Annotated in this window: 58 protein-coding genes (2 of these 58 cut by a window edge); 46 read left to right on the top strand and 12 right to left on the bottom strand. The window is 36.7% G+C overall.

Going from position 1 to position 57671, the window contains the following annotated elements; all coding sequences use genetic code 11:
- A protein-coding gene (locus tag N0K80_RS06010) for a Ppx/GppA family phosphatase (RefSeq protein WP_146303218.1) crosses the window boundary here: on the top strand, nt 1-725 show its 3' portion. Its footprint begins 193 nt before the window's first position; 725 of the gene's 918 nt are visible here — the last part of the coding sequence; the start codon falls outside the window, past its left edge; it ends in the stop codon at nt 723-725.
- A gap of 27 nt (nt 726-752) precedes the next feature.
- Here N0K80_RS06010 and N0K80_RS06005 read toward each other — a convergent pair whose 3' ends face one another.
- The 3 genes from N0K80_RS06005 to N0K80_RS05995 all read right to left on the bottom strand — a co-directional run bounded on the left by N0K80_RS06005 (nt 753) and on the right by N0K80_RS05995 (nt 3083).
- Nucleotides 753-1505 (bottom strand): amino acid ABC transporter ATP-binding protein, encoded by a 753-nt coding sequence (locus N0K80_RS06005; RefSeq protein WP_269008487.1) that lies wholly within the window; start codon nt 1503-1505, stop codon nt 753-755.
- A 12-nt stretch (nt 1506-1517) separates the two neighbouring features.
- The gene (locus tag N0K80_RS06000; RefSeq protein WP_146343234.1) at nt 1518-2219 is read right to left on the bottom strand and encodes an amino acid ABC transporter permease; all 702 of its coding nucleotides are present in this window, start codon (nt 2217-2219) and stop codon (nt 1518-1520) included.
- Between the two features lie 78 nt (nt 2220-2297).
- Nucleotides 2298-3083: a transporter substrate-binding domain-containing protein gene (locus N0K80_RS05995; protein ID WP_269024118.1), complete on the bottom strand. Its 786-nt coding sequence runs from the start codon at nt 3081-3083 to the stop codon at nt 2298-2300.
- A gap of 118 nt (nt 3084-3201) precedes the next feature.
- Here N0K80_RS05995 and N0K80_RS05990 point away from each other — a divergent pair, with 118 nt between their 5' ends.
- From N0K80_RS05990 to N0K80_RS05895, 20 genes are all read left to right on the top strand, one after another.
- A complete protein-coding gene (locus N0K80_RS05990; protein WP_269024117.1) occupies nt 3202-4470 on the top strand; it encodes a hydroxymethylglutaryl-CoA reductase, degradative in 1269 nt (422 codons plus the stop codon).
- Nucleotide 4471: 1 nt separating this feature from the next.
- A complete protein-coding gene (locus N0K80_RS05985) occupies nt 4472-5446 on the top strand; it encodes a hypothetical protein (protein WP_057974704.1) in 975 nt (324 codons plus the stop codon).
- Nucleotides 5446-5925, top strand: a complete 480-nt coding sequence (locus N0K80_RS05980; protein WP_269024116.1) for an NUDIX domain-containing protein — start codon at nt 5446-5448, stop codon at nt 5923-5925. The genes N0K80_RS05985 and N0K80_RS05980 overlap by 1 nt, the downstream gene beginning before the upstream one ends.
- A 17-nt stretch (nt 5926-5942) precedes the next feature.
- Nucleotides 5943-6275 (top strand): hypothetical protein, encoded by a 333-nt coding sequence (locus tag N0K80_RS05975; RefSeq protein ID WP_269024115.1) that lies wholly within the window; start codon nt 5943-5945, stop codon nt 6273-6275.
- 145 nt (nt 6276-6420) lie between these two features.
- Nucleotides 6421-8457 (top strand): methionine--tRNA ligase, encoded by a 2037-nt coding sequence (gene metG / locus N0K80_RS05970; protein WP_269024114.1) that lies wholly within the window; start codon nt 6421-6423, stop codon nt 8455-8457.
- Between the two features lie 77 nt (nt 8458-8534).
- Nucleotides 8535-9305, top strand: coding sequence for a TatD family hydrolase (locus tag N0K80_RS05965; protein ID WP_269024113.1), 771 nt, complete (start codon nt 8535-8537; stop codon nt 9303-9305).
- 1 nt (nt 9306) lies between these two features.
- Nucleotides 9307-9876 (top strand): ribonuclease M5, encoded by a 570-nt coding sequence (gene rnmV / locus N0K80_RS05960; RefSeq protein ID WP_057974708.1) that lies wholly within the window; start codon nt 9307-9309, stop codon nt 9874-9876.
- Nucleotides 9869-10768, top strand: a complete 900-nt coding sequence (rsmA, locus tag N0K80_RS05955) for a 16S rRNA (adenine(1518)-N(6)/adenine(1519)-N(6))-dimethyltransferase RsmA (RefSeq protein WP_057974709.1) — start codon at nt 9869-9871, stop codon at nt 10766-10768. The genes rnmV and rsmA overlap by 8 nt, the downstream gene beginning before the upstream one ends.
- Before the next feature lie 92 nt (nt 10769-10860).
- Nucleotides 10861-11097: a Veg family protein gene (locus tag N0K80_RS05950; protein WP_057974710.1), complete on the top strand. Its 237-nt coding sequence runs from the start codon at nt 10861-10863 to the stop codon at nt 11095-11097.
- 116 nt (nt 11098-11213) lie between these two features.
- Nucleotides 11214-12551, top strand: coding sequence for a polysaccharide deacetylase family protein (locus tag N0K80_RS05945; RefSeq protein WP_269024112.1), 1338 nt, complete (start codon nt 11214-11216; stop codon nt 12549-12551).
- Between the two features lie 188 nt (nt 12552-12739).
- Nucleotides 12740-13594: a 4-(cytidine 5'-diphospho)-2-C-methyl-D-erythritol kinase gene (gene ispE / locus N0K80_RS05940; RefSeq protein WP_146343227.1), complete on the top strand. Its 855-nt coding sequence runs from the start codon at nt 12740-12742 to the stop codon at nt 13592-13594.
- Nucleotides 13595-13663: 69 nt separating this feature from the next.
- Nucleotides 13664-14212, top strand: coding sequence for a cysteine hydrolase family protein (locus N0K80_RS05935; protein WP_269024111.1), 549 nt, complete (start codon nt 13664-13666; stop codon nt 14210-14212).
- A gap of 89 nt (nt 14213-14301) precedes the next feature.
- Nucleotides 14302-15525 carry a chloride channel protein gene (locus N0K80_RS05930; protein WP_269024110.1) on the top strand — a complete coding sequence of 408 codons (1224 nt, stop codon included), beginning with the start codon at nt 14302-14304 and terminating at the stop codon, nt 15523-15525.
- A 14-nt stretch (nt 15526-15539) separates the two neighbouring features.
- The gene (locus tag N0K80_RS05925) at nt 15540-16139 is read left to right on the top strand and encodes a TMEM175 family protein (protein ID WP_269024109.1); all 600 of its coding nucleotides are present in this window, start codon (nt 15540-15542) and stop codon (nt 16137-16139) included.
- 191 nt (nt 16140-16330) lie between these two features.
- Nucleotides 16331-17293 (top strand): metal ABC transporter substrate-binding protein, encoded by a 963-nt coding sequence (locus tag N0K80_RS05920; protein WP_269024108.1) that lies wholly within the window; start codon nt 16331-16333, stop codon nt 17291-17293.
- Between the two features lie 9 nt (nt 17294-17302).
- Nucleotides 17303-17995 (top strand): metal ABC transporter ATP-binding protein, encoded by a 693-nt coding sequence (locus N0K80_RS05915; protein WP_057974717.1) that lies wholly within the window; start codon nt 17303-17305, stop codon nt 17993-17995.
- Complete coding sequence (locus N0K80_RS05910) at nt 17956-18783, top strand: metal ABC transporter permease (protein ID WP_057974718.1); 828 nt, start codon at nt 17956-17958, stop codon at nt 18781-18783. Before N0K80_RS05915 ends, N0K80_RS05910 begins: the two co-directional genes overlap by 40 nt.
- A gap of 184 nt (nt 18784-18967) precedes the next feature.
- The gene (gene purR, locus N0K80_RS05905; RefSeq protein ID WP_057974719.1) at nt 18968-19798 is read left to right on the top strand and encodes a pur operon repressor; all 831 of its coding nucleotides are present in this window, start codon (nt 18968-18970) and stop codon (nt 19796-19798) included.
- Nucleotides 19799-19972: 174 nt separating this feature from the next.
- Nucleotides 19973-21364 (top strand): bifunctional UDP-N-acetylglucosamine diphosphorylase/glucosamine-1-phosphate N-acetyltransferase GlmU, encoded by a 1392-nt coding sequence (gene glmU / locus N0K80_RS05900; RefSeq protein ID WP_057974720.1) that lies wholly within the window; start codon nt 19973-19975, stop codon nt 21362-21364.
- A gap of 90 nt (nt 21365-21454) precedes the next feature.
- Nucleotides 21455-22432 carry a ribose-phosphate diphosphokinase gene (locus tag N0K80_RS05895; RefSeq protein ID WP_057974721.1) on the top strand — a complete coding sequence of 326 codons (978 nt, stop codon included), beginning with the start codon at nt 21455-21457 and terminating at the stop codon, nt 22430-22432.
- A 106-nt stretch (nt 22433-22538) separates the two neighbouring features.
- On the opposite strand, the gene N0K80_RS05890 is transcribed toward N0K80_RS05895, so the two are convergent.
- Complete coding sequence (locus tag N0K80_RS05890; protein WP_407932690.1) at nt 22539-23576, bottom strand: zinc-binding alcohol dehydrogenase family protein; 1038 nt, start codon at nt 23574-23576, stop codon at nt 22539-22541.
- Nucleotides 23577-23736: 160 nt separating this feature from the next.
- On the opposite strand from N0K80_RS05890, the gene N0K80_RS05885 reads away from it, so the two are divergent.
- Nucleotides 23737-24081, top strand: coding sequence for a winged helix-turn-helix transcriptional regulator (locus tag N0K80_RS05885; RefSeq protein ID WP_269024107.1), 345 nt, complete (start codon nt 23737-23739; stop codon nt 24079-24081).
- Nucleotides 24082-24649: 568 nt separating this feature from the next.
- Here the strand turns inward: N0K80_RS05885 and mscL are convergent.
- Nucleotides 24650-25102, bottom strand: a complete 453-nt coding sequence (gene mscL, locus N0K80_RS05880; protein WP_269008498.1) for a large conductance mechanosensitive channel protein MscL — start codon at nt 25100-25102, stop codon at nt 24650-24652.
- A gap of 144 nt (nt 25103-25246) precedes the next feature.
- Between mscL and N0K80_RS05875 the strand changes: the two genes are divergently transcribed.
- Nucleotides 25247-25603 (top strand): DUF3899 domain-containing protein, encoded by a 357-nt coding sequence (locus N0K80_RS05875; RefSeq protein ID WP_269024106.1) that lies wholly within the window; start codon nt 25247-25249, stop codon nt 25601-25603.
- 422 nt (nt 25604-26025) lie between these two features.
- Here the strand turns inward: N0K80_RS05875 and yidA are convergent, their stop codons facing one another.
- Both yidA and N0K80_RS05865 read right to left on the bottom strand, forming a co-directional pair.
- Complete coding sequence (gene yidA / locus N0K80_RS05870; protein WP_269008535.1) at nt 26026-26841, bottom strand: sugar-phosphatase; 816 nt, start codon at nt 26839-26841, stop codon at nt 26026-26028.
- Nucleotides 26831-28198 carry an HD domain-containing protein gene (locus N0K80_RS05865; RefSeq protein ID WP_269024105.1) on the bottom strand — a complete coding sequence of 456 codons (1368 nt, stop codon included), beginning with the start codon at nt 28196-28198 and terminating at the stop codon, nt 26831-26833. Before N0K80_RS05865 ends, yidA begins: the two co-directional genes overlap by 11 nt.
- 178 nt (nt 28199-28376) lie before the next feature.
- Here N0K80_RS05865 and N0K80_RS05860 point away from each other — a divergent pair, with 178 nt between their 5' ends.
- From N0K80_RS05860 to N0K80_RS05825, 8 genes are all read left to right on the top strand, one after another.
- Nucleotides 28377-28817, top strand: coding sequence for a DUF1934 domain-containing protein (locus N0K80_RS05860; protein WP_057974450.1), 441 nt, complete (start codon nt 28377-28379; stop codon nt 28815-28817).
- A 44-nt stretch (nt 28818-28861) separates the two neighbouring features.
- Entirely contained in the window at nt 28862-29458 is a 597-nt protein-coding gene (gene rpoE / locus N0K80_RS05855; protein ID WP_057974451.1) for a DNA-directed RNA polymerase subunit delta, read from the top strand.
- Between the two features lie 216 nt (nt 29459-29674).
- A complete protein-coding gene (locus N0K80_RS05850; RefSeq protein ID WP_112251241.1) occupies nt 29675-31267 on the top strand; it encodes a CTP synthase in 1593 nt (530 codons plus the stop codon).
- A 113-nt stretch (nt 31268-31380) separates the two neighbouring features.
- Nucleotides 31381-31755 (top strand): GntR family transcriptional regulator, encoded by a 375-nt coding sequence (locus N0K80_RS05845; RefSeq protein WP_146303191.1) that lies wholly within the window; start codon nt 31381-31383, stop codon nt 31753-31755.
- Nucleotides 31756-31757: 2 nt separating this feature from the next.
- Nucleotides 31758-32651, top strand: coding sequence for an ATP-binding cassette domain-containing protein (locus tag N0K80_RS05840; protein ID WP_269024104.1), 894 nt, complete (start codon nt 31758-31760; stop codon nt 32649-32651).
- A complete protein-coding gene (locus N0K80_RS05835; protein WP_269024103.1) occupies nt 32651-33718 on the top strand; it encodes a hypothetical protein in 1068 nt (355 codons plus the stop codon). The genes N0K80_RS05840 and N0K80_RS05835 overlap by 1 nt, the downstream gene beginning before the upstream one ends.
- Before the next feature lie 143 nt (nt 33719-33861).
- Nucleotides 33862-34758, top strand: coding sequence for an ABC transporter ATP-binding protein (locus N0K80_RS05830; RefSeq protein ID WP_057974509.1), 897 nt, complete (start codon nt 33862-33864; stop codon nt 34756-34758).
- Entirely contained in the window at nt 34758-35528 is a 771-nt protein-coding gene (locus N0K80_RS05825) for an ABC transporter permease subunit (RefSeq protein ID WP_146343190.1), read from the top strand. Before N0K80_RS05830 ends, N0K80_RS05825 begins: the two co-directional genes overlap by 1 nt.
- Nucleotides 35529-35593: 65 nt before the next feature.
- On the opposite strand, the gene N0K80_RS05820 is transcribed toward N0K80_RS05825, so the two are convergent.
- The gene (locus N0K80_RS05820) at nt 35594-35887 is read right to left on the bottom strand and encodes a hypothetical protein (RefSeq protein WP_269024102.1); all 294 of its coding nucleotides are present in this window, start codon (nt 35885-35887) and stop codon (nt 35594-35596) included.
- A 280-nt stretch (nt 35888-36167) separates the two neighbouring features.
- Here N0K80_RS05820 and N0K80_RS05815 point away from each other — a divergent pair, with 280 nt between their 5' ends.
- From N0K80_RS05815 to N0K80_RS05800, 4 genes are read left to right on the top strand one after another with little or no spacing between them, the layout of a single operon-like run.
- Complete coding sequence (locus tag N0K80_RS05815; protein ID WP_269024101.1) at nt 36168-36935, top strand: hypothetical protein; 768 nt, start codon at nt 36168-36170, stop codon at nt 36933-36935.
- A gap of 18 nt (nt 36936-36953) precedes the next feature.
- Entirely contained in the window at nt 36954-37487 is a 534-nt protein-coding gene (locus N0K80_RS05810) for a hypothetical protein (protein WP_269024100.1), read from the top strand.
- Complete coding sequence (locus tag N0K80_RS05805) at nt 37487-38101, top strand: ATP-binding cassette domain-containing protein (protein ID WP_269024099.1); 615 nt, start codon at nt 37487-37489, stop codon at nt 38099-38101. The genes N0K80_RS05810 and N0K80_RS05805 overlap by 1 nt, the downstream gene beginning before the upstream one ends.
- Nucleotides 38098-38571 carry a hypothetical protein gene (locus N0K80_RS05800; RefSeq protein ID WP_269024098.1) on the top strand — a complete coding sequence of 158 codons (474 nt, stop codon included), beginning with the start codon at nt 38098-38100 and terminating at the stop codon, nt 38569-38571. The genes N0K80_RS05805 and N0K80_RS05800 overlap by 4 nt, the downstream gene beginning before the upstream one ends.
- 54 nt (nt 38572-38625) lie before the next feature.
- On the opposite strand, the gene N0K80_RS05795 is transcribed toward N0K80_RS05800, so the two are convergent.
- Entirely contained in the window at nt 38626-39633 is a 1008-nt protein-coding gene (locus tag N0K80_RS05795; RefSeq protein ID WP_269024097.1) for a DUF1002 domain-containing protein, read from the bottom strand.
- Between the two features lie 277 nt (nt 39634-39910).
- On the opposite strand from N0K80_RS05795, the gene N0K80_RS05790 reads away from it, so the two are divergent.
- Nucleotides 39911-40318 (top strand): helix-turn-helix domain-containing protein, encoded by a 408-nt coding sequence (locus N0K80_RS05790; protein ID WP_269024096.1) that lies wholly within the window; start codon nt 39911-39913, stop codon nt 40316-40318.
- A gap of 64 nt (nt 40319-40382) precedes the next feature.
- Here the strand turns inward: N0K80_RS05790 and N0K80_RS05785 are convergent, their stop codons facing one another.
- A complete protein-coding gene (locus tag N0K80_RS05785) occupies nt 40383-40847 on the bottom strand; it encodes a MerR family transcriptional regulator (RefSeq protein ID WP_269024095.1) in 465 nt (154 codons plus the stop codon).
- Between the two features lie 173 nt (nt 40848-41020).
- Between N0K80_RS05785 and N0K80_RS05780 the strand changes: the two genes are divergently transcribed.
- The 7 genes from N0K80_RS05780 to N0K80_RS05750 all read left to right on the top strand — a co-directional run bounded on the left by N0K80_RS05780 (nt 41021) and on the right by N0K80_RS05750 (nt 52226).
- Nucleotides 41021-42478, top strand: a complete 1458-nt coding sequence (locus tag N0K80_RS05780) for an MDR family MFS transporter (RefSeq protein ID WP_269024094.1) — start codon at nt 41021-41023, stop codon at nt 42476-42478.
- Nucleotides 42478-43230: a DUF4811 domain-containing protein gene (locus tag N0K80_RS05775; protein WP_269024093.1), complete on the top strand. Its 753-nt coding sequence runs from the start codon at nt 42478-42480 to the stop codon at nt 43228-43230. The genes N0K80_RS05780 and N0K80_RS05775 overlap by 1 nt, the downstream gene beginning before the upstream one ends.
- Before the next feature lie 130 nt (nt 43231-43360).
- Nucleotides 43361-44293, top strand: coding sequence for an alpha/beta hydrolase (locus tag N0K80_RS05770; protein ID WP_269008217.1), 933 nt, complete (start codon nt 43361-43363; stop codon nt 44291-44293).
- A gap of 142 nt (nt 44294-44435) precedes the next feature.
- Nucleotides 44436-46862, top strand: coding sequence for a lectin-like domain-containing protein (locus N0K80_RS05765; RefSeq protein ID WP_269024092.1), 2427 nt, complete (start codon nt 44436-44438; stop codon nt 46860-46862).
- Between the two features lie 87 nt (nt 46863-46949).
- Nucleotides 46950-49034, top strand: a complete 2085-nt coding sequence (locus N0K80_RS05760) for a lectin-like domain-containing protein (RefSeq protein WP_269024091.1) — start codon at nt 46950-46952, stop codon at nt 49032-49034.
- 217 nt (nt 49035-49251) lie between these two features.
- On the top strand, nt 49252-51402 hold the full coding sequence (locus N0K80_RS05755; protein ID WP_269024090.1) for an L-type lectin family protein: 2151 nt from the start codon (nt 49252-49254) through the stop codon (nt 51400-51402).
- Between the two features lie 116 nt (nt 51403-51518).
- A complete protein-coding gene (locus tag N0K80_RS05750; RefSeq protein ID WP_269024089.1) occupies nt 51519-52226 on the top strand; it encodes a hypothetical protein in 708 nt (235 codons plus the stop codon).
- Nucleotides 52227-52263: 37 nt separating this feature from the next.
- Here the strand turns inward: N0K80_RS05750 and N0K80_RS05745 are convergent, their stop codons facing one another.
- Nucleotides 52264-53097 (bottom strand): undecaprenyl-diphosphate phosphatase, encoded by an 834-nt coding sequence (locus N0K80_RS05745; protein ID WP_181647444.1) that lies wholly within the window; start codon nt 53095-53097, stop codon nt 52264-52266.
- Between the two features lie 158 nt (nt 53098-53255).
- Complete coding sequence (locus N0K80_RS05740; protein WP_181647438.1) at nt 53256-54695, bottom strand: amino acid permease; 1440 nt, start codon at nt 54693-54695, stop codon at nt 53256-53258.
- A 321-nt stretch (nt 54696-55016) separates the two neighbouring features.
- Here N0K80_RS05740 and N0K80_RS05735 point away from each other — a divergent pair, with 321 nt between their 5' ends.
- The 3 genes from N0K80_RS05735 to N0K80_RS05725 all read left to right on the top strand — a co-directional run.
- Nucleotides 55017-56516 carry a hypothetical protein gene (locus tag N0K80_RS05735; protein ID WP_269024088.1) on the top strand — a complete coding sequence of 500 codons (1500 nt, stop codon included), beginning with the start codon at nt 55017-55019 and terminating at the stop codon, nt 56514-56516.
- Between the two features lie 208 nt (nt 56517-56724).
- Complete coding sequence (locus N0K80_RS05730) at nt 56725-57342, top strand: WxL domain-containing protein (protein ID WP_269024087.1); 618 nt, start codon at nt 56725-56727, stop codon at nt 57340-57342.
- 42 nt (nt 57343-57384) lie between these two features.
- Nucleotides 57385-57671 carry the 5' portion of a WxL domain-containing protein gene (locus N0K80_RS05725; RefSeq protein WP_269024086.1) on the top strand. Its footprint extends 427 nt past the window's final position, so the window shows 287 of its 714 coding nt (coding positions 1-287); it begins with the start codon at nt 57385-57387; the stop codon falls past the right edge of the window.

Here is a 57671-nt window from a genome sequence, read left to right as displayed (position 1 = left end):
AAAAACAGTACGACGTTTATGGACCGGTTGCCGTACATGGTATTGCAACTGCTGCGGTTCGGATGGCGCGAAATCAAAAAGAGTTTTTACGACGCATTAAAGAGGCCGTTGGTGCTGATATTGAAGTTTTAAGCGGTGATGATGAAGCTTATTACGACTATATGGGTGTTATGGAAGCTTTACCAATTCGTGATTGCTTAATTTTGGATACGGGTGGCGCAAGTAGTGAGCTCATTCATGTCGTTGATCGAAGAGTAGCTCATCTTGTAAGTCTGCCGTTTGGAGCGGTGACTTTATCTGAAAAATATTTAAAAAACGATCAGATTACGGGTAAAGAATTATTTCAACTAATGGAATATTTAGTAACAGCCTTCCAAAAGTTAGAATGGTTAAAAGAAGCGATTGAACTACCACTTGTATTACTTGGTGGGTCGAATCGAATTATTGGACGCCTTAATCGAAAAAAACAAAAATTAGTGAACACGGAAGCGATTAATGGCTATCAATTGTCACGTAAAGCCGTTTCATTAACCTTTGAAGAATTAGTAGGGCTGACAACTAAAAAGCGTGCACAAGTTAGTGGGATTGCTTCTAACCGTGCAGATATTATCGTAGGTGGTATTGCACCAGTTGTGGCTTTAGGTCAGTATTTGAATTCCGTAGGGGTCATTTTCTCTGAAAGTGGCGTTCGTGAAGGTTATTTAACAACTAAATTAGGTAAATAAAAAGACACCGTTTAACACGGTGTCTTTTTATTTGGGTAAAATATCTTCAAATGTCATTGCTGACAAGAATTTTTGAATACGTTCTGTGGGATGATTGAAAAATTCATCCGGTGAACCGTTAAATAAAATATTGCCTTCTTCTAAAAAGATAATGTTACTAGCGACGGCTTTTGCGAAGGCCATATTATGCGTCACAATCACCATCGAATTCTTTTCGACGTCTAATTTAAGTAACACTTTTAAGACTTCAGCCTCTAGTTCTGGATCCAGCGCGGAAGTTGGTTCGTCAAATAACAGATATTTGGGATCCATTGCCATTGCACGAGCAATAGCGACACGTTGTTGCTGCCCACCGGATAACTGGTTTGGATAATAGTTAGCACGATCTGAAAGACCAACTAGTTCCAAAAGTTCTTCAGCACGCTGCGCAGCAATTAATTTTTGTTCTTTTAAAACGTGCAACGGACCTTCCATAACGTTCTTTAAAACGGTTAAATGTGGAAATAAATTATAATCTTGGAAAACCATGCCGGTTTGTCGACGCACTTCTAAAATAGTTTTTTCACTGATGGGTTGAGCAAAATCGATTACTTTATCATCTAACGAATAGAGACCTTCCTCAGGTTGCTCTAGAAGATTGAAAGACCGTAACAATGTCGATTTACCTGACCCAGAAGGTCCAACAATGACGGTTGTCTCATGTTCTGGTAATTCAAATGATAACGATTTTAATGCTTTGTGTTGATCAAAATATTTATTAACATTTTCAAATTTAATCATGATTCAGCCCCCCTAGGTATTCTTAATATAACGCGATGTTCTTTTTTCTAGGTAATATTGACCAACGTTTAAAATTGAGCAGAAGACCAGGTAAACGACTGCAACTTCACAGTATAAGACCATAGGTTCATAAGTCCGGGCCGCGATTTGTTGGCCAACGGAGAACATTTCAACAATCGTAATTGAGAAAGCCAGTGAGGTATCTTTAATTAGGCCAATAAAGCTATTTGATAGAGGTGGTAACGAAACGCGAGCTGCTTGTGGTAAAATAACGCGGAATAATACGGTTGTATGTGTCATACCAATCGCGTAACCGGCCTCCCATTGTCCCTTTGAAATTGATAAAATGGCGGCACGAATTGTTTCAGATGCATAGGCGCCTACATTTAATGAAAAAACAATCACGGCAGCGCTGAATGCCCCAAATTCGACGGTATAAGGAGCCGGTAATCTAGGTAATCCATAAAACAGAATAAACAATTGAACAATTAAAGGCGTTCCTCTGAAAAGCCAAACGTAAAATGAAAAGAAAGCTTTACCAATAATTTTTAATAGTCGTGTGAAAGTACTTCCTTTTTTAACGTTTGAAATACGAACTAATGCTGTAATTACGGCGATAATTATCCCAATAATGAATGAAATAACTGTTAACGGAATAGTGTAACGTATCCCGGCTTCTAAGATGGCCGGAAGTGAATCCATAACAAGTTTCATGAAAGATGAACCTCTCTTAATCTAGTTTAATAAAAAAAGACCGATAACAAAATGGATTTTGCACCAGTCTTCTTTAACTTATTTGTTTGTAATATCGCTGCCAAAGTATTTTTTAGATAATTTTGATAAAGATCCATCGGCGCGTAATTCTTTAAGTGCCGCATCTAGTTTCTTTTGTAATTTAGGGTTGTCTTTTTGAATTAAGCCAGCAACTTTAAGTGCTGTAATTTCAGAACCCGTTGAAATTGTTTTGATGTTTGTGTCAGGTTTTTCTTTTAGGTATGAGTAAACAGCGTCATTACTATTGATAGTACCATCAGCGCGGCCATCTAAAATTAAGCTGATCGTGTTTGAGAAATCATCGGTTGATACGACATCAGCACCAAGGCGTTTAGCATCAGCGCCATTTTCACTTGTAACGGTTTGTGCCATTTTTTTACCTTTGATATCTTTAATCGTTTTAATTGATGTGTTATCTTTTTTAACAACTAAAATTGATTTTGAATAGATGTAAGGTGATGTGAAATTGTATTTAGCTTGACGTTCTTTTGTCACACCGACATTGTTCAAGACAACATCATATTTGTTAGCATCTAATCCAGCAACTAATGAATCCCATTTTGATTCAACAAATTTGGGGTTTAAATCCATTTTTTTAGCTAATTGTTGACCAAGTTCAACTTCAAATCCAGTTAATTTATTATCGCTATCATGATAACTATAAGGACGGTAAGTACCTTCAAGACCAATAGTTAAGGTATCTTTTGTCTGTGTTAAATCGGATGATGATTCTTTAGATTTGCCGCAGGCTGTTAGAGCAAGAGCAATCAATAACACACTGGCAAGACTTAATATTTTTTTCATTTTAGTACGCCCCTTTTTTTAAAAGTAATATATTATCTTTCTATAATAGCGTAAAATGAGCTAAGAAACCATTCATTTTTCTTACTAAAAGTAAAAAACAATAAAAAGGACTAACAAAATGACAAAATTAATAAAATTTTATCAAAAGAAGTGGCAAGACCGGCTTAATACCTTATTAAACGATGGTCTTATTTCGAATGAAGCAAGAAAAGAGATAGAGAAAAATTCTCCTAATCATGAGTTAAATAATCAAATGACTGAAAATTATATAGCAGATTTTACGTTGCCAGAAGGTGTCGCCTTTCATTATTTAGTTGATGGTAAAGAAGTGACGGTTCCAATGGTGACTGAAGAACCTTCTGTGATTGCCGCAAGTAATAATGGCGCAAAAATAATTGCGTCTGCCGGTGGATTTACGACAAAAGTTGACTCTCGCTTAATGATTGGCCAAGTGATTTTAGAAAATATCGATGATACGGATAAGGCAATCAAACAAATTGATGCGCAAAAAGCGTATTTAATTGAAGTAGCTAATGCGGCCCGTCCCTCACTTGTAAAACGCGGTGGTGGCGCACGTTGGGTGCGTGTTAGAAAACTAGCGGATGATTTACTTTCCATTGATGTGGCGATTGATGTTCAATCCGCAATGGGCGCAAATAGTGTCAATACGATGATGGAAGTGGTCGGTGATGTTCTGAGGACCGAATTGAACCAAAATGTTTTGATGAGTATTTTATCTAATTATGCAACTGAGTCATTAGTCGAGTCGAGTTGTTCAGTGCCAATTTATTTGATTGATTCTATACATATGGACGGGCAAGAATTAGCCAAAAAAATTGTTTCTGCCAGTCGAGTAGCGCGACTTGACCCTTATCGAGCCGTCACACATAATAAAGGAATCATGAACGGCATTGACGCAGCGTTGATTGGATCTGGAAATGATTGGCGCGCGATTGAGGCGGGTGCTCATGCCTACGCCAGTCGAGATGGTCAGTACCGGGGCTTAACTAACTGGACGATAATTGGCGATAATCTAGTTGGGACAATTAAAGTACCTATGCCTGTTGGAGTTGTTGGAGGCTCAATTGATATCGTACCAATGGTTCAAATTAATAAAAAAATGATGGGTATTGAGTCGGCTAAGGAGCTAGCTAGTGTGATTGCTAGTGTCGGCTTGGCACAAAATTTTGCGGCGCTTAAGGCGTTGGTTTCTGATGGGATTCAAAAGGGACATATGGGACTTCAATTAAAATCATTAGCGGTTAAAGTTGGCGCTATGAATGAAGAAGTGGGACAATTAACTGAGTTATTAAAAAATGAAATACGACCGGATACTGCAATTGCAACGCAAAAATTAAAAGACCTAAGACGAAAAGGGGAACGTTAAAATGGCTGAAATTATATTACAACAAAATACGCAAAACTTAATTGCCGAAATTAAAAAACAATTTGATGGGGAAATCAAAATTCAATGTGGTGGAGAAAAAGTTGGATTCATCAGACATCAACAAGTTGAGTCACGATTAGAAGATGGCAATTTTATTATTAATGTGACCGATATTACGGCACCAGATTATTTGATTTCACATGAGTTATTTCATTTTTTCTTGCAACTTAACCAAGCGCCTGAATTAATGTTAAAAATGACAACGGATGATTTTGATATTGATGATAAAATTAATGCCACTGCTATCCAACTATACGACACTATCTTACATGCAACAATTTTTAGATTACAGGAAGAAAATGGGTTTATCGACGATAATGTCAGATCATTATTCTACCAAGGTGTTTTGGCAACGGTGACAGCTGAGCCTAAAGAAGGTAGCGGCCCAGATGAATGGGGAATGTATCGTTTGATCACACTTTTGGATGCCCTAGTTTTCTTCCAAAATGAAGATGCGGAACAAATCACTGAGAAATTTTTAGAATTTTATCCTATCTCTGCAAATGCGGCACTTAAATTATTGGAAATATTAACGGCAAACAGCTTACGTGCACCATTTGAAGCTCGACGTGCGGCGGTTGCATTATTCAAAGCATTTGATGCACAACTTGAAGCATGGAAATTACCAAAAATGTACTTAAATACGTTTGCAACATTAACACCTGTTTTTAGCGAACGTCAATTAAAATTAGAAGTTCGTCAATTATTTGATATTATGCATTCTGAGTTTAAAAGTAACGTTAACTTTGCATCTGCATACATCGGAATTCAAAAGAATGATAAACAAAATGCATTTGTTATCACGGTTCCTAAAAATGCGGATTCAAAAGAAGTTATTATCCATACCTATGATATGACAGTGCTAGAATTGATGAACACGATTGATATGCGCTTTTTAATTAGACCTGCTGAATAATGGTAGAGTTAGCAAAATATAATTTAGCCGTTATTACGGCTGGGGATGAACTTCTACTACTGAACCGCTTCAAGAAACCGTATGTTGGTCTTTGGAATGGAATTGGTGGTAAACGTAAGGCGGCAGAATCTGAGTTGGCAGGGATGATTCGTGAATTAGCTGAAGAAACGGGTATACGGGTTTCAGAAGCTCAATGCATACCAACTGGGTATCTTGAGTGGTCAGTGGATAATAATTATCAAGCTACGATAGCACTGTTTCATGTAGCTTTAGCGAAGTCGTTCGGAACGCAATATCCGCAAAGAATGCGTGAAGGGATTCTGGCTAATTTTTCAACTGCATGGGCTTTAGATGAACAGAACGTTGGACTAACGCCTGACCTGATTCCTGTGTTACCTTATATATTAAAGAATGAGGCACATCGATATGTGACGAATTTCAGAGGCTCACAATTAATCAAATTTGAAATTAAATTATAGTGAAGGATTGTTGCAAAATGCTTGAACATAGCGAAATATTTACTCGGTTAAGTAGTCTTAAGACACGGTTGCAATGGTTAACTTATTTCCAACGGTTCTTCGACTTCATCCTTTTCTACTTTGGTGGCGTCAGTTTTTTTGGTGGAAATCCAATCTTGTTATTTGGCACACCCTTTACAAAGGGCGAAGGATTGTTATTAACCCTAATGGTCGCAGCAATTACGTTTAGTATTACGGCGCTAAAACGGGATCCAAGACGAGTGGGGCGCATTTTGATTACTATTTTGGATGGGCAACTGTCCGAAAAAGAAATTATGATTATTCGTCAATTTCAAAAATATGCCCGATAAATTTAAAAGAGATGGTCTGTGAAACTCGCGGATTGTCTCTTTTTATTGTTTAAAATCGGTAAAAAACTATGCTATACTGTTAAGGAGTTTATACAGAACGAATGACAAAATACAAATGAAACACGATACGGAAAGGGTCTTAAAAATGACAGAAAAACCCACATTTTATTTAACAACACCAATCTATTATCCATCAGGTAAATTACATATTGGTAATTCATATACGACAATTGCATGCGACGTGCTGGCTCGTTATAAACGCCAAAAAGGCTATGATGTTTTCTTCTTAACGGGAACAGATGAACATGGCTTGAAAATCGAACAAAAAGCTGAAGAATTGGGAACAACGCCACAAGCTTATGTCGATAGTATGGCTAGTGATATCAAAGAATTATGGAAAACACTTGAAATCACAAATGATAAATTTATTCGAACGACAGATGACCAACATGAAAAAGCAGTACAATATATTTTCGATAAATTGCTCGAACAAGGTGATATTTATTTAGGGGAATATGAAGGTTGGTACTCTGTTTCTGATGAAGAATTCTTTACAGAATCACAATTAGCCGAAGTTTTCCGTGATGATGCTGGCAAAATGATTGGCGGAAAAGCGCCAAGTGGCCACGAAGTTTCATTAGTTAAGGAAGAATCATATTTCTTTAAAATGAGTAAATATGCAGATCGTTTATTGAGTTATTATGATGCACATCCCGACTTTATTCAACCAGAATCACGTAAAAATGAAATGGTAAATAACTTCATCAAACCTGGTTTGGAAGATCTTGCGGTTTCTAGAACGACCTTTAATTGGGGCGTTAAAGTAAAAAGTAATCCAAAACATGTTGTTTACGTTTGGATTGATGCTTTGGCAAACTATATTACGGCGCTTGGTTATGGTTCTGATGATACCGAGTTATTTGACAAATTCTGGCCCGCAAATGTCCAAATGGTTGGTAAAGAGATCGTGCGTTTCCATACGATTTATTGGCCAATTATTTTGATGGCACTTGACTTACCTTTACCAAAACAAATTTTTGGTCATGGTTGGTTGTTGATGAAAGACGGAAAAATGTCTAAATCAAAGGGAAATGTTATCTACCCAGAAATGTTAGTTGAACGTTACGGATTAGATGCCCTCCGTTATTACTTAATGCGCGCTGTACCATTTGGTAATGATGGCGTCTTCACACCAGAAGATTTCGTTTCGCGAGTAAACTTTGACTTAGCGAATGATTTAGGAAACCTATTAAATAGAACTGTTGCTATGATTAATAAGTATGACGGTGGCAAAATTCCAACGTTAAATGGTAATGTGACTGAATTTGATGGCGACTTAGGTCAAACGGCTGAAGACGTTATTACAGAATACACGGAATTAATGGATAAAATGCAATTCTCAGATGGCTTAAATGCAATCTGGAAATTGGTTGCCAGAACAAATAAATACATTGATGAAACACAACCATGGGTCCTTGCTAAAGATGAAACGCGTAAAGCTGAGTTGGATAGCGTAATGGTTCATTTGGCCGCTAGTCTACGTGTGATTGCTGTGTTAATTCAACCAGTAATGACACATGCACCAAAAGAAATATTCAACCAGTTAGGTTTAGATGAAGCCGATATGGCGATTGAAGGGTTAAACTACTCTGACTTCCCAGCAAATAAAGTGGTCGTTGAAAAAGGGACACCTATTTTCCCACGTTTAGATGTAGAAGAAGAAATTGCCTACATTAAAGATCAAATGACAGTTTCTGATAAGAAAAAGGGGCGTAAAGCAATGGCAGTTAATCATACGGACGAAGATTCTACAGATTGGAACCCAGAAGATGTTGAGTTGAATTTAACATTACCTCAAACGACATTTGACCAATTTGAACCAAATGAATTAAAAGTTGCTGAGATTATCCAAGTTGAAAAAGTTCAAAATGCTGACAAATTATTGAAATTCAGATTAGATGCCGGTGATCCTGATCATCGTCAAATTTTATCTGGTGTGGCAGAGTTCTATCCTGAACCAGAAGACTTATTAGGTAAAAAAGTTGTGATTGTGGCAAACTTGAAACCACGTAAGATGAAAGGCGAAATTAGCCAAGGAATGATTCTTTCTGCTGAATACGATGGTAAATTAAAATTAATCACCGTTGATGAAGAGATTAAAAATGGCGCAATTGTTGGCTAAATAAAAGTGAGGACTAGAAACAAAACTTGGTTTTGCTCTAGTCCTTCTTCGTTTTTACCAATTAAAGGAGGTATCCTATGGAAATATTTGATACGCATACACATATTAATTCTGATGAATTCAAAACTGAAATCCCTGAAGTTATTGAACGTGCAAAAGCGTTCGATGTCACTAAAATGGCAATTGTTGGTTTTGATCAACCTAGTATTTTAAAATCGTTAGCGTTGGCCAAAGATTATCCAAACTTGTATTCTATAATTGGGTGGCATCCAGAAGAAGCAAAAACATATACACTAGAAACTGAAAAAGTCTTGATAGAACAACTACAGACGCCAAAAGTTGTCGCAATGGGTGAGATGGGTCTTGATTATCACTGGGATACATCCCCAGTAGAAACCCAGAAAAAAGTTTTTAAACGTCAAATTGAAATTGCTAAAAGTTTAAACTTACCAATTTCAATTCATAATCGAGATGCTTTTGAGGATGTTTACACCATTTTAAAGGAAGCTGATATCCGAGATATCGGTGGTATTATGCACAGTTTTAACGGTGACGCAAAATGGGCGGATAAATTCTTAGACTTAGGGATGCATTTATCTTATAGTGGCATTGTGACCTATAATAGCGCCAAAGAGGTTCATGAAGCAGTTAAAGTGACACCGATTGATCGAATTTTAATTGAAACAGATGCGCCATACTTAACGCCTGAACCTTATCGAGGTCAACGTAACGAACCCGGTTACACGAGATATGTCTTAGAGGCGATCGCAAAAATTCGAGAAAGTTCAAGTATCGATATGGCATCGGCAACATTTAAAAATGCCGAAAAACTATTTAGGATAGGTTAATATGCAAAAAATTAGAGAAGTGATTGTGGTTGAAGGTCGCGATGATACCAAACGGATCCATTTAGCTGTTAATGCGGATACGATTGAGACTCGGGGATCGGCAATTAGTGATGAAACATTAGATCAAATTGAATTATTACAAGAGACTCGTGGTGTCATAGTATTTACGGACCCAGATTTTTCTGGTGAAAAGATTCGTAAGACAATTTCGGCGCGAGTACCTAGTGTACAACACGCTTTTTTAAAGAAAAGTGAAGCTGTCCCAGATCATAAAGGTAGTCTAGGTGTAGAGCATGCTTCGGTTGAAGCTATTCGTGAGGCGTTAGAGCATCTCTACACGGAAATGCCAGATGGTGAAATTTTAATCAGCTTGGAAGATTTACAAACGGCAGGTTTAATTGCCGGTCCGGATGCTAAAAGTAAACGTGAAAAATTGGGTGAATACCTAAAAATTGGTTATACAAATGGGAAACAATTATATAACCGACTGAAATTATTTCAAATTACGCCGGAAGAATTTGCAGACGCATTGAAAGAAATTAACGAGACAACGGAGGAAACACATGGCTAACAATGATGTGCCAGATATTGCTTCACCAATTAGAACCAAAGCGATTATGGAAACTTATGGCTTAACTTTTAAAAAGAGTTTGGGTCAAAATTTCTTAACGGATAAAAATGTATTAATGAATATCGTGGATGCTGGGGATATTACGGCTGAAGATGATGTTATTGAAATTGGACCCGGAATTGGGTCTTTAACTGAACAATTAGCAAGACGTGCCCATAAGGTTTTAGCCATTGAAATCGATCAAAATTTGATTCCAGTTCTTGGCGAAACATTAAGTCCTTATGACAATGTTGATATTGTGGAGCAAGATATTTTAAAAGCTAACTTACCTGCATTGGTGGAAGAACATTTTGATGGTCAACACCCTTTAAAATTAGTTGCTAATTTACCTTACTACATTACAACGCCAATTATTATGCATTTATTAGAAACGGCAGTTAAGTTGGATACTATCGTTGTCATGATGCAAAAAGAAGTTGCAGAACGAATTGCGGCTGACCCGGGAAGTCGGACATACGGCTCACTCACGGTTGCCGTTCAATACGAAATGGATGCAGAAGTGGCATTTGTTGTACCAAGAACCGTATTCATTCCACAACCCAATGTTGATTCAGCAATTATTGTGTTGAATCAAAAAGAAGGGGACGTTGAACGTCCAATTAGTGAAATGGTCTTCTTTAAATTAGTTAAGGGAAGCTTTGCTCATCGTCGTAAAAGTTTGTGGAACAATTTGCAATCAATTTATGGGAAGACACCTGAAATTCGTGAAGCGTTACAAGAAGCCTTAGATGCGTCAGAGATCTCTGCTCAAATTCGAGCTGAAAAGCTTAGTATCCATGAGTTTATCGTCTTGTCTAATAATCTTATTAAAGTCGAAGAGAAATTTAATTAACTTCTTATTGAACTACTAACGTCCGGTGTGGTATAATTGCAAATTTTGTGAAACTATGTTATGATGTTTCACATAAGAAGGTGAAGCCCATCATGCCAGAAACTTTAGCAAGCATCAAGGAAAAGCTAGATGCCCAAGTCGGAAAGAACTTAACGGTAGTCGCTCAAGCCGGTAGAAAGAAAACTACAGAACGTAAAGGAATTTTACGTGAAACATTCCCAGCAATTTTTGTAGTTGACTTAAACCAAGATGAGAATTCATTTGAACGTGTCTCATACAGTTATACTGATGTTTTAACAAAAAATATTGAAATTGATTTTGAAGATTAACATAAACGGTTAAGTTTTATAAAATCTATCATTAATGATAGATTTTTTTTTGCGAAAGGCTATCAGAGATCTGATAGTCAAAAAGATAATAAATTTAGATAAAGGGATTAGGGTAGATGAATAAAAATTTTGGGAAAATCATTGGAGTAGTTGTTCTTGTATTGGTATTAATTGGGGGTTCGACAGGACTCTATTTAAAAACAGAGGCTAACAAACACGAGAGTCAATTAGAGGCAAGCAAAGAAAGTATTTTAAATGCCGCCGCTAATCATACCAAGCCGTCCGAACAGAAGGTAAATGGAACTCTTGTGTACAACTATTTACCAAAGAACATTACGGTTCCACAGAATGCAGTAAAGATGGCCAAAAGTGAGAAGGCTAATTCATTTGTAGTCGTAACTGCTACGAAAAATTCACAGCATGGGGATGCCGTGAATTACAAAATAACAGCACAGTCTTATCAAAAAGATGATTATTCTTACAAAAAATCCGGCTCCGCAAAAATGGATAATCAGTTAGTGAACGCTAAAACAAATCAGCCTTTAGCACTTAGTGAGTTGCTTAATAAAAAAGGTAATTTATCTGATTTATCTTTGCAACTTCAAAATGAAATCTTAAAACAACATAAAAATTTGGATATTACTAAAGTATTACGATTAACTGAGGCAAAAAAATTAGCCAAAATTAAATTTAACTATTCAAACGACTCTTTACAAGTGACTTTCCCGGCTAATGAGTTAAATGTTTCAACTGTATCTCTGACTGGTAAAGAACTTATTCATGTAATAGATCCTGTATTTTACTCGGATAAACTTAAAGCTCAAGTTGTTCCTGAATCAAAAAACAAAAAACTCGTAGCGATTACTTTTGATGATGGGCCTGATCCCGCTAACACGCCTAAAATCTTAAAAACGTTGGCTAAAAATAAGGTAAATGCCACATTTTTCATGGTAGGTTATCGAGTAAAAGAAAATCCACAAATTGCGAAACAAGTTTTAGACGCTGGTAACGAAATTGGTAGTCATACGTATAATCATGCTGACTTGGTGACTTTAAAAGATGATAAAGTTCAAAGTGAAGTTGAAAGTACATCTGCTGAAATTTACAAAGCAACTGGTATGTTGCCACAAATAGTCCGTCCACCGTACGGAGCTGTTAACAAGGCTGTTGCTGCTAAAATGAATATGCCTGTTATTCAATGGGCTATTGATTCAAGAGATTGGGAAACAAAAAATAGTGCTAGAACCGTCTCAACTATTACCCAATCGACCTATCCAGGAACAATTATACTGACGCATGATAGTCAACCAACGACCGTCGTTGCGCTTGATTCAATTATCAAAAATTTAAAAGCCAAAGGGTACGTATTTACAACGATTAGCAAAATGTTTGGTGATAGCTTACACGCAAATTATCAATATTTTGGTGAAGATGACGAACGTATTATTAAATAAAACGGTGTAGCAGTTTGATGTATTAGGTAAGATAACGCTGCTTAAATTAATAGAATATGAGTAGGTTCCTTGTCATTTTTTTTTGATGAAGAACCTATTTTTTTATAATAGATGAACTGGGACTTTTATTTTTAGAAATTATTAGTATAATTAGAGGTAATTAAGGCATACTGGGATTAGGTGAAAATATGGAGATTCGTGAAAAAGCCCCAGCCAAAATCAACTTAAGTTTAGACACGCCGTTCCATCATCAAGATGGTGAACAGGAGTGGCGGATGGTCATGACATCAGTTGATTTGGCAGACTACTTACATATCAAATCGCTAGAAGATCGAACGGACATTACAGTGGAAACTGATAGTGGCTTTTTACCGTGCGATCACCGAAACTTGGCCTACCAAGCGGCAAAAATATTACAAGATAAGTTTCATATCAACAAAGGGGCTCAAATACATATTAAAAAACAGATACCGGTGGCGGCTGGATTAGGCGGTGGATCATCAGATGCGGCCGCGGTTCTACGTGCGCTAAATAAATTATGGGAACTTAAGTTATCGCTAGCTGAACTAGCTAAAATTGGGTTGAAAATTGATTCTGACGTTCCCTATTGTGTTTACAGTAGAACAGCTCATGTAACCGGACGTGGTGAAAAAATCGCCGTTTTAAAAGAATTACCGCCTGTTTGGTTAGTAGTTGCGAAACCGAAAATTAGTGTCTCAACGCCAACAATTATTAGACAAATCGATTACACACATTTGGTCCACCCAAATGTGAATGCCATCGTGAACGCTATTGAGGATGACGATGTGGATGCGTTAATTGATAATTTAGGGAATGCGCTCGAACCAATTACGGCTGAACGTTATCCCGAAATTACGCGATTAAAAAAGAAAATGATAAAATTTGGTGCAGATGCCGCAGAAATGAGTGGATCTGGTCCAACTGTCTTCGCAATTTGTCGGAAAAAAAGCCGGGCGCAACATGTTTATAATAGTTTGAAAGGTTTTTGTGAAGAGGTTTATCTGGTGAGGCCCTTAAGCTGATTTAATTGCGATAGTTGGCTGATTTTGGTATGTTGTAGGCATTAAATATGACTGAAATGAGGGACGACGATGGAAGCCTTAATTGAGATTGATTACACGAATGATTTTGTGGCAACGGCTGGCGCATTAACGGCCGGGGAACCTGCACAAGCTATCGAACCGCGGCTCATGGAATTAATGACTGAGTTTGAGCAAAAAGGGGATTACATTGTGTTAGCCACGGATATACACGATGAAAATGACCCTTTTCATCCGGAAACAAAATTGTTTCCACCGCATAATATTGCTGGTACAAAGGGTCGAGAATTCTATGGACAATTAGCCCCTTGGTATCAGGCTCACAAAAATGAGTCAACTGTCTACATGATGGATAAAACAAGATACAGTGCTTTTGCGGGTACTGATTTGGATTTGAAATTGCGTGCGCGTTCAATTGATACGGTGCATTTAATGGGTGTCTGCACAGATATTTGTGTACTGCACACGGCAGTTGATGCCTATAACTTGGGCTATAAGATTGTGATTCACGAAAAAGCGATGGCAAGTTTTAATCAAGTTGGACATGAGTGGGCACTGACGCATTTTAAAGACTCATTAGGCGCAGATATTCAAGATTAAGATAAATAAAAGGCGACTGGATACTTATTCGGTTGCCTTTTTAGGTAATAAAAGTACATAAAAATGGGTTAGTCAAAGGGGAATAAAGAATGAAATTCGATTCAATGTTTATTTTTATGAGTAGTTTATTAGGTATTTTTGTTGGGATGGTGGCATCATTATTTTTAGTTATTCTAAATATGTTTATCCATTTTATCTGGGTAACTGTTCCGGGTAATTTAGAATGGTCTTATTATCCATTAATTGTAGGTTTAATAGGTGGTTTGTTGGTGGGACTGTTCCAAAAATATCTTGGTGATTATCCAAAAACGATGCACCAGACCTTACAAGAATTTAAAGAAACAGGTTCAGTACGATATAAAAAAAGAGTTGGAAAAAATATCTTAGCTGCGTGGATTGTCTTAGCGTTTGGGGCTAGTCTTGGGCCAGAAGCCGCACTTTCAAGTATTCTGGGCGGCTTAATTAGTTGGGTTGGTGACAAGATGAAGTTGACCCTTAAAAGAAGAGAAGAATTTTTGAATTTGGGAATTGGCACAATGATGGCGACCATTTTTCATGCCCCTTTACTTGGTATGGGTGAGGCACTGGAGAAAGATACCGTAACTAAACAATCGGCTAAGAAAAATTGGCCTAAAATTCTTTTATATGGTTGGACTACCTTGCTTGGGATACTAGGATTTACCAGTATTAATCGACTATTTCCAAAAGAAGCGTTATTTGGATTACGTTTTGCTAAAGTGAATTGGCAACCGGAAGTATTATGGCTGATTGTACCAGCACTGATTATAGGTGTCATTTTTGGCATTTTATTTTTAAAATTAGAAGAAATAAGCGAGAAAATTGCTAAAAAAATAACGAATAAACTATTAGCGGCCGTTTTAGCAGGGGCTCTGATTGGGGTGGCGGGAATAATCTCACCTTATTTACTTTTTTCGGGAGAACATCAATTACTGAGTTTTTCAGGCAGCGCCGCTAAAGAGTCTGTTTTATTTTTAGTCCTTTTGGCATTAGGTAAATCGCTATTAACAAATATTTGTTTTGCTTTCGGATGGCGAGGTGGGAAGATATTCCCGGCTATCTTCGCAAGCGTTGCAATTGGATTTGCAATTATTACTATCTTTAACTATACGCCGGGATTAGTTATCGGAATCGTCGTCGCTGCAAGTGTGACAATCATCTTGAACCAACCGATTGTCACGGGTGCACTTTTATTATTCCTTTTTCCATTACAGTTTTTCCCAGCAATCGTAGTAGCTTGTTATCTTTCTGGAAAAATTAGAGAGAAGTTAGCCGAAAGAAAAATAATCGGTTAAAGTAAACATATGGGGTGGAAATTATCAATAAAAGCAGATTAGAAGCATTTAGCGATGGGGTTATCGCAATAATAATAACTATTATGGTTTTACAAATAAATGTACCTACGCGGGGTAGCTGGAGTGCTATACTGGCGCCTAATTTTTTAATCACATTTGGATCTTATATTCTTAGTTTTATGTTTGTGGCAAGCTTTTGGGTGAGTCACCATATGATTCTGGCACCGGTAAAGACGGTTAGTAAGAAATTATTATGGGTTAATTTACTTTTATTATTACCAATGAGCGTACTGCCAACCGTTACGACATGGCACAATGATTTTGTGAATTCCGTGGCGCCAAGTGTTTGTTACATTGCGATATATACATTTTGTGTATTAGGGTTATTTGTTTTATCGAAAGGCGCAATGAAACATGTAGGTGAAAGTCATATTAAGATGATGGAAAGCGTCGCAAAAATAAGATTTTGGATGGTTATGTTTGGTCTTGTTTCGACAATCGGAACATTTTTCATCCCTCAAATAGCATCTATTTCGGTAATGTTAATTTTAGTGGGGTACCATACGTCTGTGTTCATTTTAAATAAGAAAAAATGGCATGGATTAATATTGTAAACGATTACTACGCCATTTTGACAGTATTCCTTCAAACGAATGCTGTCAAATACACCTATTAAACCTTGATTAAACAGCGATTAAGCCGGATTAAAAGTTGACGTGGCCTCGTTTAAAATGATATTCTAGTAATTGTCGGTAATGGTATTGATTACTATTTAGATTACGATTTGAAAAATGAGGGAGAAATCATGCATAAAAAATCGGTTTTAGTTGGCTTATTGCTGACGATATTCGTTGTTGTATTGGCCGGGTGTGGGCAAACGACAGCCAATAAAGGATCTAATAAGTTACAGGTTGTCACGACATTTTACCCAATTTATGAATTTACCAAAGCAGTTGCTGGTTCTGATGCAGACGTAACAATGTTGATGCCTGCTGGTACAGAACCTCATGATTATGAACCTAGTGCTAAGGATATTGGTAAAATTTCACAAGCAAATGTCTTTATCTATAGTAGTAATAATATGGAAACGTGGGTCGGGAGTTTGAAATCAAGTATTGATGAAGGACAGACCAAAATTTTAAATGCCAGTCATTCAATTAAGATGATTGACGAGAATGACGAATTGAAAAGTGAAGAGGCCGAATTGGCCGATAAAGAAGAAACAACTTCTTTTGAATCAACTGATAATTATGATCCACATATCTGGTTAGATCCTGAAAACGCAAAAGAAATGGTTACAAATATTTCCAAAGAACTTATTCAACAAGATCCTAAGCATAAGCAGGATTACGTTAAACGCACGAACGCTTATTTGAAAAAATTAACGACGTTAAATACTGAGTATGAAACGACATTAAAAAATGCTAAAAATAAAACGTTTGTGACGCAACATGCAGCATTTGCTTATCTAGCAAAACAATACGGATTGACGCAGGTCGCAATTGCGGGGATTTCTTCTGATGGGGAACCTAGTCCAAATCGCTTGGCAGAATTACAAACCTATATTAAGAAGTATCATGTTGATACTATTTTTACGGAAGCGAATGATTCAAGTAAAATTGCGAACATGTTAGCGAAAGAAACCAATATTAAAGTTAAAGGGTTAAACCCAATTGAGGGCTTGTCAAAAGCTCAAATTGAAAGTGGCGAAACATACCTTTCAGTGATGCAAGATAATTTGAAATCGTTAAAAACGGTTGTTAAATAAGGAGAATAGATGAAATATATTGAAGTTAAAGATCTCACTTTTTATTATGATGAAGAACCCGTTTTACAAGATATTAATTTTCACATTGATTCAGGCGAATTTGTTATTTTAACTGGTGAAAATGGCGCCGCTAAATCAACCTTAATCAGAAACGTTCTGGGATTATTGCATCCTGCTAAAGGGACCGCTGAAATTTCTAAAATTAATTTAGAGGATAAAAAATTACGTGTGGGTTACATTCCACAGGAAATTTCATCATTTAATGCGGGTTTCCCATCAACGGTCTATGAACTGGTAGCATCAGGTCGTTATCAACAAAATCGTTGGTTGAGAAGATTAAATAAAAAAGATCATGATCATATTAAAAAGGCACTTGAAACAGTGAATATGTGGAGTTTTAGAAATCATAAAATTGGTGAGTTATCTGGTGGGCAAAAACAACGCGTGTGTTTAGCACGGATTTTTGCGGCAGACCCTGATTTATTCATTTTAGATGAACCCACAACAGGGATGGATGAAAAATCTCGTCATGATTTTTATGAATTATTACAACACGAAGCACATACGCACCATAAAGGTATTTTGATGATTACTCATGATCATGAAGATGTTTCTGAGTACATTGATCGCCATATTAAATTAGTTAGAAAGGAGGACTCACAATGGAGATGTTTCTCTATGGATTCATGCAACGAGCTTTAATTGCCTCACTCTTAATGGCTGTTATTACCCCACTATTAGGCTTATTCTTAGTTTTAAGAAGACAATCGCTGTTAGCCGATACATTGTCGCATGTTTCATTAGCTGGGGTTGCATTGGGCTTATTCGTCAATATTAACCCAACCATTACCACGTTAATTGTTGTTTTGATTGCGTCAGTCTTAATCGAATTCTTGAGTAACTTGTATCGGACCTATTCAGAAGTTTCAATCGCCATTATGATGTCCGCCGGTCTATCGATTGCTTTGGTATTAATGAGTTTAAATCAGGGCGCAAGCTCGATGAGTGTTCAACAATACCTGTTTGGATCAATCGTGACAATTAGTACAGCCCAAGTGATTATCCTAGCGATTTTGACAGTCTTAATTGTCGTTCTTTTCTTATTATTCAAAAAACCAATGTATGTATTAACTTTTGATGAAGAAACGGCTTTTGCCGAGGGGTTGCCGGTTAGATGGATGTCAATTGTTTTTAATGCGGTAACTGGTGTGACAATCGCTATTATGATGCCAATTGCGGGTGCTTTGCTCGTGTCGGCTATTATGATTTTACCGGCTGCCATCGCCATGCGCTTAGGTCGCAGTTTTAATATGGTCATTTTAGTTGGTGTGGTTGTTGGTGTCATCGGGATGGTTGGTGGCTTAATGTCGTCATACCAATTCAATACGCCACCCGGCGCAACGATTACATTATTGTTTATTGCCATTTTTATTATCTGCAGCTTGATTAAAGTCGTCTCAGTTAGACGCCAAGTGAACAAACAGAAGTAAAACCGAATATTAACAATCAACAAGCTATTTTTTAAAATAGCTTGTTTTTTCATTAAAAAATTATTAAAAAGCGAACGTTAATAAAATTAATTTGGGTTTTAACTGTTAATCTTCGGTAAAACGGGTTATAATAAAAAACGCGCTCGAATACTAGAGATTTTTGAAAAGGAAAGGCCTGATATAAATGAAGACAAGAAGAAGTGACCGATTAATTGATATGACCCGTTACCTGTTAGAAAGACCACACACGTTAGTTTCTTTAACTTATTTCTCAAAACGTTATGAATCAGCTAAATCATCAATTAGCGAGGATTTAGCAATTGTGAAACGAACAGTTAGAGAGCGCGGAACAGGAACGTTGGAAACAATTCCTGGTGCTGCTGGTGGTGCACGTTTTATCCCTTCAATTGATGAAGCGGAAGCCCGTGAATTTATTGAAACAATGACTGAAGAATTATCAGAAAAAGATCGCTTATTACCAGGTGGTTATGTATACCTATCTGATTTACTTGGTCGTCCTGATGTTTTACGCCAAGTTGGCCGTCTGATCGCAACAGAATACTTAGATCAAAAAATTGATGCCGTTATGACTGTTGCAACTAAAGGGGTACCAATTGCACAAAGTGTTTCAACATTTTTAAATGTCCCATTTGTGATTGTTCGTCGTGATTCAAAAATTACTGAAGGCTCAACAGTTAGCGTTAACTATGTATCGGGCTCAAGTGAACGCATCGAAAAAATGGAATTATCAAAACGTAGTTTAAAACGTGGCGCTAATGTGTTAATCGTTGATGATTTCATGAAGGGGGGCGGTACGGTTAACGGAATGAAGAGCTTAATCGAAGAATTCGAAGCTAACTTAGTTGGTATTTCTGTTTTCGCCGAAGGGGCCTTCAGCGGTGACCGGATTGTTGATGACTACAGTTCGTTATTAAAAGTTGATGAAATTAATCATACGGATAAAACGATTCATGTAAGTGAAGGTAATTACTTATCAAAAACGTTTAAGAAATAAATTTATAATAGATCTTAACGATGACATTGGAGTCAGTCTGTTAAGGTCTTTTTTTGTGTTGAAAGACGGGATTAATAGCCACTTTTAATGCCGAACATTCTTGAACAAATCTTGCAACACATGCGTGACTAAGCTATTATAAAAGAAGAATATTAATTTGGAGGGGACTATCTAATGACAGTTGCTAAGTATGCGATTATCCTTGCTGCCGGCAAGGGTACGAGAATGAAATCGAAGCTATATAAAGTGTTGCATCCGATTGCTGGCCGCCCAATGGTCGACCATGTTTTAACAGAAATTGAAGCAAATAATATGGATGAAGTTGTAACAATTGTGGGGCATGGTGCCGAAAAAGTTGAAGAAACTCTAGGAGACCGTTCAGAATATGCTCTTCAAGCAGAACAATTAGGAACGGGTCATGCTGTCCTTCAAGCAGAAAAAATCTTAAAAGACAAAGAAGGTATGACCATTATTGCTAATGGTGATACACCACTTTTAACGGCTAAGACATTCGGTGAATTGTTCGAATATCATAAAGAAAAAGGTGCTGCAGCAACAGTTTTAACAGCACAAGCTGAAGATCCAACTGGTTACGGTCGTATTATTCGTAACGAAATTGGCATTGTTGAAAAGATTGTTGAACAAAAAGATGCCACAATCCAAGAAGCTAATGTTCAGGAAATTAATACAGGCGTTTATTGTTTTGATAATAAAACGTTATTTGCCGCTTTACATGAAGTGACAAACGATAATGCTCAAGGCGAATATTACCTAACTGACGTTATGGAGATCCTTAAAAAACAAGGTAAGATTGTCGCAGCTTACCGCATGAAGGATTTCTCAGAATCAATGGGTGTTAATGATCGTGTTGCATTATCTGCTGCAACTAAAGTTATGCAACGTCGTATTAATGAAATGCATATGCGCAATGGTGTGACATTAGTTGATCCTGATAACACGTATATTGAATGTGATGTCAAAATTGGATCAGATACAGTTATTGAACCTGGTGTTTACTTAAAAGGTAAAACCGTGATTGGTGAAGATTGTTATATCGGTGCACATTCAGAAATTATTGATAGTATCGTTCATGATAATGTAACGGTTACGGCATCATACCTTGAAGATTCTGTCATGGAAACACAAAGTAACATTGGTCCATACAGTCATTTACGTCCTCAAGCACATATTGGCGAAGCCGCACATATTGGTAACTTTGTGGAAATTAAAAATGCTTCGATTGGTAAGAGTACAAAAGTAGGGCACTTAACTTATGTTGGGGATGCAACTTTAGGTAAAGATATTAATGTTGGATGTGGCGTTGTTTTTGTTAATTATGATGGGGTTAATAAACATCATACAAATGTTGGCGACCATTCATTCATCGGGAGTGGTTCTAACTTAGTTGCCCCACTCGAAGTTGGTGATCACGCATTTATCGCTGCCGGATCAACAATTACGGATAATGTTGATTCACACGACTTGGGTATTGCCCGTGGACGTCAAGTGAATAAAAAAGGTTATTTTGATAAATTACCTGTTGCGGATGCACCAGAAATTAATTAGTAAGCGAATTCTTATCGGATTTTAACTTGCAATTTACTTGATTACTATTTAAAATTTTAAGTAGGGAAAATTAAATAAATGGAGGCACATATGTCAGAACATTATTTTGATCCAAAGTTGAAAATTTTTGCTTTGAACTCGAATAAACCATTGGCTGAAAAAATTGCTGATGCGGTTGGTGTTAAATTAGGTAAAACCTCTGTCGATCGCTTTAGCGATGGCGAAATCAGAATTAATATTGAAGAAAGTATCCGTGGTGATCACGTATATATTGTTCAATCAACGTCTGATCCAGTTAATGATAATATTATGGAATTATTAATCATGATTGATGCTTTGCGTCGCGCAAGTGCTAAATCAATTAATGTCGTTATTCCTTATTATGGTTACGCTCGCCAAGATCGTAAAGCACGTTCACGTGAACCAATTACAGCAAAATTAGTTGCTGACATGTTAGAAAAAGCTGGTGCAACAAGAATTTTAGCGCTCGATTTACATGCTGCTCAAATTCAAGGATTCTTTGATATTCCAGTTGACCATTTAATGGGTGCACCCTTACTCGCTGATTACTTCTTAACTGAAGGATTAGACAAAGATTCTGTTGTTGTTTCGCCTGATCATGGTGGTGTAACGCGTGCCCGTAAATTGGCAGAATTTTTGAAGGCACCAATTGCAATTATCGATAAACGTCGCCCTAAAGCCAATGTTGCTGAAGTTATGAACATCATTGGAACTGTTGAAGGCAAACGTTGTATTTTAATCGATGATATGGTTGATACGGCAGGTACAATTACACTTGCTGCTCAAGCTTTGATGGACGCAGGTGCAACTGAAGTGTACGCAAGCGCAACTCATCCTGTTCTATCAGGCCCAGCTGTTGAAAGAATTGCAAAATCACCAATTAAGCAATTCATTGTAACAGATTCAATTCAGTTACCTGAAGATAAAAAGATTGATAAATTAGTTCAAATTTCAGTGGGTCAATTAATTGGGGATGCAATCACGAGAATTCATGAAAACAAACCAGTTAGTCCATTATTTAAAAACCGTTTCCACAACGAAAAATAGATTTTAGTAAGTTAGATGACGTCAGTTGTCTAACTTTTTTTGTATCTAAATTGAATGGACGCAAAAAAACACTTTTAACTAATGAGTTAAAAAGTGTTTAATAAAATTATTTCTCCCATCCAGTGATGGTTACTTTTCCAATCATCCGACCAGATTCAACATCTTTATGAGCTTTTTGAAGAGTTTCAGAATTGATTGGAGAATATGATTTTGTAGTAATTGATTTTAATTGATTGGTCTCAAATAATTGTGACAGACGATCCAAAATATGTTTTTGTGTAATCATGCTTGTAGTTTGATAGTAAGACTTGCTGTATACCCATTCCCAACTGAAGGTTGCTCTCTTTTTTGTTAATTTTTGTAAATCAATTAATTTTTTATTTTCGGTTGTAGCTGTAATTTTACCATCAGGCTTTATTATTTCAGCAATTTCATTCCAATGAGCATCTAGGTTATTTAGATTTATAATGTAGTCAACATATTTATAGCCTAAAGAATGGATTTGAGAGACAATATCTTGATGGTGATCAATGATATAATCGGGGTTAAACCGGTTAACCCAGGTTACTGATGTCGGTTTTGATGCCGTTGCAATTACGTTTAAACCAACTAATTTGGCTAATTGTACGGCCATTGATCCAACACCACCAGCACCATTAATGATTAAAATTGTTTCATTCTTATTATTATCGCTGTTCAGACTTACCTCTAGTTTTTCGAATAAGGATTCGTATGAGGTTAAACCAACTAATGGAATAGCCGCGCATTCTTCATCGGTTAGATTATGTGGCGCATGACCAACAATTCTTTCATCAACTGCTTGAAATTGAGCGTTACTACCACTTCTTTTAAAGTCTCCCGCATACCATACTCGTTCCCCCAATTTAAACAAGGAACATTTAGTCTCAACTTTGACTACGGTCCCGACGCTATCCCAACCAATAATTTTTGGATGGACCAATTGTGTAGAACGGCCGCTACGTCTAACAAATGTATCAACAGGATTGACTGACACGCCAGTCACTTTAACCAATAAATCGTGGCTTCTGATTGTTGGAATGTCTATCGTTAAGTTCTCAAAACTTTGTATATTTGTAATTGGTAAATGTTGATAAAAACCAACGGCTTTCATTTTTTTTGACATTTTAATTCCCCCTGTGATAACTATATTAGACTCATTATTTATTTTGTTAAGACGTGAATTTAAGTTCACTTGGTGATATTTAATACACCTATTTATAAAAAATGAAAGTGATACAATAACAGTACGACGCTAAAAAGAATTACTTTTATGGAGGGGTATTATGATTAAGGTATACGATTGCGATGTGGGATGTCCCGTGCAAAATACGCTACAGTTTATTTCAGGTAAATGGAAAACCGTTATTCTATATCATATATTTGAAAATGAAGTACTTAGGTTTTCTGAACTCCAGACTAAGTTACCTTATGTATCTAAACGCATGCTTGCAAGGCAGTTAGCCGAGCTAGAAAATGATGGCATTATTGATAAACATATTTATCCGGTTATCCCAGTTAAAACGGAGTATAGAATGACCATATTTGGGAAAACGTTTTTACCCGTTGTAAGGGCAATGGAACAATGGGGTAATGATTATATAAGTGATAAAGATAGATTGTCAGAGTGATTTGTCTTTACGTCTAGTTGAACGGACACAAAAAAACCGTCAGTCTGGGAGGACTGACGGAAAAAGGAGTAGGGATAATTAATTTCGGGGGAGAAATTAGCTATTCATTAACTTAATTCATTCGGGGAAATGAATTAAGAGTTAAAAGTTATTAATTAAGGTATGAATTTATAATAACAATGAGTTGTGAAGAAATTATGACGTAAAAAAGAAAAAACAAAAGCAATATAAAAGGAAAATAGAATGAGTAGGTTATTTGTTATTAGCTGTTCAATACTTATTATTGTTTAAAGTATATTTTCCACAAAAAAACCGTCAGCCTGGGAGGACTGACGGAAAAAGGAGTAGGGATAATTAATTTCGGGGGAGAAATTAGTTATTCATTAACTTAATTCATTCGGGGAAATGAATTAAGAATTAAAAGTTATTAATTAAGGTATGAATTTATAATAACAATGAGTTGTGAAGAAATTATGATGTAAAAAAGAAAAAATATAAAAAGTATTCCTAGAGAATAAAGAGCCTACTCTGATTGAAATATCGGAGTAGGCTCTTGGTAATTATTAGGTTAGTCTTCTTTTGCAATTTTTTCTTCGATTTTCTTGGAAGCTTCTCGAGGTAAGTCGCTGTCTCTTTCAGCTAATAAGTTACGAATATCTTTTAGATACTCTTCTGTCGGTGTTAATGCGACATCTAAGCTTTCTTCTTCATCTTTTTCACTAGACTTGCTTGTTGCATTTCTGAGTGATGTTATCCCTTTTAGTAACATGAAGATAACGAAGGCGATGATTATAAAGTTGATGATATCATCTAAGAATTGTCCGATTTTAAAAGTTGTATCGCCAATTGTGAGCACAATCCCTGACAAATCAACCTTACCGACGACAAGCGCAATGATAGGGCCAATGATGTTAGTTGTGAAAGATTTAACGATTGTTGTAAATGCGCCACCAATAATAACAGCGACAGCTAAATCCATCACGTTCCCACGAGTGATAAAATCTCTAAATTCTTTTAACATAGTTAATAAGTCTCCTTTAGTTTGGTTAACTGTATCTTAAAGTATAACGGATTCAATGGCATAAGTGAAATGGAAATTGTGAGTTAACAGGGATAAATGCTATAATTAGGGCACAAATTAAAAGTAAGCGAGGAACAAACCGTTATGAAACAGGTTAAAAAAAATAGTACGTTTTTATTGAGTATCCTTGTTATGATTATTGCGATCGTTTGGATTCGTGTTGGCGGAGATAACCTTTCTTTATCAAACGCTTATTTTTATATCGGAATCTGTTTGATTTTATTGGGTATCTGTTTCATATTGGGACAGGCGCAACTATTTGCCGGCTGGTTTAAACGTCGAGACAAAGGTGAATCTAAAGAAGATTATGCTGAACGGAAAATAGATGTTCAAAGTGTGGGTAGCAAAAAGAATCGGCCACTTAAAATTTCACCGTTTATGTGGGGATGTTTTATTATTGGGATAGTAATGATTATTATTGCGGTAGTCGTAACGCTTTAAGGGAATTAGAAGTACATAAATGAGAATTATGTGATCTATTAAAAGCTTATCGCTTGTTGGAACATTCTTAACAGGTATGTGGCTATTGGAACTTATATTAGGACGTTGGCCTTCTTTCGACAAGATTCTTGGCGCTAGGTACTAGGAATACTGCTAATAGGGTTGGTAGCAATCATATCTGCAATCTACACCATAAAAATAGTGATGTTTTTTCAACTTTAAATAATTAGCTTTTGATTGTTATATTCGATATTGGGTGAACCAATATTTAATGAATAGGGGTTATTTCAGCAACAGCATTAGGCTCATTCATCATTAAAAAAGTTTCAAAACAAAAATAATCATCTAAAACTAAAATAAATAACAAAGGGAGCCCTCATTAATTGAGAGCTCCCTTTTAAGTTTGATTTTAATTGTTGGTTCTAGTTATTTAACGCATATTTCTGAATGGCTTTAGCGACACCTAATTCAACATTAGTAGCCGTTACAGCTTTGGCACTATCTTTCACTTCTTGGATAGCGTTGCCCATGGCAACACCGAAACCAACAGCTTGCATCATGGATAAATCATTACCTTGATCACCAAGTGCCATAACTTCTTCTTTTTTGATGCCTAATTTTTCGGCTAAGCCCATAACGGCGTTACCTTTGCTGGCATTTTTATTTAGAAGCTCTAAGAAAAAGGGTTCACTTTGAACATAATAGTAGTTATCTGCTATTTTTGCGGGCAAGGCGTTAACAACTCGTGTGATAACTTCAGGATAATCAATATACATTATTTTAGAAATGACAATATCTTTAGGCATTTCTTCTGGTTTACGGAAACGAAGTGGCATTTGAACCAAGAAAGATTCAGCAACCGTGTATTCACTGATATCAGCATTGGCTGTGTACATCAATTTTTGATCTTCGGCGTGCATATGCACGTTCAATTCACGACTAGCTTCTTCAAGTAAGTGGTAATCGTTAATATCTAACGTGTGGTGAATTAAACTTTCGCCGGTACCAGAAACTTGGACCAAAGCGCCGTTAAATGTAATAACGAAATCGTCATCTGTTGTTAAATCTAATTTTTCTAAGTATTTTGTGACACCAGTTAATGGACGGCCGGTACAAAGAACGACCCGAATACCTGCAGCCTTAGCAGCTTTGATAGTAGCGATTGTTTCTGGCGCAATTTCTTTTTGATCATCAACGAGTGTGCCATCGATATCAATTGCGATTAATTTAATTGTCATGTTGTGTAATCTCCTTTGGGTGAATTAAGTTATCGTTGTTAATATAAGTTCTGAACTGGTTATAAATATCTACGAATAAATCATCTTCTGATTTCAACAATTCTCTTGGAAAGAAGAAACGCCTGTCACCTGAAACTTTACCGGTAATTGAGGCAACTAAGTCACTAACGCTGGAAAGCTCAACGAGTGAGCCGTCTTCTTGAGCCAATTCGATTTGGGTACGTGGTTTATCCTTAGTTGGATCATAGGCATCGTAAGGTAAATCGTAACTATCGTTTTCAGCCGTATAATATTCAGGGTTGAACCCGGCTGATTCGATTAAACGTTCTAAGTCAGGAAGTAGGTCGGCTGTATCCGCATCAAATTTAATTGATTTGAAAGGTTTACGATCTAAAAAGCGAACGGCTAAATCACTTAAAATGGTATCCGTATTTTGACGCCATTCTGTGAAATAAGTCGTTAAAACACCATCATCTAACTGTAAGTAATCGTCAAGTGAGAAATCATTCTCAAAAAGTGGAATCAATAACTTTGGAGAATCTTCAATCCCTAATCGATTATTTTCGTATAGATACTTAGCACGATGTAAGAGGTGACTTAGAATAACTTCCATTGATCTAGAAATTGGATGGAAATAAACTTGGACGTACATTTGAAAACGACTAACGATATAATCTTCGACTGCATGCATCCCGTTAATATCGAATGCAATGCCGCCTTTATAGGGGGGCATCACGCGCAAAATCCGTGTTAAATCAAATGTTCCATAATTTGTACCCGTATAGTAAGAATCGCGTAGCAGATAATCCATACGATCCGCATCAATCTGACTGGAAATTAATTGAACAACCTGCGGGTTCGGATAAGTTTTCTGAATGACACTTGCGACCTTTGCCGGGAAATCAGCTGAAACACCGGCTAAAACTTGATTGATTTCGGTTGAAGGATCAGTCAAAATTTGTGCGGTAATAGCTTCATGGTCTGTTTTGAAGATATGCTCAAAAGTATGCGAGTAAGGGCCGTGACCAATATCATGCAAGAGTGCAGCACATAACGCAACTAATTTTTCGGAATCATCCCATAAACCGTCACCGGCTTCTTTAGTTGGGTAATTCCGTTGAAAGTTATCGCAAATGCGACGCGTAATCTCATAAACACCAACAGAGTGAGTGAAACGAGAATGTTCAGCACCATGGAACGTTAGTGATGTTGTACCCAGTTGTTTAATTCGGCGTAAACGCTGAAATTCTTTTGTATTAATTAAGTCTAAAATGACTTGATGTTGCACATAAATGTAATCGTGAATTGGATCACGTAATACTTTTTCTCTAGTGAGTAACGGTGATTGTTCGAGCAATAGAAATCCCTCCTCGAAAATTTAACGACAAATTGAGTCCATGTAATGACGCAATACTTTCATTATAACGAACATTCGTAATTTAGTCATGATATAATCCTGATTTTAAGTAACGACATTTATGAAAATCTAAGTTATAATACAATGAAACAATAAGGTGAACGGAGGACTCAGTCACGTGGCAATCACATTGGATAAACAAATTGCAATTCATTTAGAAACGGTTAAAACGCAAGAAGGCGAAGTTGAACGCTACGTCATCGAAACGACAGGTCAACTTGTTCGTTTGGGCGACGGGATGTACATCAGATATAAAGAAGAAGATGAAGAGACTGGTCAAACAATTCCAGTCACATTTAAATTACAAGATGATGGCGAAATTCAATTAACACGAGAAACAGATGCCATCCGAACAAAATTAATCTTTTTGGCGCAAAAAAAGATTAGCGGAACTTACAAAACGGCGTATGGCCGGATTCCAATTGAAATTGAAACGAAACGGCTAAAAAGCCAATTAAAAAATCAACCTATTTCGGGTTCAGTTGAGATTGATTACCGATTGACAACTAATGGTGAATTATTAGGAGACTACAATATCCGATTGCAATTTACCGCATAAAAATGTATGATTAAGAGTAGACTTTTGGAAAGGACGTGTGCTAGTTGGAGCTTAAACAATTCGATGGCCAAAACAAAGACGAGTTATCAATGATTGAGGTTGCTCACGCAATCTTATCGCAACATGGTGACGTCATGGGTTTTGCTGACTTAACTAATGAAATCCAAACATATCTTGGTAAAAATGATTTAGAAGTGAGAGATCGCTTATCACAATTTTACACAGATTTGAACGCAGATGGTAGTTTCATTTCGCTTGGAGAGAACTTATGGGGATTACGTTCATGGTATCCCTTCGATTCAATCGATGAAGCTGTTGCTCATGTGGAAGATGAAGATGACGAAGATCGTCCTAAACGTAAAAAACGTAAGAAAGTTAATGCTTTCTTAGCAGATGTCGCTGATGATGATGACGTTATCGATTACAATGATGACGATCCTGAGGACGATGATTTAGATGCAACTTATGAAGATGACGACGATGATGACGATGAAGATGCAGAAATCAAAGGCTATGATAAAGATCTTGATGAAATAGCTGATGATGATTCTGATGATGAAGAAGAATTACCAGAAGGTATTGAAGATCAATTATCTGAGATAGCTGATGATGATACAGATGATGACGAGGAAAATAGTTAAAAGGACTTGACGATTTCGTCAAAACCCTGTAATATATTTTTTGGGCACCTCGCAGGTATTTCTTGCGAGGGCAAACGCACGGTTGATACAAGCTCCCTACCCTGATTAGAGTAATCTAGTTAGCTTAGGGAGCTTGTTGTTTTTATATTTATAATGAACAAGTATCAGGCCATAAACATACAATCCCCAAAAAAACTAACCCAAAGGAGATTCATAATGACCAAATATATTTTTGTTACAGGTGGCGTTGTTTCGTCAATTGGTAAAGGGATCGTTGCAGCATCTCTTGGCCGTTTATTAAAGAACAGAGGCTTAAAGGTCACAATTCAAAAGTTTGATCCCTACATTAATGTGGATCCAGGAACGATGAGCCCATATCAACATGGGGAAGTCTTCGTAACTGATGATGGTACGGAAACTGATTTAGATCTTGGTCATTATGAACGTTTTATTGATATCAACTTAAATCAATATTCGAATGTGACAACTGGTAAAATTTATTCAGAAGTTTTACAAAAAGAACGTCGTGGTGATTATTTGGGTGCCACAGTTCAAGTTATTCCACATATCACAAACACAATTAAAGAAAAAATCATGCGCGCTGGAACAACAACAGATTCAGACGTTGTAATTACTGAAATTGGTGGAACTGTCGGCGATATTGAATCATTACCTTTCCTTGAAGCATTGCGTCAAATGAAAGCTGATGTTGGTTCTGAAAACGTGATTTATATCCATACAACTTTAATTCCATACCTAAAAGCTGCTGGTGAAATGAAAACAAAACCAACACAACATAGTGTTAAAGAATTACGTGGTTTGGGTATCCAACCAGATATGTTAGTTGTTCGTACAGAAGAACATATTTCACAAGATATGCGTAATAAATTAGCTAATTTCTGTGATGTTGAACCAGAAGCGGTTATCGAATCAATGGATGTTGATACGTTATACACGATTCCTTTAGCATTACAAAAACAAAGAATGGACCAAATTGTTGTTGATCACTTGAAATTAACAACACCAGAAGCTGATATGACTGAATGGCAAGAACTTGAAACGAAAGTTTTAAACTTGAAGAAAACAATCAATATTGCGCTTGTTGGTAAATATGTTAAATTACCAGATGCTTACATCTCTGTTGCTGAAGCATTGAAACATGCTGGGTACACGGTTGATGCTGACGTTAAGATTACGATGGTTGATTCTGAAAAGTTAGATGAAAGCAACGTTGTCGAAGCACTACAAGCTGCTGATGGTATTATCGTACCTGGTGGATTCGGTAACCGTGGACTTGAAGGAATGATTCTTTCAATTCAATATGCGCGTGAAAACAACGTGCCATTCTTAGGCGTTTGTCTTGGTATGCAAATGGCATGTATCGAATTTGCTCGTAACGTGGTGGGTCTTCAAGGCGCACATTCAACAGAAGCCGTTCCAGAAACACCATATAACATCATCGACTTGATGACAGATCAAGAAGAAGTTGAAGATATGGGTGGCACACAACGTCTTGGTTTATACCCATGTAAATTAAAACCAGGAACAGTAGCAGCCGCAGCTTACAACAATCAAGATGTCATTCAAGAACGTCACCGTCATCGTTATGAATTTAACAATGAATACCGTGAACAACTTGCTGGCGAAGGTTTGGTCTTCTCTGGAACATCTCCAGATAACCGTTTAGTTGAAGTTGTTGAAATTCCTGAAAACAAATTCTTCGTGGCAGCTCAATACCATCCAGAATTTTTATCAAGACCACAACGTCCCGAAGGTTTATTCCAAGCTTTCGTGAACGCAACAGTTTAATAAATAATGAACGAAGAGAGGTTAACATTCCGTTAACCTCTCTTTTTTTGTGCATAGGGGTTGTATTAATTCGTGTACTATGTATAATAGTACACATGGTGGAGGTGAGATAAGTGCAAATTAATAAGACAAGTAGCAAACCGTTTTATGAACAATTAATATCAGGTATTAAAGAAGATATCTTTAAAGGTATTTTACAAACAGATGATAAAGTCCCATCGGTCAGAGAAATGGCTAAAATTCATGAGATGAATCCGAATACGGTTAGTAAAGCCTATAAGGTGCTCGAGTCGCAAGATGTACTTGTCACCGTTAAAGGCCGTGGCACGTATGTTAAAGCAATAAATGAGAGTGATCGTGATGAACGTCAGATTCAAAAAGTTCGTACGATGTTATTAGACACAATTAAAGAGGTAACTTATCTAGGTGTACAAGAAAATGAAATACACGATTGGATTAAACAATATTTTGAAAAGGGGGAGAGCTAAACATGGGATTTGAAATTAAAGGACTATCAGAAAAAATCGGAGACAAAGACATATTAAAAGATATTAATATTAGCTTGGTCCCCGGAGAAATTGTAGGCTTAATTGGCCGTAATGGTGTCGGTAAAACGACGTTATTTAGGTCAATCGCAGGCCAATACATACCAGATACTGGCGATATTTTGATTGATGACCAATGGATTGAAGAAGATTTAACGTTAAAGGAAAAGCTCTTCTACTTGGATACTCAAAATAACTTTTTTGATAGTTATACCATTGATAAAATTGCCGACTTTTATGAGTTAGCCTATCAAACGTTCGATCGTGAGAAATATAACAATTGGGTCATCGAATATGATTTACCACGTCAAACGAAATACCGTCAGTTTTCTAAGGGGATGCAAGGGTTATTTAACATTGTTTTAGCTTTTTCAACCGGAGCACCATACGTGATTTTAGATGAACCGTTGGACGGTTTGGATGTTATCGTTCGTAAACAGGTCTTTCAAATTATTATCGATGCCGTTTCTGAAGATCAGCGAGGTGTTTTGATTTCGTCGCATAATCTGGAAGAGTTAGATCGACTTATTGATCGTGCGATTGTGTTGAAGGGTAGTCATATTGTGAGCGATTATCGCTTAGAAGATACGCGTTCAGAAGCTCGAAAAGTACAATTGGTGTTTAAATCAAAAGAAATTCCAACTTTTGTTAAAGAAAATAGTCGCGCCATTAGTATTCAAGGACGCGTAGTCGTTGTTTTATTTGAACATTATTCGGCAGAACTTGAAGCACAAATTCAAGCTGAAGATCCAGCGTTATTTGAAGAATTGCCGTTAACTCTGGAAGACTTATTCCGAGCAAGCATTTCAGCTAAAGAAAGTACTGAAGGTGAAAAATAATGACAGTAAATAAGAGATTGAATCAAATTGTTTGGCAAAGATACAAGTGGTTTATCGCGTTATTTGTTGCTTTAATTGTCGGGGTATCGATGGTAAACACGATAAACACCGTAAATGGCGTAAAAGAGGCGGAAAAAACGACTACTTATCAACAGTTCGTCATGGATACAAAAAACGATGCCAAGGAGCAGAAGGTTAAGGCTAATTTAAGCCAAACGGAGTATAAAAAATATCAAGCAGGAATGGGGTATCAGGATTCGTATTCTATGATTGATAACAGTTGGTCGGGAATATTAGTGATTTTCATGATTGGTATGGGTCTGTTTACGAGTTTATATGATTTAAAAACAAAGTTTAATGAGTTCATCTTTTCAAGTGGTTTTTCAAGGCGACATTACTTTTGGAAAAGAGCTAGTTTAATACTTTGGACAACACTTATTACGATTTTAATTAGCATGGTAGCGGATGTCGTCATTGCTAAATTACTTATTTCAAGCAATTATTTTCACATTTCAGAGTCATTCTTAGCATGGAGATTAGCATATTGTCTAGCCGGATACATTAGTGTATATGCGGTTGGCACAATTGTGGGTATCCTAGTGAATGGCGTTTTGGCCGCAACAATAACAGCAATTGGTTTTTTTGGGACTTATATGTTAGTTATAACGAATTTTGTTAATAATGGATTAACTGATCCGTTTGTCTATTCAGTTCAAGCCGATACAAATGGGATAGAATTTGGAGTTCAAACTCAGATAGCGACATTCTTGATTTTAGCTGCGTTAATGATGTGGGCAGCTTCTTATTTCTTTAATAATCTGTCATTAGAACAAGACGGTCCTTACTTACAATTTAACTATCTAAAAAAACCGTTACTGATTTTTGTAACCCTTTATATTGGATTCATTATTGGTGGGCAAGGTCGCGGTTATACAAAGCTAAGTGAAATGATAAAAGTGGGCGTCATTACCGGGATTATCACGTTTATCGTTGCCTATATCGTTATCTATCGGCCACAAAATGTTTGGCAAAAGATACAAAATAAATTTTCAAAAAATAAATCTTAAAAAATAATAGCCCTCTATTCATAACGAATAGGGGGCTATTTCGACCTTACAAACTTGTTAGTATGTATAATAAGTGGATTATGATAAACTACAATTTATACACATAAAAGCGATATTATTGGGAGGGATTCAGTTTGAAAGAAATGTTAACGATAAATAATTTAACAAAGAGTTTCGGCAAAAAGACAGTGCTTAAAGGGATCGACTTCAAGATTTCGGAAGGTGAAATTGTTGGACTTGTTGGTGCTAATGGTGCCGGTAAAACAACCATCATGAAATCCATTCTTGGATTAGCTAGTTACCAAGCAGGGGAAATAACGATTGATGGGAAGATGGTTTCAACAACGAGTCATCAGGCATTGGAAGAAGTCGGCGCGTTAATTGAATACCCCGGTATCTATCCATTTTTAAGTGGCTATGATCATTTAAAATTATTCTCTGAAAATAATACTAAAGAAGAATTAGATGAAATTGTGGCTGACCTACATATGACAGATTATATTAACCGTAAGGCTAAGTCATACTCATTAGGGATGAAACAAAAGTTAGGAATTGCCTTGGCATTATTGAATCGACCAAGATTAATTATTTTGGATGAACCAATGAATGGACTTGATCCTCAAGCAACACGTGACGTCCGTGAACTTGTATTGAAATTATCAAAAAAAGGAACATCGTTCTTAATTTCAAGTCATATTTTAGGCGAATTAGAAAAGATTGTTGATCATTTTATCATTTTAAACAAAGGTAAAATCATTCAAGCAATGTCTGTTGAGGAATTAAATGCGGGACATAGTCATTACGTTATGTTAACGACAACTGATAATGAAAAAGCTAAGGAAGTTTTAACGGCGGCCAAGTATGAGCTACAAGTTGACCGATCAGTTAAAATTAAAATGAGTGAAAATGCTGATTTGGCAAATATTATTCAAGTTCTTTATGATAATAAAATTCAAATTAATGATGTTAGACATCAAGAAAACGATATGGAAGAATCATTGCTTAATTTATTAGATCAAAAAGATGGGGGTAAAGCCTGATGTTAACATTGGTTAAACAAGAAACATTCAAATTATTGAAAAAGAAATCAACACCAATTATTTCGATTTTACTTACCATTTTTATTTTTGGCATTGCAATCATCTCAAAAATGAATCCTAAAATATTTGGAGCTAAAGACCTATTTGTTGGTGGTTTTGGCGCAACATTCTTTATCGTGATGATAATGGTTGCGAGTGCAAGTACGATTGTTGCTATGGAATCACAATTTGGAACAATTAAAGATTTGTTATATCGTAAATATTCACGGGGGGCCGTTTTATCAAGTAAATGGTTGACCGTGTTCATCTACTCAATCTATTTAAACGTATTAGTGATTGTTGCTTCAATTGTTGCTAAATTAATCTTCTTACCTGATCTATCATTTGCAGAAAAAGTAGGAGATCAAATGATTATCGGTGCATTAACAACAGGCCTCGCTGGTAACTTTGTGAATTTATGGTTAATTATCAGTTTGGTCTTGTTATTAGCTAGTGCCTTTAATAGTTCTGGTGCTTCAATTGCTGCCGGAATTGGGTTCTACTTCTTAACAAGTATCCTTTCGGGTATCCAAATCTTAGTTATTACTAAATGGGACTGGGTTAAATGGAATCCACTTAACATGATGAACTTGAGTAATCAGTTATCAGCCGGAAAACCATTTGAGGCTTTAACGCATTTGACGACAAACCAATTAATTTGGGGTAACCTTGGTTACACAGCAGTATTCTTATTCTTGGGATACCTCGTATTCAAACGTAAAAATGTTTAACTAACTGGTTGAAATTAAAATGGATAACGTAGAATTTTCTACGTTATCCATTTTTTATTTGATTATTAAGAAATATAATCATCTAGATACATTTTTATTTTATCAAAGTCCTTTTCTATAAATAAACGTGCTGGTACCTCAATTATTGGTAAATTATTTTCATTATCAAAAGGCATGAAAGGTTCAGGGACCACCAAATAATCAACGCTATCTTTATCTTTAAGATAGTTAACTGAAACATCATAATACTTAGAAAAATAGTCTTTTAGGTCATCATGATTTTTAATAAATGGGATAACATCTATTGAACCAAAGTTTATACCGGAACTAACGGTTAATACAAAACATATTTTCTTCATGAAATCCCTCCTTTCTGTTTAATGTTACGATAAATAGTTATTTTTGTAAAACGCTTTCTTTGAACATATATGTACAACTCTGACCGTTAATATTTATCTTATTTTAATAGAATAGAGACCCACGCGTTAACGTTGTTTAGAGTTGTATACTTCGTTATACTGAGAAGAAGTAATTAATCAAAAATTTAAATAAAATATGAACAACATAGAAAGGACATTTAAGATGTTAATATTTAATAGAAAAAAAAGAGTTATATTTTTAATTTGTTCATATTTATATGTGGTAATAGCAACGATTTTATACGCAAAAAATGAGTATATCAGTTTAGCAAGTATTCCAAAAGAAGCTTCAGGATTAAATTTCTTTTATAGTACACAGGGGAGCTTTTCATCAGCACTTTTATTCTTTTTCTATATCTCAGTGATGCCATTTCTTTATTCTCATAATATTATCAGCGCTAAAAATAACCATTTTGATAACCTTATGATCACACGACTGGGTTCACAAAAACGCTATCGATTAAAAGCAATCGTAATGAATATCGTCTATTCAGGAGGTATCTTTTTAAGTTATCGAATTTTAGAATTAGTTGTTTCCGTTATGATAATTAATCCAATTAATTTTACGAAAGAGACGCGGAGTCTGTTCGATCAATTACCTTACGTCTTTTCAACGAACGCTATTCTAAACTTAGTCTTTTATCTTATCCTATCAACAGTTGGCGCTATGGTATTTGCTAGCTTCATTTTAAGTATCGGTTTATTTTTGAAAAATTCGGTTCTTTATTACGCCGTAGGACTGATTGTAAGTTTATTTTTTTCGTTAGTACCGGCTCTATTAATGGGGTTATTAAATATTAGAAGTTTTATTGGCTCTCTCTTTATGAATTCGGTGTCTTTTGACACCTTATTCACACCTGGAATAAGGACGATTGGCTCCTATGCGCCTAAATTTAATGCGTGGGTTCCCTTCGCCGGATCAGTTCTCTTTTTTGGGTTAGTTACTTTTATATTATACAAGGTATGGGATCAATACTATGATGAGTAGGAATGAGGAGGTAGCAGGATGATTGGAATTTTAAATCGTAAGAAGAATGTCTTACTACTTATGGCAGTGTTAGTTTGTGGCGGTGGGAATCTATTAATGTTAGGCGGGTTAAATAAAGATGTTTATTCTACTTTAGCTCAGACTAATTTTATAACGACTGTACCTAACGTAATTGTACTTGTGTTAATCTTTAGCCAGTTAGTGAGCTATAACCGAATCAGTAACTTACTCATTACAAGAGTAAAATTGACAAAATATTTAACAAGTCAGTTAATGTTGTCTATGAGTCTTGGACTCGTTTATTTAGGATTTCAATACGCTTTAAATTTATGGTTGTTGCCCGTTGAACATCCGGCTAGAGTTGGCGTCATTTATCTCTATTTATTGATTAATATGGTCTTATTTTTATTTGAAATTATGGTTATGAACTTAATTAATTTTGGAATGAATCCTGTGTTCGTGTTCGCAGTTGCACTGGGAATGAATTTCATCTGGCATTACGCATTTGTGATGAATATTATTTCTAAATGGTATGTGGAGGGAATTATATAATGGAAACTAAAAAAATGTTAAAAATAGAAGCATTATCAAAGAAAATTAAACAACATGAGATTATTAACGACTTAAATTTAATCGTTGATTCGGGTGAATTAATCCATATCATGGGAATTAATGGATCCGGAAAATCAACTCTTTTTAAAATCATCGCTAATATTATGGAACCAAGTAGTGGAACTGTTACACTTTTTGAAAACGTAGAAATTGGGGCATTAATTGAGAACCCGAGCTTTATGGAAACTAGTACAGCTAAAGAAAATATGAAGTTCTTATCTCAAATTAATCATCATTACAATGAGAAAAGAATCAGTGACTTATTTAGCAAGCTTGATTTAGATTATAATAGTCGTGAAAAAATTAATAAGTACTCACTAGGTATGCGTCAAAAAGTGGGCATTATACAAGCCATTATGGAGAATCAAAACTTAATTTTGTTGGATGAACCTACACGAGGTCTTGATAAAAAGGCATTGGAAACGTTTGGCCAAATGGTTATGGATCTCATTAGTGAAGGGAAATCTATTATTATTGCGTCACATGAAAACCTATCAGAATTGGAATTTACAACGCGTTATGAACTAGTCGAAGGTGACTTACAAAAGTTATGAGAAAGAATCAAGTAATCCTTTATTTGGTACTATTAGAACTGTGTATTTTTGGTCTCTATTATCAAGATCCAAAAATCATGAATGCTATTCAATATAATTTTGCATGGAATGGGACGCTAATGAGTCAATTGACGATTATTTTCTTGAGTTGTCTCGAGGTATTAATTATTTTAATTCCCATTAATGATATCTGGCAATTGGAGAATATGATTCGTCCTCGAGTTAACAACGTGAAATATTATTGGTTGGCCTTTAAGCGAATTGCGCCAAATTTTATTATACTTGTTGTTATAAATTTGGTGATGAGTCTGGCAATCAAACAAAATTTTGTTATAGGTGATTTACGAATTTTAGTGACAACCTTGATGAGTCTCATGATAACGTTGAATTTTAGAACGCATAAATATATTTTTTTTGAGATGTTGTGCATGACTATGGTAGTTAGAATTGGATTTAGTCTGTTAAATTAAATAAAAACGCATCATTTAAGATAAATTATCATCTTAAATGGTGCGTTTTTATGTTTATGAAATCATTGATGTAATAGCCGACCAGATAGAACTGAAGAATGAGACGATTGCATCCCATATTTTTTGTAAGAAGTTACGATTTTCAGATGTGTTTAATTTGCTGAAAATATCTTTCGCACCATCTTGAATGTTTGTTGCGACTTTGTTAGCTTGTGACTTGAAATCAGATGAATCTAAAGCACCCGAGTCACGAATCTTAATTAAAACGGCAACAATTTGTTGCTTTTGATTGTCAGTAATGATGTTAGTTAAGTTATTATTTGTAATCTGGTTATTCACGATATTTGTAATCTGATTGTTCGTAACGTTACTACCTTCTTTAGCCATATCTTTCTTGGCACCGGCTACCGCATTATTTAATTGTGAATCTGTGTAACCATCTTTACTCTTATTAGCTTGCGTAATGTCACTTAACGTCGACATTTCATTTTGAGCGGCAGTCACTTGTTTTGTATTCAAAGTTTCACCGTTTTGAGCAAAAGCTGCATAGACACCGGCAAGAGCGCCAGAACCATCAATTCTTGTTGCGGAAGTCACATAGATGTTAGCGTCGGTTACCCCAGCCGTTAAGGCCGCATTCTTATATTGGTTTTCCGTAATTGTCGTAATATTATTTGTGCCATTGTAGTCTAAAATTTTAACGTTAATCCCAGAACCACTGCTGGTTTTTTGAACCATCGATGATGACCAAACGCCTGAATCTGAATTGAAGGTACTACCAGAACTATTAAGATATTTAACCAACGTTGATCCATTAACTGGTAAGGTCGAGTAAGTAGAATTACTGTCTAAACTCGCTGTTAATGTCGAAATTGTACCCGATTTCTGTGAATCCGTTAAACTTGAACCTAATGTGACAACGGGATTCGACCAATCGGTTGTCTTTTCTGTTGTTGATGAAGCCGAACTAGATGTGTCAGTTGCAGCGTGAGCAACTGATCCTAAACTAAGGACAGCTAATGTAGTGACTGCCGCCGTATAAATTATATTTTTGAATTTCATAATGTGACCCTCTCAATTATCATATATTTTAACTTAATTATACCTATCTGGAGAGAAAAGCATAATAAATGGATTTAAATAATAGAAAAAATTAAGGATTATCAATATTGCGTTCATTCGTATAAAATACATTCAAAACCCTTTTATATAGGGAAATGCAAATTTGATTTGCGGCATGCTATTTTTGGTTGCGGGATATTGCCCCATTCGTTGCTTGTTGAACATTTTACCGGATGATAATATTAAGGTGTTAATTAAAGGAAAGTAGGACATCGGGATGAAAATTATTTTTGCAGAACAATTGGTTAAATGTCGTAAGGAAAAACAGTTGTCACAAGAGGAATTGGCGAACCAATTATTTATCTCAAGACAAGCTATCTCAAAATGGGAGACGGGAGAAGCTGAACCGGATTTAGGTAAAATCGAAGCAGCTGCGAAAGTGTTGGACGTTCCTGTAGAAGTTTTACTATTTGGCGGGGAGGCCAGTCAACCTGAATCAGGGTTTAAAAAGAAAATTAAAGGCCTACTTGAAGAAGATGAGGCGGATAAAGATTGGCATGAAAATCATCGATGGCGAGAATGGCAATACAAACCTATTAATAATGGATGGGAATTTTTGGCACGCTACTATTGGGTTATCTTTGGATTCATCGGAATGTTAGTTTGGGCCCTTGCTCGGACATAATAAGCGCTAAAAAAAACAAAAAAATGCTCAACACCCACGAAAAATTCGGAGTGTTGAGCGTTTTTTATTTTACCGGAACAACTTTTATTTCAGTTGAATCGTCATGAATGACAACATATAACGTCTGAGTTTCCTCTTTATCGAAGAATCCGAGATTGATGCATGGTAAACCATCGATTTCTTCAACGCCTACGAAACGATCCGTAAAGATTTGACGTAGCATTTTACCCATTTTTTTATGCGCATTGGCTTTTTCTGCCGCAGCTTTGAGGGTGAACCCAGAATCTAGGTAAGATTTGATTAAACGAATAATCGATAATGTATGGTAGGAATATTTTCTATTTTGATTTTTATTTGTCTTAATCGATTTAATGAAGCCTTTTTGTTCCCAATAGCGAATTTGGCTCTGTGTAAGACCAGTTGTTTCAGCAATTTCACCGATACCAATCGAGAATGTATCGTTTTTCATAATATCGGCCATTCTTTTCGCATAATCTTGAATATTTGCGATGTCGTTTATATCAGCCATATAAATTTACCTCCAAATTAAAAAATTTATTAATGATAACGGGCTTAGTCTTGTTATATTTACTCTATTGATTATATATTTTTTAAAACATATGTCAAGTAGGTTGACATGAGTTGCAAATAGTCTTATATTAATAGTCGAAGTTATTTTAAGAGGAAAAGAAGGTCAGCAAAATGAATTTAGATGCAAAAGGAAGACCATATAACCGTAATCTATTGATTGCAACATTGTTAATAGGAACGTTCTGTACGGTTTTGAATCAAACAATTTTAGCAACAGCATATCCAACGTTAATGAAGGACTTTAACGTGACAACGTCAACAGTTCAATGGTTAACAACTGGATTTATGTTGGTTAATGGGATCCTTATTCCTGTTAGTGCGTGGTTAAGTAGTCGCGTGAACACAAAATGGCTCTATATTGGGGCAATGATGATTTTTGAACTTGGAACGGTGATGTCATATACAGCACCTAACTTTGGTTTCTTACTTGCCGGTCGTTTAGTTCAAGCTGTCGGTGTTGGTGTAACGATGCCATTACTCCAAACGATTATGTTATCAATTTTCCCACCAGAAAAACGTGGGGCATCAATGGGACTTGCCGGAATGGTTATTGGGTTAGCGCCCGCTATTGGGCCCACGCTGTCAGGTTGGGTCGTAGATAATGCAACATGGCGTGATCTTTTCGGAATGATTGTACCAATCGTAGCCGTTGTTATCGTAGCTTCTTTCTGGTTTATGAAACCTGTTATCGAAACGCATAAATCAAAAATTGATATTCTATCATTAATTGTATCAACAATTGGTTTTGGTAGTTTACTTTATGGCTTCTCAACCGTTGGTGATAATGGCTGGGGTAGTGTATCAGTACTTAGTTTCTTAGCAATTGGGGTTATCTTTATTGGTCTTTTCGTATGGCGTCAACTAACAATGGAAACACCATTCTTAGAATTACACGTCTTTGCGTCTAAAGAATATACAATTGCTGCGCTCTTAAGTTCTATCGTTAATATGGCTATGATCGGTGTCGAAATGATCTTGCCAATGTACCTACAAACTGTGCGTGGTGATAGTGCTTTCCAATCAGGGTTAACATTATTAGCCGGAGCATTAATGATGGGGATTATGAGTCCATTCACGGGTCGTTTGTTTGATTTATTTGGGGCTAAGAAGTTAGCAACTGGTGGGATGTTCCTATTAACGTTAGGAACAATTCCTTTCGTGTTCTTAACGAAAGATACGCCAACGTTATACATCGTGGTCATGTACGCTATCCGGATGTTCGGGATTTCAATGGTTATGATGCCAACAACAACGTCTGGAATGAACGCTTTACCAGCTAGATTGATGGGTCACGGAACGGCAGTTAATAATACAGCGCGTCAAATTGCCAGTTCAATCGTGACAGCTGTCATGGTTTCTGTTTTAACAAACGTAACAGTAGATGCATTGCCTGGTAAATCATTGCTTAAATCAGCGCCTTTAGAGTATAAGAACCAAGCGATTAATGCGACGTTGAGTGGGTATAAAGCAGCCTTTGCCATTGCGATTATTTTCTGTGTCATTGGTCTTGGGCTCTCATTCTTCTTAAAATCAAAACAACAAGTGGAAAATAACGGGGGTGCAAAATAATGATTATTATTTTATTGGTTATTGCCGTTGTTTTATTCTTCCTAACATGGAATTTAATTAGGAATAATGCAGTAAGTTATACGCTCGGTGGTATTTTTGCACTTTGTATTATCGTTCTCGGTGGGATGATTGTTGCTAATTACAGTACTCATTACGGGATGGAAAAAGTAACAACAACTAAAACAGAATCTTTAGCTTCAATGTCTAAGGATACGAACCTATTGGTCTACCAACCAATTGGAACGGATGGTTCTGAAAAAGTAGTCGTCTATAAAAATACGGCATCACAAACAAAAACAAAACATACGCAAACAGATGATACAACTAGCAAAATCGTTGAAAATGCGAAGAGCAATAAGTTGGTAGTCAAAGAAACACGTTGGGTATATAAAAATAATACCTACAAATTGATGTTTGGAATCGCTGATAATAATCATGTCTTAATTAAACGAACGAATACGTTCTACGTTAAGAAAGATATGCTAGTTTTAACGGCTAACCAAGCTAAGGCAATGCCTAAAATAGTTAAAGCTGAACAAGCTCAGGTAAATTCTAAGGCTGGTAAAGAAGAACTTGCTAAAGAGGGAGCTGCCTTTGCTAAGGAAGCAGTCGCAAATGCGATGATGAAAAATGATAAAATTTCATCCGCAGATAAAGCTGAAATAGTTAAACAAGCAACTGACGCATTTAAGGTACAAGAAAAGGCAAAAGTTATGCAAGCCATTTTAAAAGAAGTTAAAGAAGTTAAATAAACAGTCTATAACGTTATAACCACGCTAGTTAGCAAACTAGTGTGGTTATTTTTTTTAATTAAAATATGAATTATAAAATGAATAATGATATAATACGTTAATGGCATATACAATAAAAGGGGATTTTTAAATGAAGAAGAAAATAATCATTTGGATCGTAAGTATTTTGGTCTTATTTGCGGTCGCGATTGCAGGTGGAAGTTTCTACCTCTATCACTACGCTATCCAAAATACCGAAAAAACGTTAACTGGAGCGTCAAAGAAAACACCAGAGAGAACTATTAAAGATAAAAAATGGTTGGCTGGCGTAAAAAAAGAGAACTGGACACAACAATCAGCTGGTGAAAATTTAAAATTAGTTGCTGATTATGTGCCTGCGGAGAAACCATCAACTAAAACAGTTGTGGTCGCTCATGGCTATATGGAAAATAAAGAAAATATGGCGTCATATATCCGATTGTTTCATGATGCTGGCTACAATGTGTTAGCGCCAGATGATCGCGGACAAGGTAAGAGTGAAGGCGATTATATTGGTTTTGGTTGGAAAGACCGTCTAGATTATATTAAATGGACGAAAAAATTAATTGCTGAAAAAGGGCAAGATCAGAGAATTGGTCTATTTGGTCTAAGCATGGGTGCCGCAACAGTCATGATGATGAGTGGCGAGAAATTACCTACTCAAGTTAAGGCGATTGTTGAAGATTGTGGGTACACGAATGTTGAGGACCTATTAGCTTATCAATTAAAATTACAATTTAATCTGCCTAAGCAACCGCTAATCACGACATCTAGTTGGGTGACACAGTTGCGCGCGGGATATTCTTTTGCTGAAGCAGATTCTGTTAAGCAATTGAAGAAAAATAAATTACCAACGTTATTTATTCATGGGGATAAAGATGATTTTGTACCAAGTTCAATGGTTTACGACAACTATAAAGCATCTGCAGGTAAGAAAGAATTGTGGATTATCAAGGGCGCAGGACATGCAAAAGCCTTTGGTACTAATCCTGCCTTATATAGTAAAAAAGTCGTTAAATTCATGAATGATAATTTAGGTTCATAATTGGTAAAAATCAAGTATTAGTGGAGGTGTGAAAGTATCAAAAAATGCGTGTAGCCCCCCTTTTTTTGACGTTTTTAAAAGATATAACATGGTATTATATAGGTATGTTATATTTCGATAAAATGGGTGGGGGACTATTACAATGATGATAAATAATAAATTAAAAATAACAATGTTGGCTTTTGGGATGTTCTTTTTGGCTGGGGTTTCGAGCGTTAAAGCGGATGATGATTATGAGAATGCGCTTAAAAGTGCGCCTAGGGCAATAACGATGGATAATCTATTTCAAAGGGGCACGGGGGCAGGTGTTACTACAAGTAGTGGTACGGTTAATTTAAATACGATTAATAAGCCTACTAATACGTCTAGTGAAATAGTCAAAACGCTCGTTAGAGTGACTAATGATAAAAATCAAAAGGCGGCTGTTTGGTCGACGTATACTAGTCCGAAGGATAATAATTCGTTTGATATTAATAAAAACGGACAAGCGTCAATGTGGATTTATTTAGGGAGCAAAGGGGCAGAAGCGGGGGATGGTATGGCACTTGTTTTCCAAAACGATGCCAAAGGCAACGCCGCTATCTCCAGCGCCGGTGGTGAAACCCTGGGTGTTTGGGCGAACGATTTAGATAGTGATGTGCTTGGTGGAGCTATTCAAAATAGTTGGGCATTAGAATTTGATACCTATATGAATAGAAGTTCGTTTACTAAGGGCGGTTCTTTTGATTCTGCCGCCGCTGCTTCTACGACGATTAAAAGTCATATCGCCAGTGGTTATCCAGCTGATGTTGATAATTATTCGAAACATGTCAATGCCTTTTGGCAAAATCATGTAGGTTTAATTAGTTATAACAGTTCATTATCAAATGGTTACTGGCATCATTTGACAATTGACTACACGTCAAAAGATTCTAAGAATGGCTTGATGACGTATACTATGGATGATAAGGATGCGGTAACTGAACATGTACAACCCGGGGAAGACCCTCCCAAGCTCCCTGCGCGTGACGTACGAACTGAAAGCGTCCAAATTGATAAATCAAAATTCAAGTCAACTGACGGTAAAATCCGTTGGGGATTTACCGGATCGACCGGTGTTAATTACGAAAATAATTTAATTATGTTTGAACAAGTTCCAGGTCTTGTAGATGCAAAAGCAACGCAGACTGTGACTAATCTTACGCAAGGGAAGGATCTACCTAGCGATGGGACTGGCGTGGTTAACGCGGGAGATAAGTTGAAATTTACAACCAAGGCAACATACTTGGGTGGAAAACAACATTGGAAGGCGCCGGTTGTTTATGCAAAATATCCTGACAAGAATGTAGATTGGACGGGTGTTCTGTTAAACGGTGCAAATATGGACGGTTATACGCCTGACATGACGATTGATGGTGCCCCACTAGTGGCTGATGTCGGGGATATGGTCACTGACAATACCAGCGGGGAGATAACATTTCTTGGTACAGTGAAGTCCATACCTGAAGATAGCAAAGATACTAGTCCCGCTGGACAAATTATCGGGAGTAATACAATTGCTAATACGAGCGCTGTTAGCTATACCGTTAAAGGGCAACCTAAAATCCTATTAACAATCGATAATCTCAAAGATATTGATGTTAACTATGGTTCAGACGCAACTGTCAGTGGAACAGTAAAATCTAGTTTGGGTGGGCTACTTGCTAAAGGTGCCAAGGTTGACGTAACCGTCAACAATGAAACAACACCGATTAAAGCGGACGTTGGGACAGATGGTAAATTCAGCGTAACGGTACCAAAAGATAAATATAAAGCTGGCGAAAATACAGTTACTGTTCAAGCAACAGATGCTGCTGGTATTCAAACAGTGAAGTATACGAATAAAATTAATATTCATCCTGTATTAACATTGAATGACAACAACGGAACGGTCATTGCACCATATACGTTTAATTTCCAAGTTGTTGATAACAGTGCAGATATTACAACGTACTATAAAGAAGGCGCGTCTGGCACGCCGGTTCAATTGGAAAAATATGTCAATACTAAACCAGGTTCAACACAAGATCATAAAGTTGACCTAGATACAAGCAAGCTTTCAATTGGGACACATGTCTTAACGGTTTACTCAGTCGATGCAGAGGGAAATACATCTAATAATCAAACGATTACGGTTATTGTGGGATTGTTGAGCATTTCATCTGACGATTCGATTAACTTTAAGAATCAAATTCCAGCTAAAACAAGTGTATTAAGCCGTACTGCGGATTATACACTTAAGTTAGAAACCTCAGCGGCAAAGAATTGGACATTATCTGTCACTGCGGGTGCTTTAACTGCTAAGAGTGATAACAGTACTTTGCAACATTCAACAGTTGGGTTCCGTGATACCAAAGATAAAAGTTTCACTCCACTAAGTCCAACAATTGGGACAACAATTGATAGTGGCACGGGACAAGCAGCAACAATTACAAAAAAATGGGCTACGGATGCAGGAATTGTGTTGAACGTAGTACCAAGTGAGATTAAAGCTGACGAAGTTTATACCTCACAGGTTAAGTGGACATTAACAAATACACCAGTTAACTAATAAAAATAAATGCTGCAACCAATGAGTTGAATTGTCGGATTTTAAGCTACTGATCAAAATGCAAGACATTTTGGGAGGAGGAACTGAATGATGAAAATATTGATTGTAACAAGTATTATGATTGCACTAACCTTGGGGGTTGGTAGTCGCACAGTCAGTGCTGACGCTGACTACGATACTGCTTTAAAATCATCACCTGAAGCCTTGACTCTGACTGGAATTTTTCAGACAGGGACAGGAACTGTTTCAGGGGCGTCTAACGTTGCAACTGTTGTGACACTGGATGCTAAAGGAAATGTGGTGCCAGAAGGATCAACAACCGCGGATAAATCATTGGTTAAAATTACGGATGCACAAAAACAAGTGGGTTCAGAATGGTCAACCCCAAATAATAAATTTGATATTAATAAAGATAATTTAACAACGATGTGGATGTATTTCGGTAATGCAGGTGGTAATTCTGGTGACGGAATGGCATTTGTTTTACAAAATGATGCGCGGGGGACGGCTGCTATTTCTGGAGCAGGTCAAGCATTAGGCGTTTGGGGCGTGGATAACGGCGGATGGGAGAGCACTGTCGCCAATTCCGCTATTAAAAATTCATGGGCACTAGAGTTTGATACGCATCGAAACGGTGATAGCGGTGCTGGTAGTGGATTTGATGATTTGGATTCAATCAAGGATAATCATCTCGCCAGCACGTACCCCGGCACGGCCGACTCGTATCAAAGAAATGGAATCATAAATAAGTACAATAAGTTAGGTCACAAGAATATCATCAATACCGCGAAATTATCTAACGGTAAGTGGTGGCATGTAACGTTAGACTACAAATCAAGTGGGTTGATGACTTATACTATTGGTGATAAAGATCCAAGTACCGGTGCGGCATTGGCCGGACAAACGAATTCATTTAACATCGATAAAAGTAAATTTGATAGCGCAAGTGGTCAGTTAACCTGGGGATTTACAGGGGCTACCGGAAGTAACTATGAAAATAACTTAGTCATGTTTGAAAAAATTTCAAGTTTAGTTTCTGCTGACGCCGTCCAAAAAGTTACTGATGTAACGCAAAACAATGCGGATGTGACTAACAGCGGAACGGTTGTTAGTGGCGACGAGGTTAATTTCCAGTCAACGTTAACCTATAAAGATGGTAAACAAGATTGGCAAAAAATTGAAGCCTTATTGCAAGTGCCGAATGACGTGACCTTAGATAAAGAAGCAACGATTAAATATGCGGATGGAACAATACAAAAGTTCGATACGACTAAAGTGACGAACAAAGCTATTTCAGCAGTTTTATCGAAAAGTTTGTCTAAAACTAATAATACTGCAACAATTAGTATGAACGGGACTGCCAATACAGTTACATCAGATACAAAAGTGGCTAGTCCTGCAAGTGCGTTTAACGGTAAAAATGCGATGATAACATCGAATGCGGCAGCATTTACGATTAAGGCATCACAACAAAGATTTACAATTACCGGGTTAGTTAACCAAACCATTAATGTTGGTCAAGCTGCCAAAGTTGCTGCAAGCATTAAAACAGATACTATCTTGGAAGATAATGTTCTTATAGTCACGACTAAACTTAATGGTGCGCAGTTAAGTGATGATTATATTGAGTTGAATAAGTTAGATCCATATCCATATTCTGAAACAATCCCAGCGAACAAATTAAAGTTGGGTGATAATACCTACACGATTAGGGTTGATGATGGTTATGGTGATTCTAAAACAGTTCAATCAACGATTACGGTCAAAGATTTAGGTAAGATTGATTTAACGACAGTTAATGACTTGAATTTTGGAACGATTCCAATTCCTCAATCAACGACAACTTATAATCCTGTTTCGGCGATGAATGTTGAGCTTGAAGCATCACTCCCAGGTTCATGGAACTTAGGAGTTGAAGGTAGCGATGTTGTTGGGACTGATGGATCCATTTTAAAGGGTGCTTTAATTTACAAGGATTCAGTAAATGCCGCAGAAACAGTTGTTAATAGTAATAGTTTAACAATCCTCAACGGTCAGTCATCGCCATCTAAGGTTACAAAGACATGGGCTAAAGATACGGGGATTCTGTTAAAAGTTAAACCGAGTGAAGTTAAAACACAAAGTTATAAAGCGACTATCAATTGGACGCTAAGTCACACACCAACTGAATAGATATAGGGGAAGAAGCATAATTAATTATGCTTCTTTTTTTTATTTAAATTTTAAATTGAATATATAATTTGGTCATAAGTAATAAATGATATGAACGTCTTGATTTAATGGTTAAAAATAATTGGTATGGCTGATTTATATTGTAATTATTAATCTATTTTGCACGATTAAGTGTTATGATAATATATAAGAGTTACCGAATGGGAGGGCTTTTATAATGAAGCTAAAATTGGGGAAAATACTTTTAATGAGTCTATCATTGGGAGTGATAGGAATTGGTGGTTCTGTTAGTGCGAATGCCGCAACAGACGCAGCGGCAGACTACGCTAAAGCTATTTCAGTGGCACCAGATGCGCTAACGTTGGATCATATTTTCCAAACAGGGACGGGTGGCGGATCAGCCAACCATTCAAGTGTCATCTCGCTTGATAAGGATAACAAGGTCGTGGATGAAAGTTCTAGTGCGGCAACGAAGGCAATTGTGAAGTTAACGGATTCCAGCGATCAGCTGGGTTCAGAATGGTCTATGCCTGCGAACACGTTTAATATAAATAAAGATAGTAAAACGAACATGTGGATGTACTTTGGTAACCAATTCGATTCCGGCGATGGGATGGCTTTTGTGCTTCAAAATGACAGCCGTGGAACGGGTGCCATATCAGGGGTTGGTCAATCATTGGGCGTTTGGGGAATTGATAATGGTGGTACTAGAGCAGACATTGCTAAGACTGCAATAAATAATGCTTGGGCACTTGAATTTGATACGTATGATAACAACGATACGGGGAAAGGGACGTCATATGATAATACGCCTGATGTCAAAGGGACTAATCATATTGCCTATGGGTACCCCAGCTCACCTGAAACGTACGGATTAAAATTTGGGTTTGGTTTCTTGAAGTTTTATGCTGTAATGAATCACCAGGGTGTTATTAAAACAAGACATCTATCTAACGGATCATGGCATCACGTAACGTTAGATTATAAAACATTATCGGCAACACAAGGTTCGATGACTTATACAATAGATGATAAGGATCCCACAACAGGTGCGGCATTAACAGGTCAAAGTCAAACCGCCCAAATTGATAAAAGTAGATTTACCGCGGATGGGAAAAATGGTAATGGAACTGATATTATGTGGGGATTCACGGGTTCAACTGGTAGTAAATACGAAAATAATTTAATTATGTTTGAACAAATTTCAAATTTAGTTTCGGCGGCCGGTGTTCAAAAGGTCACAGATAGCACGAATAATAATCAAGACGTAACGAATAACGGCAACGTGATGAGTGGCGATCAACTTAATTTTCAAACGACCTTAACCTATAAAGAAGGTAAACAGGACTGGAAAAAAATCAAAGCAGTACTGAATGTACCAACTAATGTGACATTGAACCCAGCTGCTACAATCAAGTATACAGACGGAACAGTTGATAATTTTGATACAAGAACGGCTAAAAATGGCGTTATCACTAAGGAACTGTCTAAAGACTTATCAACCGCCAATAATACGGCAACAATCAGTATGACGGGTACAGCTAATACTGTAACTGCGGATACTAAGGCAACGAGCCCGATTAGTCACTTCAATGGAAATAACGCGATTGTAGAATCAAATGCGGCTAATTTTACGATTTCGGTGCCTAACCAAACATTGAGCGTTACAGGTCTTGCCGACCAAAATATTAATCTTGGTGATTCGGCTAGTTTTGATGCGCTTGTCAAATCTGATAGAGATATCAAGCCACAAAATATTGGCGAAGTAACCAGTGTTGTTGATAATACCACTAAAGGCAAGCCAGAATACATTGAGTTAAGTAAAACTGGTTCCCATCATAAAGAAACGATTCCAGCGAGTCAGTTAACAGTCGGTAAACACACGTATACCGTAAGTGTTGTGGACAGCTATCAACATACCGCGACAAAAACGGTTACGATTACCGTCGCTGATCCAGGTAAACTAAGCTTAACAGTTATTAATGCCTTGAATTTCGGGACGGGAGAAAAGCCATTACCAATTCCGAATGTATTAACGGACTTCAACCCTAACGAGAAGTTAAATGTACAATTGGAGGCGTCATTGCCAGGAACATGGAACTTAGCCATTACGGCGAGTGAACTGGTAGGCGCGGATCAATCAATTTTGAAAGATGCATTAATCTATAAGGCTTCTGCAACGGATGCGGGGACACCGTTAAACAATAGTAGTCTTTCAATTCTAAGTGGGTCATCATCGCGTGACAAAATAAATAAGGTATGGGATAAAGATACGGGGATTTTATTACACATTAAACCTAGCACGGTTAAAGTGCAGACTTACCATGCCACAATAAAATGGACATTAAGCAATGTCCCAATAAAATAAGGGTTCACGGAGGTGCATAAGTACATTTATGCGCCTTTTTTGTATTTTAATTTTGCAATTCTTGTTATCTAGGATATGATAGTTTATGGAATGAGAGAAAAGACGGAGGACACCTAATGAAAATGACGGTTGAACAGTTCATGTCGGCAATTGAAGAAGAGACGTATACGAAGATTTTTTATGCGGCGACACCAGAAGATGTACAAAATGTCGGTATTCCCGATTTATTTGCTAAAGGGTACGCAACTTTGGCTGAGAGTTTGAAAAATAACCAACTTGCTGAAATCCAATTAATGATTGAATATCCTGAAGGAACAGCCATTTTTACGCTTGAGACTAATATTATTAATCTACCTTATAAATATTACAAAAAATTACCAGGATTCTTTAATGAAGTAACAGATGAAGCAGAGATTAATGTGTACTTAATTGTTGAATCGCCAGTGATTAACGTTTCGAAATTACGCATTGATAAGGTAACATCTGGAGTTGAGTACTTAGAACATCAAGCTGATTTCAACGTGACCATGACAACTATGATTGCCGAGAAGGTAGCCTTCTTGGAGAATCCACCTGAAATTATTGAAAAAGAAAAAGTTGAACCCGTTAAAAAGGCAGCCGCAACTAAGAAAAAAGTAGTTAAAAAGAAAAAGGCGCCGGCTAAGAAGAAACCCGCTAAGAAAACAACAGCGGCAGCCAAAAAACCGGCCGCAAAGAAACCGACAGTCAAAAAGGCAGCGACTAAAAAAGTGACAAAGAAAAAAGTCGCGACGAAGAAACCGGCGACTAAAAAAACAACAACTAAGAAAAAAGAAGATAAATAAAAACCACCAATTTAAAATTGGTGGTTTTTTTGTCTGTTTATTTAATGAAGAAGTAGTAGATAAGGAGTAGCGAACCTAAAACGATTCGGTACCAACCAAAAGGTTTGAAATCTTTTGATTTTATGTAACCCATTAAGAATTTAATCGCAACGATTGAAACGAAGAAGGCAACGGCACAGCCAAGTAATAAGACGGCTGATTGATCACCAGTAAATGAATTTCCGTTATGGAAGTATTTAAATAATTTCAATAAACTTGCGCCGAACATAACTGGAATCGATAAGAAAAATGAAAATTCAGCAGCAATGAAACGAGATGTACCAAGTAAGATACCGCCTAGAATTGTGGCACCAGAACGTGATGTTCCGGGAATTAAAGCAAGGACTTGGAAGACACCGATTAAAATAGCTGTTTTATAACTAACTTGTGTAAATGATGTGATAGCAGGTGTCGTATTGGCTTTCTTATTTTCAATAATAATGAATAGAACACCGTAAATAATTAACATTAGAGCAACAACTGGGAAATTGTACAATTTAGCGTTCAACCAGTCATCAGCTACCAGACCAATGACAGCGGCCGGTAGGACAGCGACGATAACTTTACTCCAGAGTGACCAAGTATCTCTTTTCTCTAATTGTGATTTCTTTGGAGAAAATGGATTTAACTTATGGAAATAAAGCACGCAGACGGCAAGAATAGCACCTAGTTGAATAACAACAAAGAACATTTCCATAAAGGCAGGACTTTCTTTGAGTTGTAGGAACTCGTCGACTAAAATCATGTGTCCAGTGGAACTAATTGGTAACCATTCTGTGATACCCTCAACAACACCCAGAACGATAACCTTAAACATTTCAATAATACTCATCATAATGACAGGTTCCTTCCAAAATTTTTATTTAACTGTTTTAGTATACCCAATCCGTAAGTCAAAAACCATAAATTTCAGTAGAGTTATCTTCTTCTTAACATAATACAAAAAGGCACCTACCAAATTAAATTGATAGGTGCCTGACAGCATGAGTGCTATGCAGCGTCTTTTTTATTGCGACGTGCGATTGCTGGTAAGATTAGTCCAAGTGCTACTAATACGATTGGCGTGATAATGTTAAGTGCTAATTGGAACATGTAGTTAGAAGGGCTATCTGAATAGTTAAGTTTAGGCACAACCCCTAAGATACATGCGAAGGCTGTGAATAAAAGACACCAAGCGCCAATAATGTAACCGACAACTGGGTTCTTAACGAATTTATAACCTGATTTGAATTTCTTGTATTGTTTGTTTAATAACATGTAAGCAAAGAATACCCAGAGGTAACGCATTGGCATAACAACCGCGTTTAAATTCAATAACCATTTGTATAATTCGTTCATGTTACCAATCCCGATAGCAGGGATGATGATTAGAACACTAACCAAGATACCTGTCATGGCATAACCATTAACTGGTGTGCCTTTTTTGTTAAGTTTTGATAATTTTTTAGGGATGAAGTTATCGTCCGCATCACCTAGAAGAATTTTTAGTGGGGCATCAATCGAGAAGGCAAGGGCAGAAATTTGAGCCATTGCATTTGCGATTGCGTAAAGAATCATGAATAAGTTACCGACATGGTAGAAACTACCAAGACGTAAGAAACCTTCGTAAGGGCCATTTGTAATTAAATCAGAAGGAATATCTTTACCATTAAATAGGAATCCCATGGCAAATGATCCTAAGATGGCACAGATAGCAACCATGGCAGCTAAAGCTAACATACCTTTAGGGAATTCTTTAGCAGAATTCTTTGTTTTATTAACGTAAGGTGAAATTTTTTCAGCACCACCAACAGCGAAGACTAACATTGAAATCGTTGTGAAGTAAGCGAAGTTAAAGTTAGGTAAGTATGATTTAATGGCACCCATGTCAGGTGTTTGGATTTTAGCATGTGTCATAAAGGGAGCTGACACGGCTAATAAAATGAAGAGTAATGACATGACGAACATTGCTGTTCCGGCAATGCTACCAATACGACTTAAAGTTGCGATCCCTTTTGAGGCGATCCATAAGAAAAAGACGAAGATAACTAAGCCCATGATTGAAACGGTCATGGCTGATGTTTCATTAACGAAATTACCATTTCCTTTAAATAACCAACTGAAGGCAATTAAGATACCTTGGGGTTTTTGTGCTAAGTAAGGAATATGTACAACCCAGTAAGTCCAAGCCGCGTAGTAGGCAAGTCTTTTTGTTGACGTTTCCTTCACCCAAGAAGAAACACCACCACTGGCATCTTTAAATGTTGAGCCTAATTGGCCAACAATTAAACTATAAGGCACAAAGTAGAAAATCATGATTAGAATCCAAGATGTAATAACCGTAAGACCTTGGTTCGCAAAGTTATTAAAGACATTTGCAAGTCCCCAAACGGAAACGAATGCAATTAAAGCAACGTTATACCAGCGTAACGTTTTTTCTGATTCAAGCAAAATAATAGCCTCCATAGAATAAAAAATATTTTTTAATGAGATTTTGGAACAATTGTTAAGCTTAAGTATAAAGAAAAATGAAATCAAAGTACAACTAAATTTTGTGTCCGAATAAAAGACATTAATATAGAAGGAAAGCCATCAAAAAATAAATTAAATAATTATGAAACTTGATATAACCGCGTTATCTTTGGGCATAATAATATGATTCGCACAAAAAAGGAAATAGTCATTAGAAATTGACCGTTTTTAATCTATATAACTGGTATATTTAGTTAATGAGGTTTACGATAAAACGAAAAGGAGGGCGACATGGTCATAATGAAACAGAAAAGTAAAATTTTTTTGGTAATCTCTCTGGTGTGGGTACTGACATCAGGGTTAGACATTTCAGCAAATGAACATCAGCAAATTGGTTCTGAATTAGGACTTAATCGACTGTTAGGGGCTACAACGGTACCAAGCGAATTTAAGTCGGATGATAGTAGTTCTGAGCAAATTAATGAAAAGAATGATGGAAAATCAGAAGAAATAACTTCTGATTCATCGAATACGTCGCCCGAAAAAGATACAAGCCAAAAAGAAGGTAGTGTAAAAGAAACGGTGTCAGAAGAAAATAAATCAGTTATAAAATCATCGGATACAATTAAATCAAATTTAATGATTCTATTTTATGGAACCGCTAATTCTATTCTTAATCCGACATTAAAGGATGATAGTTTCTTTTCTAAAACGTCTCGAATTGAAGGATTTATAACTGATGATCTCTATCCAAATGAGGGTAGCATTGGTGGTTCTGGAACGCCTGGATCGGGCGATTATATCCCGCCATTAAATACGGCAGATTATTTCATTAAAGTGGATATGGTAAATGAATCAGATTCCACGAAAACCGTTAAAGCTAAATCAACGGTGCACGAGTATCCGGAATTTCACCCGGAACCGTATGATCCAGAATCGACATTTATGCCATATCACATTGATATCAAGAACTCTGACTTGGCTGTGGGTGTAAATACACTGCACGCGACCGTATACAAGAAAAACGGCAGTATTAGTGATGAGGCTGTGGAAGTAATTAAAGTTAAGATTGAGATACCCACTTTGAACCTTCCTGATATTCCTTACACAGAAACAAATGATAATCCAACGATTGATGTTGCATCAAGTAACTTTAAGGTCAATTATGGCGTGAGTAGCAAGTATGCTAAAAATTTAAAAACAACTTATGTAGATACACACAATGGCAAAGTAGATTCCGGAGATGTTGGGGATTTTGATAATAGCACGACTCCGGGTAGCGAGCACACAGATAACTTCACGTTGACAGGGTTGAGTGATGGGAAACATCAGGTGGATATAACGACTACAGATGACCAGTTAAATAAAGTTACAAAAAAATTTACGCTACAAGTAAAAAAACCAACTAATTCATTTAATATTGTCGATATTAGCGATTTGAATTATGGGGATGCCATTAAGATTCCGGCTAAGACAACCTTGTTTAATCCTGTTAATAAATTAAATATCCAACTTTCCGCCGTAAATGTTGGTCACTGGCAATTAAATGTTAAATCGACAGGGTTCACGGATGATCCGAATGCTTTCGTCTTTAAAAGTCAGGCAGACGGCGTAGAGCAACCGATTGATAATATAAATGGAATCACTGTTTTATCGGGTGATGGGGTTGACGATGATAAGAATCAAACCTTTGATGCAGAGGGGACGGGAGTACTGCTGAAGGCAAGACCATCCAAGATAAGGGCGCAAGCGTACAGTGCTAAATTAGAGTGGACACTGTCAACAGTCCCAGTGAAATAGTGTCAAAAACTTACACTCAACGCGCAAATGTTGGTCGTTTTAAATGATAAAAATTTGATATTATAGTAATTGTTATAAGAGATGAACAAAGAAGATCACTATATATGAATATTATCAAAAATATACGTTCAACCGTAAAATATTGACCGTTTTTAGATTATATATTTACTATAATAGGCGTATACAAAAAAACTTGGGGGTAACAATTATGAAAAAGACATTATTAACAACAGCATTAATCAGTGGAGCGGTTTTAGGTCTTGGGGCAATGAACAGCGTGTCAGCTGCTGATACAAATACATCAAAAGATACAACTGCTTCAGCAACATTTACAGCCGGTGAAGATCCAACAAATCCTGGTTCTGGTCCTTTGTCACTTAAGAGTGCTACAGGTGCAATTGATTTTGGTTCAAAACCAATTTCTGCAAAGGCAGATACGCTTAACTCAAATACAGACGTTGATGTAACTGTTAATGATCTTCGTGGAACATTCGTTGGTTGGAAAGTTAACGTTAGTGGAACAAAATTAATGAGTGATGAAAAAGAACCTACAGAATTAAAGGGTGCTACAATTTCACTTCCTGCCGGTACAGCTTCATCAGTTGACGGTAGTTCAGATGCAGTTGCGGGCATAACAGCTACAGCTACGGCTAATGTTTTAGACGGTGGTGCAGAAATTATGGCACCAGCCAAGAGTGGTACTGGTGAAATCAAAACTAATTATGCACAAGCTGGCATTAATTTAGGCGTTATTGGTGGTTCGGCACATGCTGCTAAATACTCAACAACACTTAACTGGACGTTAACAGATAGCCCAGTAGCTTAATCATATAAAATTAATAAACAAACATTCGGGGGAATAGCAACTATGAAAAAAATTCTAACAAGTACATTATTAGCAGCAACAGTTTTGGGGGCAGGCTTAGCAGTTTCAGGTAGCGCAAGTGCTGCTGGAACAGAAACAAGTAAAGCATCAACTAACGGTTCAGTAACGTTTGTACCCGGTGAAGGTACAGATCCCGTTGATCCAACGAACCCCGTTGATCCAACAGATCCTGGTGATGGTGGCGGTGGTGAAACAGGAGACAAAGGTCCATTGGCAATTGTTTACGCTACAAAAGCAGTTAACTTTGGTTTAGATGAAACTAAAGATGG

The sequence above is a fragment of the Dellaglioa carnosa genome, from assembly GCF_026948345.1.
Classification (GTDB): Bacteria; Bacillota; Bacilli; order Lactobacillales; family Lactobacillaceae; genus Dellaglioa; species Dellaglioa algida.
The sequence above is the reverse complement of the archived record's forward strand: the minus strand, read 5'-3'. Positions and strand labels throughout refer to the sequence as shown.

What these genes read in the sequence shown, in the direction of transcription:
- N0K80_RS05755 (WP_269024090.1), top strand. Translation starts at nt 49,252, where the DNA reads ATGAAGCTAAAATTGGGGAAAATACTTTTAATGAGTCTATCATTGGGA.
- N0K80_RS05985 (WP_057974704.1), top strand. Translation starts at nt 4,472, where the DNA reads ATGGCTGAAATTATATTACAACAAAATACGCAAAACTTAATTGCCGAA.
- N0K80_RS05805 (WP_269024099.1), top strand. Translation starts at nt 37,487, where the DNA reads ATGGAAACTAAAAAAATGTTAAAAATAGAAGCATTATCAAAGAAAATT.
- N0K80_RS05780 (WP_269024094.1), top strand. Translation starts at nt 41,021, where the DNA reads ATGAATTTAGATGCAAAAGGAAGACCATATAACCGTAATCTATTGATT.
- rsmA (WP_057974709.1), top strand. Translation starts at nt 9,869, where the DNA reads ATGGCTAACAATGATGTGCCAGATATTGCTTCACCAATTAGAACCAAA.
- mscL (WP_269008498.1), bottom strand. Translation starts at nt 25,102, where the DNA reads ATGTTAAAAGAATTTAGAGATTTTATCACTCGTGGGAACGTGATGGAT.
- N0K80_RS05750 (WP_269024089.1), top strand. Translation starts at nt 51,519, where the DNA reads ATGAAAATGACGGTTGAACAGTTCATGTCGGCAATTGAAGAAGAGACG.
- N0K80_RS05945 (WP_269024112.1), top strand. Translation starts at nt 11,214, where the DNA reads ATGAATAAAAATTTTGGGAAAATCATTGGAGTAGTTGTTCTTGTATTG.
- N0K80_RS05760 (WP_269024091.1), top strand. Translation starts at nt 46,950, where the DNA reads ATGATGAAAATATTGATTGTAACAAGTATTATGATTGCACTAACCTTG.
- N0K80_RS05930 (WP_269024110.1), top strand. Translation starts at nt 14,302, where the DNA reads ATGAAATTCGATTCAATGTTTATTTTTATGAGTAGTTTATTAGGTATT.
- N0K80_RS05770 (WP_269008217.1), top strand. Translation starts at nt 43,361, where the DNA reads ATGAAGAAGAAAATAATCATTTGGATCGTAAGTATTTTGGTCTTATTT.
- N0K80_RS05820 (WP_269024102.1), bottom strand. Translation starts at nt 35,887, where the DNA reads ATGAAGAAAATATGTTTTGTATTAACCGTTAGTTCCGGTATAAACTTT.
- N0K80_RS05885 (WP_269024107.1), top strand. Translation starts at nt 23,737, where the DNA reads ATGATTAAGGTATACGATTGCGATGTGGGATGTCCCGTGCAAAATACG.
- N0K80_RS05790 (WP_269024096.1), top strand. Translation starts at nt 39,911, where the DNA reads ATGAAAATTATTTTTGCAGAACAATTGGTTAAATGTCGTAAGGAAAAA.
- N0K80_RS05765 (WP_269024092.1), top strand. Translation starts at nt 44,436, where the DNA reads ATGATGATAAATAATAAATTAAAAATAACAATGTTGGCTTTTGGGATG.
- purR (WP_057974719.1), top strand. Translation starts at nt 18,968, where the DNA reads ATGAAGACAAGAAGAAGTGACCGATTAATTGATATGACCCGTTACCTG.
- N0K80_RS05995 (WP_269024118.1), bottom strand. Translation starts at nt 3,083, where the DNA reads ATGAAAAAAATATTAAGTCTTGCCAGTGTGTTATTGATTGCTCTTGCT.
- N0K80_RS05965 (WP_269024113.1), top strand. Translation starts at nt 8,535, where the DNA reads ATGGAAATATTTGATACGCATACACATATTAATTCTGATGAATTCAAA.
- N0K80_RS05785 (WP_269024095.1), bottom strand. Translation starts at nt 40,847, where the DNA reads ATGGCTGATATAAACGACATCGCAAATATTCAAGATTATGCGAAAAGA.
- N0K80_RS05915 (WP_057974717.1), top strand. Translation starts at nt 17,303, where the DNA reads ATGAAATATATTGAAGTTAAAGATCTCACTTTTTATTATGATGAAGAA.
- ispE (WP_146343227.1), top strand. Translation starts at nt 12,740, where the DNA reads ATGGAGATTCGTGAAAAAGCCCCAGCCAAAATCAACTTAAGTTTAGAC.
- N0K80_RS06000 (WP_146343234.1), bottom strand. Translation starts at nt 2,219, where the DNA reads ATGAAACTTGTTATGGATTCACTTCCGGCCATCTTAGAAGCCGGGATA.
- N0K80_RS05980 (WP_269024116.1), top strand. Translation starts at nt 5,446, where the DNA reads ATGGTAGAGTTAGCAAAATATAATTTAGCCGTTATTACGGCTGGGGAT.
- metG (WP_269024114.1), top strand. Translation starts at nt 6,421, where the DNA reads ATGACAGAAAAACCCACATTTTATTTAACAACACCAATCTATTATCCA.
- glmU (WP_057974720.1), top strand. Translation starts at nt 19,973, where the DNA reads ATGACAGTTGCTAAGTATGCGATTATCCTTGCTGCCGGCAAGGGTACG.
- N0K80_RS05950 (WP_057974710.1), top strand. Translation starts at nt 10,861, where the DNA reads ATGCCAGAAACTTTAGCAAGCATCAAGGAAAAGCTAGATGCCCAAGTC.
- N0K80_RS05795 (WP_269024097.1), bottom strand. Translation starts at nt 39,633, where the DNA reads ATGAAATTCAAAAATATAATTTATACGGCGGCAGTCACTACATTAGCT.
- N0K80_RS05975 (WP_269024115.1), top strand. Translation starts at nt 5,943, where the DNA reads ATGCTTGAACATAGCGAAATATTTACTCGGTTAAGTAGTCTTAAGACA.
- N0K80_RS05895 (WP_057974721.1), top strand. Translation starts at nt 21,455, where the DNA reads ATGTCAGAACATTATTTTGATCCAAAGTTGAAAATTTTTGCTTTGAAC.
- N0K80_RS05920 (WP_269024108.1), top strand. Translation starts at nt 16,331, where the DNA reads ATGCATAAAAAATCGGTTTTAGTTGGCTTATTGCTGACGATATTCGTT.
- N0K80_RS05735 (WP_269024088.1), top strand. Translation starts at nt 55,017, where the DNA reads ATGAAACAGAAAAGTAAAATTTTTTTGGTAATCTCTCTGGTGTGGGTA.
- N0K80_RS05875 (WP_269024106.1), top strand. Translation starts at nt 25,247, where the DNA reads ATGAAACAGGTTAAAAAAAATAGTACGTTTTTATTGAGTATCCTTGTT.
- N0K80_RS05850 (WP_112251241.1), top strand. Translation starts at nt 29,675, where the DNA reads ATGACCAAATATATTTTTGTTACAGGTGGCGTTGTTTCGTCAATTGGT.
- N0K80_RS05990 (WP_269024117.1), top strand. Translation starts at nt 3,202, where the DNA reads ATGACAAAATTAATAAAATTTTATCAAAAGAAGTGGCAAGACCGGCTT.
- N0K80_RS05835 (WP_269024103.1), top strand. Translation starts at nt 32,651, where the DNA reads ATGACAGTAAATAAGAGATTGAATCAAATTGTTTGGCAAAGATACAAG.
- rnmV (WP_057974708.1), top strand. Translation starts at nt 9,307, where the DNA reads ATGCAAAAAATTAGAGAAGTGATTGTGGTTGAAGGTCGCGATGATACC.
- N0K80_RS06005 (WP_269008487.1), bottom strand. Translation starts at nt 1,505, where the DNA reads ATGATTAAATTTGAAAATGTTAATAAATATTTTGATCAACACAAAGCA.
- N0K80_RS05830 (WP_057974509.1), top strand. Translation starts at nt 33,862, where the DNA reads ATGTTAACGATAAATAATTTAACAAAGAGTTTCGGCAAAAAGACAGTG.
- N0K80_RS05825 (WP_146343190.1), top strand. Translation starts at nt 34,758, where the DNA reads ATGTTAACATTGGTTAAACAAGAAACATTCAAATTATTGAAAAAGAAA.
- N0K80_RS05775 (WP_269024093.1), top strand. Translation starts at nt 42,478, where the DNA reads ATGATTATTATTTTATTGGTTATTGCCGTTGTTTTATTCTTCCTAACA.
- N0K80_RS05800 (WP_269024098.1), top strand. Translation starts at nt 38,098, where the DNA reads ATGAGAAAGAATCAAGTAATCCTTTATTTGGTACTATTAGAACTGTGT.
- N0K80_RS05730 (WP_269024087.1), top strand. Translation starts at nt 56,725, where the DNA reads ATGAAAAAGACATTATTAACAACAGCATTAATCAGTGGAGCGGTTTTA.
- N0K80_RS05910 (WP_057974718.1), top strand. Translation starts at nt 17,956, where the DNA reads ATGGAGATGTTTCTCTATGGATTCATGCAACGAGCTTTAATTGCCTCA.
- N0K80_RS05840 (WP_269024104.1), top strand. Translation starts at nt 31,758, where the DNA reads ATGGGATTTGAAATTAAAGGACTATCAGAAAAAATCGGAGACAAAGAC.
- N0K80_RS05745 (WP_181647444.1), bottom strand. Translation starts at nt 53,097, where the DNA reads ATGAGTATTATTGAAATGTTTAAGGTTATCGTTCTGGGTGTTGTTGAG.
- N0K80_RS05810 (WP_269024100.1), top strand. Translation starts at nt 36,954, where the DNA reads ATGATTGGAATTTTAAATCGTAAGAAGAATGTCTTACTACTTATGGCA.
- yidA (WP_269008535.1), bottom strand. Translation starts at nt 26,841, where the DNA reads ATGACAATTAAATTAATCGCAATTGATATCGATGGCACACTCGTTGAT.
- N0K80_RS05935 (WP_269024111.1), top strand. Translation starts at nt 13,664, where the DNA reads ATGGAAGCCTTAATTGAGATTGATTACACGAATGATTTTGTGGCAACG.
- N0K80_RS05890 (WP_407932690.1), bottom strand. Translation starts at nt 23,576, where the DNA reads ATGTCAAAAAAAATGAAAGCCGTTGGTTTTTATCAACATTTACCAATT.